Annotated in this window: 53 protein-coding genes and 6 pseudogenes (1 of these 59 running past the window's edge); 25 read left to right on the forward strand and 34 right to left on the reverse strand. The window is 69.2% G+C overall.

The genetic code is table 11. The features are described 5' to 3' along the window. From ABZ098_RS39205 to ABZ098_RS39215, 3 genes are all read left to right on the forward strand, one after another. A partial coding sequence (locus tag ABZ098_RS39205) for an aldehyde dehydrogenase family protein (protein WP_356598777.1) occupies window positions 1–651 on the forward strand: 651 nt, incomplete at its 5' end. Window positions 652–805: 154 nt separating this feature from the next. Next, on the forward strand, window positions 806–1,156 hold the full coding sequence (locus tag ABZ098_RS39210) for a cupin domain-containing protein (protein WP_356598779.1): 351 nt from the start codon (window positions 806–808) through the stop codon (window positions 1,154–1,156). Between the two features lie 545 nt (window positions 1,157–1,701). Then, complete coding sequence (locus ABZ098_RS39215; RefSeq protein ID WP_356598781.1) at window positions 1,702–2,436, forward strand: SDR family NAD(P)-dependent oxidoreductase; 735 nt, start codon at window positions 1,702–1,704, stop codon at window positions 2,434–2,436. Window positions 2,437–2,542: 106 nt separating this feature from the next. Here ABZ098_RS39215 and ABZ098_RS39220 read toward each other — a convergent pair whose 3' ends face one another. Together ABZ098_RS39220 and ABZ098_RS39225 are read right to left on the reverse strand one after the other, a co-directional pair. Then, window positions 2,543–2,920, reverse strand: coding sequence for a toxin Doc (locus ABZ098_RS39220; RefSeq protein ID WP_356598783.1), 378 nt, complete (start codon window positions 2,918–2,920; stop codon window positions 2,543–2,545). Further along, window positions 2,920–3,159, reverse strand: a complete 240-nt coding sequence (locus ABZ098_RS39225; RefSeq protein ID WP_356598785.1) for a hypothetical protein — start codon at window positions 3,157–3,159, stop codon at window positions 2,920–2,922. Before ABZ098_RS39225 ends, ABZ098_RS39220 begins: the two co-directional genes overlap by 1 nt. A 430-nt stretch (window positions 3,160–3,589) precedes the next feature. Here ABZ098_RS39225 and ABZ098_RS39230 point away from each other — a divergent pair, with 430 nt between their 5' ends. Continuing rightward, window positions 3,590–3,868 carry a GlsB/YeaQ/YmgE family stress response membrane protein gene (locus ABZ098_RS39230; protein WP_356598787.1) on the forward strand — a complete coding sequence of 93 codons (279 nt, stop codon included), beginning with the start codon at window positions 3,590–3,592 and terminating at the stop codon, window positions 3,866–3,868. A 606-nt stretch (window positions 3,869–4,474) separates the two neighbouring features. Here the strand turns inward: ABZ098_RS39230 and ABZ098_RS39235 are convergent. Further along, a pseudogene (locus ABZ098_RS39235) lies at window positions 4,475–4,573 on the reverse strand (IS30 family transposase); the annotation flags it as partial. 548 nt (window positions 4,574–5,121) lie between these two features. Here ABZ098_RS39235 and ABZ098_RS39240 point away from each other — a divergent pair. Next, entirely contained in the window at window positions 5,122–5,568 is a 447-nt protein-coding gene (locus tag ABZ098_RS39240) for a hypothetical protein (protein ID WP_356598789.1), read from the forward strand. A gap of 74 nt (window positions 5,569–5,642) precedes the next feature. On the opposite strand, the gene ABZ098_RS39245 is transcribed toward ABZ098_RS39240, so the two are convergent. Further along, on the reverse strand, window positions 5,643–6,620 hold the full coding sequence (locus ABZ098_RS39245; RefSeq protein WP_356598791.1) for a hypothetical protein: 978 nt from the start codon (window positions 6,618–6,620) through the stop codon (window positions 5,643–5,645). Window positions 6,621–6,800: 180 nt separating this feature from the next. Here ABZ098_RS39245 and ABZ098_RS39250 point away from each other — a divergent pair, with 180 nt between their 5' ends. Next, on the forward strand, window positions 6,801–7,415 hold the full coding sequence (locus tag ABZ098_RS39250) for a DUF4352 domain-containing protein (protein ID WP_356598793.1): 615 nt from the start codon (window positions 6,801–6,803) through the stop codon (window positions 7,413–7,415). 274 nt (window positions 7,416–7,689) lie between these two features. Here ABZ098_RS39250 and ABZ098_RS39255 read toward each other — a convergent pair whose 3' ends face one another. From ABZ098_RS39255 to ABZ098_RS39280, 6 genes and pseudogenes are all read right to left on the reverse strand, one after another. Then, a complete protein-coding gene (locus ABZ098_RS39255) occupies window positions 7,690–8,133 on the reverse strand; it encodes a nuclear transport factor 2 family protein (protein WP_356598795.1) in 444 nt (147 codons plus the stop codon). Between the two features lie 865 nt (window positions 8,134–8,998). Further along, complete coding sequence (locus ABZ098_RS39260; RefSeq protein ID WP_356598797.1) at window positions 8,999–9,391, reverse strand: hypothetical protein; 393 nt, start codon at window positions 9,389–9,391, stop codon at window positions 8,999–9,001. A 378-nt stretch (window positions 9,392–9,769) separates the two neighbouring features. Next, the gene (locus ABZ098_RS39265) at window positions 9,770–10,135 is read right to left on the reverse strand and encodes a transposase (RefSeq protein WP_356599001.1); all 366 of its coding nucleotides are present in this window, start codon (window positions 10,133–10,135) and stop codon (window positions 9,770–9,772) included. Then, window positions 10,132–10,485: a hypothetical protein gene (locus tag ABZ098_RS39270; protein WP_356599015.1), complete on the reverse strand. Its 354-nt coding sequence runs from the start codon at window positions 10,483–10,485 to the stop codon at window positions 10,132–10,134. The genes ABZ098_RS39265 and ABZ098_RS39270 overlap by 4 nt, the downstream gene beginning before the upstream one ends. A 67-nt stretch (window positions 10,486–10,552) precedes the next feature. Then, a pseudogene (locus ABZ098_RS39275) lies at window positions 10,553–10,834 on the reverse strand (helix-turn-helix domain-containing protein); the annotation flags it as partial. A gap of 347 nt (window positions 10,835–11,181) precedes the next feature. Continuing rightward, window positions 11,182–12,018, reverse strand: a complete 837-nt coding sequence (locus ABZ098_RS39280) for an NAD(P)H-binding protein (protein WP_356598799.1) — start codon at window positions 12,016–12,018, stop codon at window positions 11,182–11,184. Between the two features lie 82 nt (window positions 12,019–12,100). Here ABZ098_RS39280 and ABZ098_RS39285 point away from each other — a divergent pair, with 82 nt between their 5' ends. Further along, window positions 12,101–13,039, forward strand: coding sequence for an AraC family transcriptional regulator (locus ABZ098_RS39285; RefSeq protein WP_356598801.1), 939 nt, complete (start codon window positions 12,101–12,103; stop codon window positions 13,037–13,039). A gap of 61 nt (window positions 13,040–13,100) precedes the next feature. Here ABZ098_RS39285 and ABZ098_RS39290 read toward each other — a convergent pair. From ABZ098_RS39290 to ABZ098_RS39310, 5 genes and pseudogenes are all read right to left on the reverse strand, one after another. Further along, window positions 13,101–13,685 (reverse strand): annotated as a pseudogene (locus ABZ098_RS39290) (DinB family protein). A gap of 310 nt (window positions 13,686–13,995) precedes the next feature. Next, entirely contained in the window at window positions 13,996–15,165 is a 1,170-nt protein-coding gene (locus tag ABZ098_RS39295) for a trypsin-like serine protease (protein ID WP_356598803.1), read from the reverse strand. 425 nt (window positions 15,166–15,590) lie between these two features. Further along, on the reverse strand, window positions 15,591–17,459 hold the full coding sequence (locus ABZ098_RS39300) for a trypsin-like serine protease (RefSeq protein ID WP_356598805.1): 1,869 nt from the start codon (window positions 17,457–17,459) through the stop codon (window positions 15,591–15,593). A 200-nt stretch (window positions 17,460–17,659) separates the two neighbouring features. Continuing rightward, on the reverse strand, window positions 17,660–19,207 hold the full coding sequence (locus ABZ098_RS39305; protein WP_356598807.1) for an FG-GAP-like repeat-containing protein: 1,548 nt from the start codon (window positions 19,205–19,207) through the stop codon (window positions 17,660–17,662). A gap of 83 nt (window positions 19,208–19,290) precedes the next feature. Next, window positions 19,291–19,818 (reverse strand): hypothetical protein, encoded by a 528-nt coding sequence (locus ABZ098_RS39310; RefSeq protein WP_356598809.1) that lies wholly within the window; start codon window positions 19,816–19,818, stop codon window positions 19,291–19,293. A 553-nt stretch (window positions 19,819–20,371) separates the two neighbouring features. Between ABZ098_RS39310 and ABZ098_RS39315 the strand changes: the two genes are divergently transcribed. The 6 genes and pseudogenes from ABZ098_RS39315 (at window position 20,372) to ABZ098_RS39340 (ending at window position 28,595) form a co-directional block, all read left to right on the forward strand. Continuing rightward, window positions 20,372–23,746: an ALF repeat-containing protein gene (locus ABZ098_RS39315; protein WP_356598811.1), complete on the forward strand. Its 3,375-nt coding sequence runs from the start codon at window positions 20,372–20,374 to the stop codon at window positions 23,744–23,746. A 217-nt stretch (window positions 23,747–23,963) separates the two neighbouring features. Further along, complete coding sequence (locus ABZ098_RS39320) at window positions 23,964–25,832, forward strand: DNA/RNA non-specific endonuclease (protein WP_356598813.1); 1,869 nt, start codon at window positions 23,964–23,966, stop codon at window positions 25,830–25,832. A 31-nt stretch (window positions 25,833–25,863) separates the two neighbouring features. Continuing rightward, window positions 25,864–26,910, forward strand: a complete 1,047-nt coding sequence (locus ABZ098_RS39325) for a hypothetical protein (RefSeq protein WP_356598815.1) — start codon at window positions 25,864–25,866, stop codon at window positions 26,908–26,910. A gap of 171 nt (window positions 26,911–27,081) precedes the next feature. Continuing rightward, a pseudogene (locus ABZ098_RS39330) lies at window positions 27,082–27,452 on the forward strand (transposase); the annotation flags it as partial. After that, entirely contained in the window at window positions 27,449–27,979 is a 531-nt protein-coding gene (locus tag ABZ098_RS39335) for an SMI1/KNR4 family protein (protein ID WP_356598817.1), read from the forward strand. The pseudogene ABZ098_RS39330 and the gene ABZ098_RS39335, both read left to right, overlap by 4 nt. Window positions 27,980–28,103: 124 nt before the next feature. Continuing rightward, window positions 28,104–28,595, forward strand: coding sequence for a hemerythrin domain-containing protein (locus ABZ098_RS39340; RefSeq protein ID WP_356598819.1), 492 nt, complete (start codon window positions 28,104–28,106; stop codon window positions 28,593–28,595). Between the two features lie 340 nt (window positions 28,596–28,935). Here the strand turns inward: ABZ098_RS39340 and ABZ098_RS39345 are convergent, their stop codons facing one another. From ABZ098_RS39345 to ABZ098_RS39360, 4 genes are all read right to left on the reverse strand, one after another. After that, window positions 28,936–29,106, reverse strand: a complete 171-nt coding sequence (locus tag ABZ098_RS39345) for a DUF5670 family protein (RefSeq protein WP_030933194.1) — start codon at window positions 29,104–29,106, stop codon at window positions 28,936–28,938. Between the two features lie 130 nt (window positions 29,107–29,236). Then, window positions 29,237–29,467, reverse strand: a complete 231-nt coding sequence (locus ABZ098_RS39350; protein WP_356599003.1) for an aldo/keto reductase — start codon at window positions 29,465–29,467, stop codon at window positions 29,237–29,239. A 154-nt stretch (window positions 29,468–29,621) separates the two neighbouring features. After that, on the reverse strand, window positions 29,622–31,058 hold the full coding sequence (locus tag ABZ098_RS39355) for a polysaccharide deacetylase family protein (RefSeq protein WP_356598822.1): 1,437 nt from the start codon (window positions 31,056–31,058) through the stop codon (window positions 29,622–29,624). 98 nt (window positions 31,059–31,156) lie between these two features. Continuing rightward, window positions 31,157–35,272 (reverse strand): hypothetical protein, encoded by a 4,116-nt coding sequence (locus ABZ098_RS39360; RefSeq protein WP_356598824.1) that lies wholly within the window; start codon window positions 35,270–35,272, stop codon window positions 31,157–31,159. 954 nt (window positions 35,273–36,226) lie between these two features. Between ABZ098_RS39360 and ABZ098_RS39365 the strand changes: the two genes are divergently transcribed. The 3 genes from ABZ098_RS39365 to ABZ098_RS39375 all read left to right on the forward strand — a co-directional run bounded on the left by ABZ098_RS39365 (window position 36,227) and on the right by ABZ098_RS39375 (window position 38,571). Then, window positions 36,227–36,658, forward strand: coding sequence for an ATP-binding protein (locus tag ABZ098_RS39365; protein WP_356598826.1), 432 nt, complete (start codon window positions 36,227–36,229; stop codon window positions 36,656–36,658). Between the two features lie 40 nt (window positions 36,659–36,698). Beyond that, window positions 36,699–37,097, forward strand: coding sequence for a hypothetical protein (locus ABZ098_RS39370; RefSeq protein WP_356598828.1), 399 nt, complete (start codon window positions 36,699–36,701; stop codon window positions 37,095–37,097). A gap of 280 nt (window positions 37,098–37,377) precedes the next feature. Further along, window positions 37,378–38,571, forward strand: a complete 1,194-nt coding sequence (locus ABZ098_RS39375; protein ID WP_356598830.1) for a spore photoproduct lyase family protein — start codon at window positions 37,378–37,380, stop codon at window positions 38,569–38,571. Window positions 38,572–38,662: 91 nt separating this feature from the next. On the opposite strand, the gene ABZ098_RS39380 is transcribed toward ABZ098_RS39375, so the two are convergent. Then, a complete protein-coding gene (locus ABZ098_RS39380; RefSeq protein ID WP_356598832.1) occupies window positions 38,663–38,938 on the reverse strand; it encodes a hypothetical protein in 276 nt (91 codons plus the stop codon). 284 nt (window positions 38,939–39,222) lie between these two features. On the opposite strand from ABZ098_RS39380, the gene ABZ098_RS39385 reads away from it, so the two are divergent. Beyond that, on the forward strand, window positions 39,223–39,864 hold the full coding sequence (locus ABZ098_RS39385; RefSeq protein WP_356598834.1) for a permease prefix domain 1-containing protein: 642 nt from the start codon (window positions 39,223–39,225) through the stop codon (window positions 39,862–39,864). A gap of 469 nt (window positions 39,865–40,333) precedes the next feature. Here the strand turns inward: ABZ098_RS39385 and ABZ098_RS39390 are convergent, their stop codons facing one another. Continuing rightward, complete coding sequence (locus ABZ098_RS39390; RefSeq protein WP_356598836.1) at window positions 40,334–40,666, reverse strand: PadR family transcriptional regulator; 333 nt, start codon at window positions 40,664–40,666, stop codon at window positions 40,334–40,336. A 96-nt stretch (window positions 40,667–40,762) separates the two neighbouring features. Between ABZ098_RS39390 and ABZ098_RS39395 the strand changes: the two genes are divergently transcribed. Both ABZ098_RS39395 and ABZ098_RS39400 read left to right on the forward strand, forming a co-directional pair. After that, complete coding sequence (locus tag ABZ098_RS39395) at window positions 40,763–41,047, forward strand: hypothetical protein (protein ID WP_356598838.1); 285 nt, start codon at window positions 40,763–40,765, stop codon at window positions 41,045–41,047. A 161-nt stretch (window positions 41,048–41,208) separates the two neighbouring features. Further along, complete coding sequence (locus ABZ098_RS39400; RefSeq protein ID WP_356598840.1) at window positions 41,209–41,631, forward strand: hypothetical protein; 423 nt, start codon at window positions 41,209–41,211, stop codon at window positions 41,629–41,631. Window positions 41,632–41,795: 164 nt separating this feature from the next. On the opposite strand, the gene ABZ098_RS39405 is transcribed toward ABZ098_RS39400, so the two are convergent. The 8 genes and pseudogenes from ABZ098_RS39405 to ABZ098_RS39440 form a co-directional block, all read right to left on the reverse strand. After that, window positions 41,796–42,401 carry a hypothetical protein gene (locus ABZ098_RS39405; RefSeq protein WP_356598842.1) on the reverse strand — a complete coding sequence of 202 codons (606 nt, stop codon included), beginning with the start codon at window positions 42,399–42,401 and terminating at the stop codon, window positions 41,796–41,798. 230 nt (window positions 42,402–42,631) lie between these two features. Then, window positions 42,632–42,955 carry a helix-turn-helix transcriptional regulator gene (locus ABZ098_RS39410; RefSeq protein WP_356598844.1) on the reverse strand — a complete coding sequence of 108 codons (324 nt, stop codon included), beginning with the start codon at window positions 42,953–42,955 and terminating at the stop codon, window positions 42,632–42,634. Between the two features lie 212 nt (window positions 42,956–43,167). Next, on the reverse strand, window positions 43,168–43,581 hold the full coding sequence (locus tag ABZ098_RS39415) for a VOC family protein (protein WP_356598846.1): 414 nt from the start codon (window positions 43,579–43,581) through the stop codon (window positions 43,168–43,170). Continuing rightward, the gene (locus ABZ098_RS39420; protein ID WP_356598848.1) at window positions 43,578–44,162 is read right to left on the reverse strand and encodes a dihydrofolate reductase family protein; all 585 of its coding nucleotides are present in this window, start codon (window positions 44,160–44,162) and stop codon (window positions 43,578–43,580) included. Before ABZ098_RS39420 ends, ABZ098_RS39415 begins: the two co-directional genes overlap by 4 nt. A 310-nt stretch (window positions 44,163–44,472) precedes the next feature. After that, on the reverse strand, window positions 44,473–45,750 hold the full coding sequence (locus tag ABZ098_RS39425; protein WP_356598850.1) for an MFS transporter: 1,278 nt from the start codon (window positions 45,748–45,750) through the stop codon (window positions 44,473–44,475). A 184-nt stretch (window positions 45,751–45,934) separates the two neighbouring features. Then, window positions 45,935–47,131, reverse strand: coding sequence for an FAD-dependent oxidoreductase (locus ABZ098_RS39430; protein ID WP_356598852.1), 1,197 nt, complete (start codon window positions 47,129–47,131; stop codon window positions 45,935–45,937). A 114-nt stretch (window positions 47,132–47,245) separates the two neighbouring features. Further along, the gene (gene sigJ / locus ABZ098_RS39435) at window positions 47,246–48,193 is read right to left on the reverse strand and encodes an RNA polymerase sigma factor SigJ (protein ID WP_356598854.1); all 948 of its coding nucleotides are present in this window, start codon (window positions 48,191–48,193) and stop codon (window positions 47,246–47,248) included. A gap of 95 nt (window positions 48,194–48,288) precedes the next feature. Further along, window positions 48,289–48,558: pseudogene (locus tag ABZ098_RS39440) on the reverse strand (DUF664 domain-containing protein); the annotation flags it as partial. Window positions 48,559–48,737: 179 nt separating this feature from the next. On the opposite strand from ABZ098_RS39440, the gene ABZ098_RS39445 reads away from it, so the two are divergent. Genes ABZ098_RS39445 through ABZ098_RS39455 form a run of 3 tightly spaced genes read left to right on the forward strand, consistent with a single transcriptional unit; the run spans window position 48,738 to window position 50,016 of the window. Beyond that, entirely contained in the window at window positions 48,738–49,205 is a 468-nt protein-coding gene (locus tag ABZ098_RS39445; protein ID WP_356598856.1) for an SRPBCC domain-containing protein, read from the forward strand. Continuing rightward, complete coding sequence (locus ABZ098_RS39450) at window positions 49,202–49,558, forward strand: metalloregulator ArsR/SmtB family transcription factor (RefSeq protein ID WP_356598858.1); 357 nt, start codon at window positions 49,202–49,204, stop codon at window positions 49,556–49,558. Before ABZ098_RS39445 ends, ABZ098_RS39450 begins: the two co-directional genes overlap by 4 nt. Before the next feature lie 14 nt (window positions 49,559–49,572). Beyond that, entirely contained in the window at window positions 49,573–50,016 is a 444-nt protein-coding gene (locus ABZ098_RS39455; protein ID WP_356598860.1) for an SRPBCC domain-containing protein, read from the forward strand. 195 nt (window positions 50,017–50,211) lie between these two features. On the opposite strand, the gene ABZ098_RS39460 is transcribed toward ABZ098_RS39455, so the two are convergent. After that, entirely contained in the window at window positions 50,212–50,736 is a 525-nt protein-coding gene (locus tag ABZ098_RS39460) for an ATP-binding protein (RefSeq protein ID WP_356598862.1), read from the reverse strand. A gap of 392 nt (window positions 50,737–51,128) precedes the next feature. Here ABZ098_RS39460 and ABZ098_RS39465 point away from each other — a divergent pair, with 392 nt between their 5' ends. Beyond that, entirely contained in the window at window positions 51,129–51,506 is a 378-nt protein-coding gene (locus ABZ098_RS39465; RefSeq protein WP_356598864.1) for an ANTAR domain-containing protein, read from the forward strand. A 757-nt stretch (window positions 51,507–52,263) separates the two neighbouring features. On the opposite strand, the gene ABZ098_RS39470 is transcribed toward ABZ098_RS39465, so the two are convergent. After that, window positions 52,264–53,172 carry a LysR family transcriptional regulator gene (locus ABZ098_RS39470; protein WP_356598866.1) on the reverse strand — a complete coding sequence of 303 codons (909 nt, stop codon included), beginning with the start codon at window positions 53,170–53,172 and terminating at the stop codon, window positions 52,264–52,266. Window positions 53,173–53,244: 72 nt separating this feature from the next. Here ABZ098_RS39470 and ABZ098_RS39475 point away from each other — a divergent pair, with 72 nt between their 5' ends. Both ABZ098_RS39475 and ABZ098_RS39480 read left to right on the forward strand, forming a co-directional pair. Continuing rightward, complete coding sequence (locus tag ABZ098_RS39475) at window positions 53,245–53,634, forward strand: RidA family protein (RefSeq protein WP_356598868.1); 390 nt, start codon at window positions 53,245–53,247, stop codon at window positions 53,632–53,634. A 34-nt stretch (window positions 53,635–53,668) separates the two neighbouring features. Beyond that, window positions 53,669–54,550 (forward strand): IS5 family transposase, encoded by an 882-nt coding sequence (locus tag ABZ098_RS39480; RefSeq protein WP_356598870.1) that lies wholly within the window; start codon window positions 53,669–53,671, stop codon window positions 54,548–54,550. A 72-nt stretch (window positions 54,551–54,622) separates the two neighbouring features. Here ABZ098_RS39480 and ABZ098_RS39485 read toward each other — a convergent pair. From ABZ098_RS39485 to kdpB, 3 genes and pseudogenes are all read right to left on the reverse strand, one after another. Beyond that, window positions 54,623–54,847: pseudogene (locus tag ABZ098_RS39485) on the reverse strand (response regulator); the annotation flags it as partial. A gap of 111 nt (window positions 54,848–54,958) precedes the next feature. Next, window positions 54,959–55,627 carry a potassium-transporting ATPase subunit C gene (locus tag ABZ098_RS39490; protein WP_356598872.1) on the reverse strand — a complete coding sequence of 223 codons (669 nt, stop codon included), beginning with the start codon at window positions 55,625–55,627 and terminating at the stop codon, window positions 54,959–54,961. Between the two features lie 24 nt (window positions 55,628–55,651). Continuing rightward, window positions 55,652–56,153: the final stretch of a potassium-transporting ATPase subunit KdpB gene (kdpB, locus tag ABZ098_RS39495; RefSeq protein ID WP_356598874.1), read on the reverse strand. Its footprint extends 1,625 nt past the window's final position; only the last 502 of its 2,127 coding nucleotides appear in the window; its start codon lies off the right edge, out of view; it ends in the stop codon at window positions 55,652–55,654.

The raw sequence follows: 56,153 nt of genomic DNA on the forward strand, positions 1-56,153 counted from the left end.
GCCGACCTCGACGTGGCCGTCGAAGGCACCATGGTCGCCAAGATGCGCAACATGGGCGAGTCCTGCTGCGCCGCCAACCGCATCTACGTCCACACCTCCGTGGCCGACGAGTTCGCCCAGCGCCTCACCGCCCGCATGGCCGCCCTCACGGTCGGCGACGGCACCCGACCGGGCACCGACGTCGGCCCCCTCATCGACCTGGCCGGCCGCAGCAAGGCCCACGACCTGGTGCGCGACGCCGTCAAACGCGGCGCCACCGTCCTGACCGGCGGCGAACTGCCCGACGGGCCCGGCTGCTTCTACCCGCCCACCCTCCTCACCCACATCGCCCCCGACTCCGCGATCACCGACACCGAGATCTTCGGCCCCGTCGCCGCGATCCGCACCTTCGACAACGAGGACGAGGCCATCACCGCCGCCAACGACACCGAATTCGGCCTGGCCGCCTACCTGTTCACCCAGAACCTGGACCGCGCCCTGCGTGTCGCCGAGCGCCTGGAAAGCGGCATGATCGGCCTCAACACCGGACTCGTCTCCAACCCCGCCGCCCCCTTCGGCGGCGTCAAGCAGTCCGGCCTGGGCCGCGAAGGCGGCCGCGTCGGCATCGACGAATTCCTCGAGTACAAGTACATCGCCGTCCCTGTGGCATAACGCGTGCCGATCACGGCCCCGAGACCCACGCCCGCCGAGATCAAGGTTGCACCTCCGCACGATTCAGGTCACGCGTATCGCCCTGCAAATCGGCAAAGACGGAACAGGATGATGCGCCGCTTTACAGAAATCTACAAAGACAAGGAATCCATTGATGCCGACCTTCGTCCATGTTCCCGCCGCCAAGATCACCGGAGATCTTGAGCCGATCGGCCAGCGCCCTGGTGCGGACTCCGGCGACCCGCAGCTTGGTCGTCTCCGCTTCGACACCGACGAGACGGTCCGGGCAGGTGTCTGGGAGTCCCAGCCCGGCGGATGGCCCGTTGAGGAGCGTGAGGACACCGAGACCTGCTACATCCTGAGCGGTCGCGCGATCATCACCGACGCCGTCACAGGCGAGTCCTTCGAGATCTCCGCCGGCGACGTCATCGTCCAGCCCAAGGGATGGTCCGGCCGCTGGGACGTCAAGGAGACGATCCGCAAGGTGTACAGCATCGGCATGTGACAGCCCCCAGATCTCGCTCAGCCGCTCTCGCTCAACCGATACCGACCGGCGGGTGCAGATATACGCCTTGTGTACTCCCGGGTCGGCACCCGGAATGACGCTCTGGTCGGCGCGGTGGCGGAGGACGGGCGCTGCCGCGACGGCGGTGACGTCCGGGACGGCTTGCGAAAGTCGACTCAACGCCACCAGGACTGGCGGTGCAGCGCCGGTGCTCCGGCCCGGGACGACGCCCTGAACCGCGCCGACCACCGACGCCTGTCGAGGAACCGGTGACGGGGGGGGAGCCGTACGGTCACGGCTACCGAACAGGGACCGCCGAGGTGGTGGCGTTGCCCCGGGCGAGCATCCGACGCTCGTGGGTGTCGTAGTGACGGCCGCTGAGGGGAGGGGGAAGCGGACGCACCTGCGAGCAAAGGACCCAACCTTTGCTGACCGAAACCGGCGGAGACATCGACCTCCCCACCTCGGCACAGACCGCCGCCACGTCCGCGAGGCCGCAGCCGACCGCCCCCGCCCACCCGATGTCCCGACCCGACGAGGCCCGTATGAGACTTCAGAACGTCAACGCCGTGATCACCGGAGCGACGAGCGGGATCGGTCAGGCAGTCGCCTCCCGTTTCCGCCGCGAGGGCGCCAACCTCCTGCTCACCGGACGGCGACTCCATCTGCCCGACAAGGATCCCGAGGACGTCTACCTCCCCGGAGATCTCAACGACGAGACCTTCGTCTCCGAGCTCGCCGCCCGCGCGGCGGACCACCTGGGAGAGGTCGAAGTCGTTGTCCTTTGCCACGGACACCAGGCATCCAGCCCCCTGCAGGACACCAGCTACGACGACGCACGCGACGTTCTGCACAGCAATCTGCTGAGCGCGTTCCTGGTCATGAAGCACCTGATGCCGCTGGCAGCGGCTTCGGGCACGTCGATGGTGTGCGTCAGCTCGCGCCTCGCCATGGTCGGCATGCCGAACCAGACCCTGTACTCCGCCGCCAAGGGCGGCCTCATCGCGCTGGCGCGCGGCGCCGCCATCGAATGGGCGCCCCATGACATCCGCGTCAATGTGGTGGCGCCCGGGCTGACCGCGACGCCGGTCATCGAGGCTTCGTTCCAGCGACGTCCCGATCCCGCCGCCTACCGCCGCACCCGCGAGGACTCCATTCCGATCGGCCGGCTCGCCACACCCGAGGAGATCGCCGACGCGGTCCTCTTCCTCGCCGGCCCGGAGTCGTCGTACATCACCGGCGCAGTCCTTCCGGTGGACGGCGGCTACACGGCTTTCTGAGCCCGACTCGGGTTGCCCGAGGCCACCTTGTCGGTCTCGCCGGTTCCTCACGGGCAGGGCGAGTTGCCCAGGCTTCCTCCCGGTCACGCAGGCGGCAGTCGCCCGTTCAGATCCTCCAGGAGCGGATCCGGTCGGCGGCCTCGGGGACCCGCAGGCGCGTGTCCCGGATCTTCTGGACGAGGTCCGACAGGGCGCCGTAGGGCGGGTCGATCCCCTCGCCGGACTGGTCCATGTACTGGGCCGCGACGAACGCGGCGAACAGGCTGTTGCGGAACGGCAGCGGCTCCAGACGCACGATGGTGTGCATGAGCGCGGCCGCGCGCCAGGCCGCGTCCGGGTCGGCTGCCTGCAGGGTGGGCAGTTTGGTCTTGTGCCGGGCTACGGCGGCGACGAGGGCGGAGTAGTCCTCGACGGACATGTCCTCGGAGCCGAGGGCGGCCTCCTGGACGTCCAGGAGCCAGGAGACGTCGACGTGCAGGTGCATCAGGCGGCGGCAGTCCCGCCCTGACGTTCGGCTGGGGGGACCTCGTCGGGGAAGGCGTCGTCGAACTCGTCGCGCAGCCGGTCGGCCCAGGCGCTCGCGCCCGTGATGAACTGCTTGCGCTGCATCTCGCGGACGCCGAGGTCGTGCAGGTACTGCTTGAGGCTCTTGCCCTCGGCGGCCGCGGCCGCGCGGACGCCTTCGAGTTCTTCCTCGGTGAACGGCACGTTCAGAGATGGCATACACCGGATGGTACCTAGTAGGTACCGGGCGTGGGAACCGTCAGCAGTACCGCTGGATGGGCCGTGTCCGTCCGGCGTGACACGACGCAGGAACCCTGGAGGCGCAGCACCTCGGATGCGCACAGGAAGGTAGTCCTTCACCGGTCGCCCGCGCCCCACCCACAGGGCTGCCGCGCGCCCCGCGGGGGCCTCCTCCCGGCCCACCGGCGACCTGATCACCAGCGTGCACGGACTCATCGTTCCAGACACCCCGAACCTCAACCCCATCAGCTTGATCCGAGTACACATGGGCACTCTTGCTTCACCTCGCCCGGCAACGCCAGGGCGCGTGACGGCCCGGCCGCTGGACGCCCTGCGTCTTTATTCCAGGTTTATCTTTCCCGTTCGGGCGCATTCGGGTGAGGAAGGTTTTTCTGAACGAGGAGGAGACGTGGGCATCATCGCCTGGATTCTGATCGGCCTGCTGGCCGGCGCCATCGCCAAGCTTCTGCTGCCCGGCAAGGACCCGGGCGGCATCATCATCACCATGCTGATCGGCATCGTCGGCGGTCTTCTCGGAGGCTGGCTCGGCAAGGTGATCTTCGGTGTCGACTCGATCGACGGTTTCTTCGACCTGTCGACCTGGATAGCCGCCATCGTCGGCTCTCTCATCCTGCTCGCGCTGTACCGACTGGTCACCGGCAACCGGCGGACCCACCGCCACGCCTGACGTGTCGACCTCGGCCGACCTCGCCGTTAAACGCCAGGTCGGCTGAGGCGAGCACCCCGTGGGACGCGGCCGAACACCGTGCACCACGGGTTGCGGTCCCCCAGATGCGGGCCGCGGACATCGCGTCCGCGGCCCGCATCTGTTGTGACCACTCCCTGTGCACTCTCTCGAAGCCCCCGCACCACCCCGCAGTTCGACGACGACTCCCGCAGCGTCGGGCGGTGCCGCGCGGCCCCGGGGCTCGATGCGCCCCAGCGAGGCGTCCAAGGACGTGTTCCGCAGTTGCGGATGATGTTGGTCGAGGCCCGTGTCACATGTACCCCTCCCCGAGCACACCCGTGAAGCACGGTGTAATTCTGGCTTCCCTCGTTGCCCCTTGAGCCTGCCGAGGCTGACGTACCTCCCTTCGTGGAACATTCGCCGGCACTCGCTTCCCTACCTTCACCGGCGCGTCGGTCAGCCGCACCCGCAGGTCCGGGCCGTTGCTGGTGTCGACGTGCTCCAGCCGGGCGACATAGCCAGGTCAGTGAGCGGGCGAGGGGCGGGGCAGGTCGGAAGGCGTGCACCAGGGCGTCACGGCCGTCCGGCCGGTGCACAGCTCAGCTTGACGTGGCGGGTGGTGCGGTCGGCAGGTGTGCCGATGGTCGGGCAACGCCCCTTCCCGACGATGAGGTCGCCTTCCCCATGTCCGGCGACCTGGCGGTCAGTCGCCTTCGCCGGAAGCCGACTGATCAGGGTGCTCGGGTCATTGAAGCGCATGGCAGGTTCATCGGCGCGGCGATGACGGCGCCGGGCACAGCGGCCGGTGCGCAGCACGCCGTGCTGGCGTTCCAGGCCGGCCCGCCTCGGTGCGACAGGTAGGCGGTCTCGTGGGCCAGGGGGCGAGCCCGCTCGCCCGGGAAGGCATCGTGCAGCCCCCGGCTGGTCTGCTCCGGAGCCCAGCGTCGGTCCAGGTCCTGCTGGATGAGCTGCTTGAGACCCAGGTCGCGCCGGATCTGCCATTTGTCACCCAGGCCACCATGCGGGCGCCAAGGGACGAGGTCACAGCCAGTCCGGTATCACGGCTCCTCCCGGACACATGGCGCCGGGCTGGTCGTGGAAATGGACGCAGTACCGCCCAAGCATGTGCCAAGACGGCGCGTGCTACCGAGAGTTGGGCTGTTCCTCGTTCTTGCGTGACAAGGCGAGAGCGTTCGGCTCGCGCCGGAGTTAGCCTGACGGCGCCTGCTCGTTCAGCCTGCCGAGGAGAGTAAGTGCCCAGTCTGATCAACTCGGTTGATGTGCGTCCACGTGTGTTCTACCGGACCATCCAGGTCGGCCCCATCTTCTTCGAAGAAGCACCGGCGGAAGACGAGATTGTCCGGATTCCTGGAGACGGCTGGAGCCTCACGTCCAGCGACAACGACTTCTACCCATTGGTGCGTTTGGAAGTCTGGGACGGACCCGCGCCTGAGCCGGCAGGTCCCTGGGATTACGTCCGAGTCTTCCGTGCCCCACTGGGAGAGCACCTGTACGTCGTCGACTTGGGCGGTGTCGACTATGGCGAGATCGCGCTCCGGCCGGGGCGTTATCAGTTGCGGTTGCTCTGTGGGGGCCGCGATCACGTGGAGGCCACTGTCGCACTCGATCCCTTCCCACCGGAGGAGCCTCACGAGGACCCCCTCGAGGTGTGGGTCGCTCAGATGTGGCCTGACGACTGATACCCGCGTGCAGTTGGAAAGGGCTCACCAGCAGCTTCTCTGTCACAGAAACGAAGAGCGGGGGCGCCGAGCTCTCAACGTTCCGGCTGCGGCGGTGAGGAGGGCAGCGAAGAGTGCGACGAGCGCACCGGGTTCCCCTCGGGACCGTCGGTGAGCCATGAACCGTCGCCCAGGGGCACCAGTTCGTACGGGTTGGTCACCTCGACAGCGATCTCGCCGCTGACCGTGCCTGTGCGCACGTCGAGCAGGTAGTAGCGAAACCACTCCTCCTCGTCCTGGCCCTCACCGCCGAGTGTGACCACGGCGAGGTCGGGGGTCAGGTAGCCGCCGCTCCACTCCACGAAGGTCTCCTCCGGGTCGAACCCGAAGGCCTCGACGGGCAGAGCGAAGAGCACGTCCCCGCTGGGGTGGCGGTGGAAGGCGACGTCCGCCTGCCCGTGGTCGACGGTCATGAACTGCTGCCCGTCCGGCGCCAAATCGATCAGGCAGCGATCCCACCACGGGTACTTCACGAACTCCACCTCGCCGTCGGCCCCGGCCGCACCCCTGAGGATGACGGAGCCGTCCTGGCCCTCACCGATGTCGAGGTAGATGCTGCCGTCCTCAGGGTGCACGTGATGGCCGGCGCCGTGCCCGACGGTCTCCACCTCCCGGCGTGCGAGGACCGCCCCGCTGAAGGCGTCGTGCACGACCCACTGGTCTGCGCTCCCGCGGCCCGCCATCGCGTCCGGCCGGTAGACCCACACGGTCCGGCCGTCCAAGGACAGCGCACAGCCGGGCCGGTGGCCATGGCTCTGCTCCGAGTGCGGCTCGAAGTCCGATGTCCACAGCAGGTCTCCGCTGCGTGTGAGGCACACGACGCCGTTCAACGTCGTATACACGACTCGCTCCAGATCGGACGAGACCGCCGACTCCACGACCGTGTCGCCGGGCCGCGGCTGGAACACCGCGACGGGCTCCAGCGCCCCGAGAGCACCGGATTCCAGCGCATAGGCATGGATCCACCCGTCGCGATGACGTGTGATCACCTTCGGAGCACGTACAGGAGTCATCCGCCGAGGCTAGCGCCCAGCTCGCGCTCACCGACAGCCAGGATCGGTGAGCGCGAGACCTCGAGGCGACGACCTCCGACGGCAGCGGCCAACGGCCCTCTCATCAGCCGCCGTCGGCAATGCCCTACGCTTGCTGCTCCGTGTGGCCAGGGGAGCCACCGAATCATGGGGGGATGCGCCATGCGCGCCTACGTACGCCGTGCCTGTGCGCCGGCAGTTCTGATATCCGCCGTGCTTCTGGCGGGGTGTACCGCGGGGGGATCTGACGACAAAGCCACCCCGAAGGCGTCCGCTTCAACGGGGCCGGCAGTTGAGGAGCAGCCATCAGCGACGGCGTCCTCATCCGCGGTCCCGGTCCTGAAGGTGGGTCAGTCGGGCACCTGGGCGTACGGCGAGACGGACGATCTGGGCGAGAACTTCAAGGTGACGACGCACATGAGGACCACGGTCGTCAGTGCGGAGTACGTGACGCCGGCCGAGGTCGACACGGGAAACCAGCCGGAGAACGGGCAGTTCGTCAAGCTGACGCTCACGCTGAAGAACGTCGGCGACGCTCCCGCGGAGATCATGACGTACGGCGTCATGGAGTGGGAAGACGACAAAACAGCCGCTCAGGACGCCTCAACTCTGGAGGGCGTCGGCGACGGGCGGAGTCTCGACACCTCGTACAAGCCGGGCCAGTCCGTCACGGGATATCTCATCCTCGACGTCGGCCGACGTGGCGGAGTCGTGAGTTACGCCGGTACGGAGGACCCCGACGCCGACGCTGCCTTCAAGGTGGAGCTTCCCGCCTGAACGCCATCAGCCCTGCTCGCGGGGACTTTCTGCGTCGCGGCGGGGCCGTACCTGTGGAGACGACAGGAGCCGACCGCGCGATAGGAGTCACCAGGCGACACCCGGCACGCCCAGAGTTGTGCGTATTCCAGCAGAAGTGCGAGGGGATCAGCCGCACTCCGCGTCCGCCGAGATGCCGGTCGCGGTCCTCCGGCTGGCGCACGTGCGTACCGTCCTCATCACAGCGATCAACGGGTGGCTGTGACCAGCACCTTCGCGATCGGCCTGTGGCCCTTCACTGATCCTCCGCCTCGAACGCCTGGGCGACGGCGAGGCTGTCCTCGTAGACATGGTGCCGGGTGACAAGGCCGTCTTCGACGGTGAGGTGCAGAGCGAACCGCGCGCGATACGCACGTCCGGTGGGCCGGGCGGTCTGGCGGATCTCGCCGAGCACGACCGCGTCGTTACCGTCGATGAGGATGCGCTCGACCTCGGTCGCCGCATGCTCCGGCATGTGGTGCTCGGCAAGCTCGCGATAGTGAGCGACCGCGTCCGCCCGGGTGAAGCGGTGACGGATCCACGGCGTGGCGGCACGACCATGCTCGGCCTCCGGCCAGTCCAGCTTCCAATCGCCCTGCTCGGCATACAGCTCGGCAATGCGCTCGGGGTCGCCCTCACCGATCCTGCGCAGCAGCTCTTCAACCACGGTGCGCGTGTTCGCAGGTGCGGCTATGGACATGGCTGACCCTTCCGTCCTGGCCCGCGTCCCGTCGACGCGGAGAGATCGCCAATCTTGCCGACGCAGGGAGGCTGAAACCATTACCTGTGAAGTAAGACAGGTACATCACCAAGATCCACTTTCGATACAGGCCCTAGGTGCACGAGTGCCAAGTCCGCTGCCGTGAAATGAACGCGCAGCGGTGCTTCTCCCCCGGTCGCGTTGCCACCGTCGACCGTGCCGGTGGTCGTTCCGGACGGCGCAGCGGTGCTCCAGGGTGGCATCAACAAGATCCGCCCAACTGGGCGCAGGCGATGAGAGTATGAGCTTGATCGTGCGGAGGCCGGCAGGGCCGCCGCGCGGTTGCACATGGCCCAGCCCCACATCGAGCACCGCGACCACCCGGCCGTGCGGGCCGTACGCGAGGCCGCGACCGCCGCGATGTCGATGGCCCGCTGAGAGCCCCGGTCCCAGGCACACACAGGCGGTTCACGATCGCGCCGACCAGAACGTGAGCGTCGATGAAGCCCGCGCAACAGAGTGCCCGCCCGGGCTGTTCATCACGGCGCGCGGCCTGGCGGGACGTCGAACCCCGCCGACCGACCCCGACAATCCGTCCCCCCCTCCACAGAGGAGACACCCGTCCCCCGCACAACGCCGGAGCCGTCACATACGTGTCCACCGCGAAGAGCCGGCAGCGGTGATCCTCCCTCGCTCTCCGCCGTCCATCAACACACGACACTGCGAGGGCACTTCAGCCGCACGGCCGGTGTCCTCCGGACACCTACCGCCGTACCTGCCAGCGCAGCCCCGCGCCGCTCCCATCGGACAGGAGAGAAACAGCGCTCCGGCCATCGCGCCGTCGCAGCCAGGCCCCGCCTGCCGGTCAGGCCACGCGCGCTCGCTGGGGCACGCTGCGTACCGGACGTACGGGAGGTACGCGAGCGGCCGGCGTACGGACGGGGCGTACGCGGTAGGTCGTCCTGGCCGGATCGACCACGGGTTCGCCGAGGCTGATCCTCGCCGCAAAGTGCAGCGCGTCGCAGTCGGCGGTGGGCAGGGCCACGTAGCAGCTCCCCCTACCGGTGGCCGGGTCGAACGGCTGCCAGTAGCTGTACCTGCGGCGGCCGTCGGCGTGCACCGTCAGGAAGACGGGGGTGCGGGGGTCGGACATGATGCGCAGCACGTCGACGGCCGTGGCACCGACCGGTGTGGAGGATCGGCTGCGATAAGGCAGGAGCGTCGTCAGACCTACCTGGGTGCCGGACGTGGACTGCATCAACGGTGGCCTTTCTGCCGCGGGGACGCAAGATCGCCTACCCGGTGCGGGCGATCTTGATCTCGCTTTCTGCGCATTGTTCAGTACGGCACTGACATCGACCTCGTGAGGCAGGTGTTGCGGGGTTCGGAGAACCGGCTCGGGCAGCAGAGCTGAGTACGGACGGTGCCGTTGAGACCCATGCCGTACGGGAGAAGAGCGGCCTGGCGCCCACGGGGACGCGGTAACACCTGTCCCCCGCAACCTGTACCGGTCGGGGGCGCGACACCCCTGTGACGTCGTGTCTTGATGGCCAGTCGCCCGACCAGGAGCAGTCGCTGACCCGTTCGGAACGCGCGGAACCTAAGTGGTCTGCGGCGGAAGTCCTTCGGGGGTTGATCAGGCTGCCAGGTCGAGCCGGGCCAGTAGATCGTCCAGGTCGGAGGTGGTAAACCTCCACTGGAACGGCTGTGCCGTGGCGTTGTAGCGGTCTTCGAATGCTCGGAGCCGGTCCCGGACCTGAGCGAGGTCTGTGAAGTCGTTCGGTCGGACGACCTTGCGCTGGACGATGGAGAAGAAGATTTCTATCCGGTTCGTCCAGGAGGCGTGGACTGGGGTGTGGACCATGACGGCGTTCGAAAACCTGCCGTTCAGGCGGTCGATTGCCCGCCGGCCGCGATGGGAGGAGCCGTTGTCGACGACCCAGAAGACGCGTTTCGCGCTGGCGTAGGGCTCCGTGGTCATGACCTGCTCGACCAGATTCATGAAGGGAACGATGCCGGTCTTGGGTTCGCACCGGCCGAAGACCTTCGCGCGGTGGACGTCGTAGCGGCGAGGTAGGCCAGTGCGCCGCCGCGGTCGTACTCGTGGTTGACGCGCATCGCCCGGGCCTTGCCCGGGTCCAGGGTCGGATGGCAACGGCAGCGGGCTTGGACGGAGGTCTTCTCGTCGCTGGAGAGCACGTATTCGTCCTCGCCCAGCGGTGTGCCCTCGAACGTCCGGTCGTAGAGGTCCAGAACACGCTGGGCCTTCGTGCGGAAGCCGGGGTCGCGGATGAAGATCCATGACCGGTATTGCCAAGGCTTGAGCGCGTCCTCGTGCAGCCAGCGGCGCACCGTTGAGGCGGGGACGCTGTCGGTGATCCCGCGTGCGCTCAGCTCGGCGGCCAGGCTCTGGGCAGGACCAGCGTGCCAGCGGCACGCTGGTCTCGGCGGGCAACTGGCAGGCCAGCGCCTTGGCCTCGGTGACCTGCACGGGTGTGAAGCGGGCGGGACGTCCGGAGCGCGTGCGGTCGGCCAGGACCGGCGGACCGCCGTCGACGAACCGGCCACGCCAGGCGCGAACTGTGTCCAGGTGCAGGCCCGTCTCGTGTGCGATCCGCGTGTTGGAGTGCCCCCGCGTCGCGTGCAGGACGACCTGCGCGCGTACCCGCAGCCTGTGCTCGGTCTTGTGGCCGTAGGCCATCTTCTTCAACCGCTCACGCCCGGAGGCAGTGAGGAAGATCGGGCGTGCGGAAGCGAGAGGCAACGCGGGAGAACCGTTCACGAGAAGCGGACCGTCCTCCCCCGACCGGCAGAAGGCACCGCGCCGTGGACGCACCGGAAGTGCATTTCGGCGTCGCCGTTCTCGGAGGCGGGCCCGGTGCTACGCCGCCCGCACCGCCGGCCGGGCGGCGGGCAGCCGTCGTCCAGGAGGACTTCTGGTGCGGCACCTGCCCGGCCATGGGCGGCATCCTGCAAGGCGCTGCTGCTGGGCCGTCCCGAGCACGCGCATCTGCTCACCGGGAAGGTGAGACCTGTGGGCAGAACACGTCAGATGTCCCAGACTCCTGCTTCAGCGGCGGTACGGGCGTAGTCGGCGAAGGCCCGGGGCCGGCGGCCGAGCACCTTCTCCACGTCATCGGTGACCGAGGCCAGAGCGCCGACGTGGATCTGGGCATACAGGTCCACGGTCAGCTGCACCCATTCTTCGGGCACACCGTGCGCACGCTGCTCGGCGGCGTACTCCTCGGGCGACAGCGGGGTGTAGCGGATGTCGCGGCCGGTTGCGTCGGCGATCTGCGCAACGGCGTCGGCGAACGACATCGCCTGCGGGCCGCTCAGCTCGTACGTCGCTCCGGCGTGCCCGGTCTCGGTCAAGGCGGCGACCGCGACGGCGGCGATGTCCTCGGCATCGACGAACGCCTCCGTGCCGTCTCCGGCCGGCAGCCGCACGTCACCGGACAGAACGGCGCCGTGCAGGAAGTCCTCGCTGAAGTTCTGGAAGAACCACCGCAGCCGGAGCACCGTGGCCTCCAGACCCGCCTGGCCCAGCGACTGCTCGGCCGTCACCGCGTGCTCCAGGCCCGGGGCGCCGGTGTCGGGAAAGGAGACCAGCACCGCCCGACGCACCCCGGCCTCGAAAGCCTGGCGGGCGAAGGCGGCGATGTCGTCGGCAGCCTGCGCGCTCCCGAGATCAGGAGCGACCAGATACACCCCGCCCACCCCGCTCAGTGCCGGCTCCCAGGTGGTGCGATCGCTCCAGTCGAAGCGCACCTCCGCGGAGCGGGAGGCGGCCCGCGCCGGAACTCCACGGTCCTTCAGTTGCCGCAGCACGCGGCGGCCGGTCTTGCCGGTGGCGCCGGTCACCAGAATCGTCTCGTTGCTCATGCCCTCCAGCGAACCAGCCGCCACCGGCGGCGGACATGGCGAGCGCGCTCGCGTCCATACGCATTCGTCTACGCTGACCTGCATGGATCCCCAGACTCCGACCGGCGCGGACCCGCTGACCGAGCTGCTGAACGGCGTACGCACCGTCGGGGCGGTCTTCAACCGGTCGACGCTCTGCGGCACCTGGGCAGTGCGCTTCGAGGATGGCTCGCCGCTCGCCCTGGCCGTGTCGCTGCAAGGCCCCGTCTGGGTGCTTCCCCAGGAGGGTGAGCCGGTGCTTCTAGGCCCTGGGGACGTGGCGGTACTCAGCGGCGGCACTCCGTACGTGATCGCGGACGATCCGGCCACCGAGCCGGGCGTGATGATCGGTCCCGGTGGCCGCTGCACGACCGTGGACGGACAGGACACACGCACCACCCAGGGCGGCGGCACGGTACTGCTGAACGGCCTGTACACGGTGGACCGAGGTGTGCCCGGACAGCTGCTGGCCGCCTTGCCCGCACTCGCCGTCGTCCGGGCGGGGCAGGGGCCCTGCCCGGTCAGCGCGGCAGCGTTCGAGGACGTCACCCGCCCCGAGCCGGGCAGACAGGCCATGCTCGACCGGATGTTGGACCTGATGCTCATCACCGCCCTGCGCTCCTGGTTCACCCGCCCCGGCGCCCAGATCCCCGCCTGGTACCGCGCACATGGCGACCCTGTCGTCGGACCGGCGCTACGGCTGCTGACTGCCGACCCCGCCCACCCCTGGACCGTCGAGACCCTGGCGGCGAAAACAGGCGTCTCACGCGCGGCGCTGGCCCGGCGCTTCACCACCCTGGTCGGCCAGCCGCCGATGACCTATCTGCGCGAGCACCGGCTCGCCCTCGCCGCCGACCTGCTGCGCGAGCCCGGCGCGACAGTCGGCGCCGTGGCCGGCAAGGTCGGCTTCTCTAGCGCCTTCGCCCTCAGCACCACATTCAAAAGGGTGCGCGGCATCAGCCCGAGCGAACACCGAACCAGCGAGACACGAGCCAAGGACTGACAGCGGGCACGCCGACGCCCGGCCTCAAGGTCAACCCCCGAAGGACTTACGGCGCCAACCACTAAGCCTGGATCGGTGCGGCCGCCCTGGCGGCCTGCTCGACCTTCGCGCAGTAGGCTGCACGGGCTGCCTCGTCGATCTGCTGCTCGTTTTCGGCACGTACCCCGGTCCGGCCGTCGAGGCTCTCGCGCAGGATGTCTGCGTGCCCGGCATGCCGGATGGTCTCGCCGAGAACATGGACCATGACGGCGAACAGGTTCGTGTTGGGATACGGCTCCGGCCACCACGGCACACGGCCGGGGGCGTCGAGGGGAAGCTCGCTTATCGTCGCGTCCGAGTGTTCCCACGTGCGCCGGTAGAACCCGATGATCTGATCGCGGGTCTCGTCCTCGGTCGCCCACAGATCGCTGCCGTTGTAGTCCTGCCACCGGGGCAGCGGTTCCGGAGAAGGGCGGTCGAAGACCTCGCCGAAGTACCTGGCCTCGACCGTGGCCACGTGTTTGACCAGGCCCAGGAGGTTGGTCCCGGACGCTGTCAAAGGTCGGCGGGCGTCGTATTAGGACAAGCCGTCTAGTTTCCAGAGCAGCGCGTCGCGGTCCCGCCGCAATCTCCCGTGCAGGTTGTCTTTCGCGAACTCATCGATCATGCGGCGTGAGCCTGCCATGGGCTGCCCGCTGTCTCAAGATCTCGTAGGTGGTCCGCAACGACATGCCAGGCCGGACCGCCTCCACCGGCTGCTGAACCGGATCGAGTGAGATGCCTCGCCGAGGTCTGGCACGCGGAGGACCGGCTCGACGACGCCGAGGCGGTCGGCACGAATGTCAAGCAGTTACGGGGGCCCGTGAACCGCAGACTTCCGCAGCGCGGGCCGGCTCGGTTCAGCTCACGCCCTCCGCCGAAGTCGAGTCAGCCCACCGCGTGCCAGCCCTCGGCCCTTCGGGGCGATCTGCCCCGGTTCAGGCGTTCGATGACAGGCCGAGATAGGCGCCGTTGAGCGATCCGAACGAATTCACCTGGCTGCTCTCCGCGAGGGTTGTTCCGAAGCAGACCGACCAGGAGTTCGCCCCGACCCCCGAGGACGGGCACTTCCAATCGCCCAAGTGCGTGCCCGAGGCGGTATACAGATCCATACGCGCTTGCGCACCATAAAGGCTGGATTGGTTGTTGCGCACGATCACCGCTGCCTGGACCCCGCTTCCGTTGGCCGACCTGATCGCACAGGCCTGCGCGATCACGCCGGTGGCGATCGTCTTACTGCCGGCGCAACGCCATGTGCTGGAGCTGGAAGTGATCGGGTTCGTGTTGCCGTAAGCACGCCAGGTACCGGCCGCAGCCGCAGCGGGAACGGCGACAGTGGAGCCGACCCAGGAGCGCAGGTCGTCCACACGGGTGCTGACCGCGCCGGTCCGGGTCACGGCCGGATCGGTGCCGAAGCAGCCTCCCTGCCAGGATCTGCTGCTGACCGCGACCAGCTCGGCCTTGCCGTCGGCCAGGCGCACGGCCGGGCCGCCGGTGTCGCCCATGCAGACGCTCGCGCCGTTCTCGCCGGTGGTGGCGACCGTCTCCGCGGCGACCGATTCGACGGCGAAGGTGCCGCTGTGCAGGCGCAGCGGGGCCCATTCGGTGGCGGTGCGGCCGTAGCCGGCCACCGTCAGCTTTTCGCCGGGCGTGGCCGCGGCGGCGGCCAAACTCACGGGCGTGATGGTGGTGACGGGGCGGCTGAGCCGCGCCAGGACGGCGTCCCGTGACGGGTGTGCGACGAGTTCCACGACGGTGCGGGTCTCGCCGCCGGAGGTCGCGAGGTCGGTGCGGCCGATGGTCGCGGTGGTCTTGAGCTTGGGCGCGCCGGTGGGTATGGCGAGGCTCGCGTCCGGGTTGTCGGCGAAACAGCTGGTGGCGGTGAGCAGCCAGTACGGGTCTACCAGCGCGGCGGAGCAGGCCTTCTGGCCGTCGCCGATCTCAAGGCGGGTGGTGAACGCGAGCGCGCCGTCGACCGCGGCGGGGCCGATGACGGCGTTCGCGGGGGTGGCGCTCAGCGCCAGCAGCGCGGCGCCGAGTGCTGCGGCGAGGCGCGTGGTGAATGCTCTGGTGAAGGGGGCGAGGCGACGGTCTCTGAGGTGTGGCATGACCTTGGTTCCTTGGTGGGAGACGTGTGGCTCACGCGTTCGACGAGCCCCCGCAGGGAGGGAGCAGAGGCGCCGGTGAGGTTGCTGCTTGGCGGAACTGAGCTCGGCGAGCCTGTGCTCGCGTCGCTCCGGGTCCCGCGCTCACGCCCACCGCTGTCCACTCCAACACGTGGTGGTCATGAGATGCCCTCTGTGTGTCCGGCGGGGGTTCGGTGTCGTACCGCGAAACCTGGCAGCCTGACGTACGGCGTACGGCCGCGAGGAGCGGCCGCACACCCGGCGGCGCTGGCTTCCAGGTCTCCGGTGTCTTCGGTGGTGATGAGTTCAGTGGACGTGTGGTCCTGGGCACCCGGTGTGGCGTCCCGTGAGGACTCGCAGTCCGCGCGGGACCACCTCTTCACGATGCCGGTGCGACATACGCGTGGTCAGGCGACCTTGGTCCGGTCCCAGGTCCAGGATCCCGTGCCGGAGTCCCAGGCCTTGACGGGTGCGTTGATGCCGGTACCGGTGGAGGTGAAGGTCCACAAGGCCGAGTGACCGCGTCCGTCGGAGGTGTTGGCGTACTTGTAGAGGGCGCCAACGTCGGACTTCCCGTCACCATTGAAGTCACCCGCCACCAGCGCGGAATTGTCCCACGTCCACGAACCCTCGCCGGAATCCCACTTCCTCACCGGTGCGTTCATACCGGCACCGGTCGAGGTGAAGGTCCACAGCGCCGTGTGACCACGCCCGTCCGAGGTGTTCGCGTACTTGTAGAGGACGCCAACGTCAGCAAGACCGTCACCGTTGAAGTCCCCTGCCACCGGGGCGGAATTGTCCCACGTCCACGAACCCTCGCCGGAATCCCACTTCCTCACCGGTGCGCTGATACCGGCACCCGTCGAGGTGAAGGTCCACAGCGCCGTGTGACCACGCCCATCCGAGGTGTTCGCGTACTTGTAGAGGACGCCAACGTCAGCAAGACCGTCACCGTTGAAGTCCCCTGCCACCGGGGCGGAATTGTCCCACGTCCACGAACCCTCGCCGGAATCCCACTTCCTCACCGGTGCGCTCATGCCGGCACCCGTCGAGGTGAAGGTCCACAGCGCCGTGTGACCACGCCCATCCGAGGTGTTCGCGTACTTGTAGAGGACGCCAACGTCAGCAAGACCGTCACCGTTGAAGTCCCCTGCCACCGGGGCGGAATTGTCCCACGTCCACGAACCCTCGCCGGAGTCCCACACTTTGACCGGCGCTTTGAATCCGCTACCGGTCGAGGTGAAGGTCCACAGCGCGGTGTGACCGCGTCCGTCGGAGGTGTTGGCGTACTTGTAGAGGACTCCTACGTCAGCAAGGCCGTCACCGTTGAAGTCGCCGGACACCGTCTTGCTGCGGTTCCAGTCCCAGGAGTCAGTGCCGGAGTCCCACGACTTCGCCGGCCCGTTGAAGCCGGTGCCGGTGGAGGTCTGCAGCCACAGGGCCGTGTGGTTGGTGCCGTCGGCGTTGGTCCCGTAGTTGTACAGGTACGCGACGTCGGACTTGCCGTCCCCGGTGTGGTCGGTGACGCGGGGGACGGCGACGGTGGAGGCCACCCAGTTGCTCAGGTCGTCGACGCGGGTGTCGACGGCGCCGGTACGGGTTTCGGCGGGGTCGATGCCGAGGCATCCGCCCTGCCAGGAGCGGGAGTTGACGGCGACGAGTTCGGTCGTACCGTCGACGGTGCGCAGCGCGGGGCCGCCGGCGTCACCCTTGCACACGGTCGCACCGTCGGAGCCCTCCAGGTCCACACTCGTGCTCGTGGTGGAGGCGACGGTGAACGTACCGGCGTGCAGCTTGTCGGGCACCCACTCGGTCTTGGTGCGACCGAATCCCGCCTTCGTCAGCTTCTCCCCCGCCACGGCGGGCGTCGTCGCCAACCGCACAGGCTTGACGGCGGGATCGGTGATCCGGGCGGCGAGCCTGACCAGGACCAGGTCCCGGTCGGCGTGCGGAACGAGCCACAGAGCCTGCTGGACACTCCCGCCGGCCTGGGTCAGGTCGGTGCGGCCGACCGTGACGGTGGTGGTCACGGCAGGCTTCCCGGCGGAGAGCTTGCCGTCCGCGGCGAAACAGGTGGCCGCGGTCAGGACCCACTGAGGATCCACGAGCGTGCCGGTGCAGGCAGACTGTTCACCGACGTTGACCTTCGCGACAGAGTTCAGCTGCGCCGGGGCATCGACTCCGCCCAACGCGGAAGCCGTGGTGGTGGTCGCCAAGGTGGCGAGGACGACTGCCGTGCTGGTCGCCCACATCAATCGGGAACGTCTTACGGTCATGGGAGTCCCTGGGGTTGGAGTGTCGTTTGCCAGCGGCCGGTCGCCACCGTGATGAGCGAGACCGCCCGCCGAACCGGAACGCCGATGTGGGGCAGACCGGCGTCGAGGCTCGGTTCCGGTGCGGAGGGCGGTGGGGCGGAGCAGTGTCAGCTGTGGCCGTGGCCGGTTTCTCCAGCGTGGCGCCAGAGGGATCGCTCTCGTCAGAGGGTGAGCATCACGGTGCCGCCGTCGAAGTAGGTGCCCATGTTCTTGCGAACGGCGACTTTGCCGTCCGCGATCGTGTGGACGAACAAGTCGGCCTTGCCGTCACCGGTGGCATCGCCGAAGCGGAGGCGGCCCATGTCGGTACCGGTGACGAAACGGCCCCAACCAGCGCTCCAGTGAGTCCCGCCGTCGAAATAGGTGCCCATGTTCTTACGAACAGCGACATTGCCGTCCGTACCGTGAACGATGAGATCGGCCTTGCCGTCACCCGTGATGTCAGCAAAGTACAGACGACCCATGTCAGTGCCGGTGACGAAACGGCCCCAACCAGCACTCCAGTGAGTCCCGCCGTCAAAATAGGTGCCCATGTTCTTACGAACAGCGACATTGCCGTCCGTGCCGTGAACGATGAGATCGGCCTTGCCGTCACCCGTGATGTCAGCGAAGTACAGACGACCCATGTCGGTACCGGTGACGAAACGGCCCCAACCAGCACTCCAGTGAGTCCCGCCGTCAAAATAGGTGCCCATGTTCTTACGAACAGCGACATTGCCGTCCGTGCCGTGAACGATGAGATCGCCCTTGCCGTCACCCGTGATGTCAGCGAAGTACAGACGACCCATGTCAGTGCCGGTGAGGAAACGGCTCCATCCGGCGGACATGACGGTGCCGGCACCGAAGCTGTTTCCGAGGTTGCGATGGACGACGACGGAACCGTCGATGCGCTGCAGGACCAGGTCGTCCTTGCCGTCACCGTCGATGTCCGCCGGGGTGATCTTCTCCCGGCTGAAGACTTCCTTGACCCAGCTGCTCAGGTCGTCGACGCGGGTGTCGACGGCGCCGGTACGGGTCTCGGTGGGGTCGATGCCGAGGCATCCGCCCTGCCAGGAGCGGGAGTTGACGGCGACGAGTTCGGTCGTGCCGTCGACGGTGCGCAGCGCGGGACCGCCCGCGTCCCCCTTGCACACGGTCGCACCGTCGGAGCCGTCCAGGTCCACACTCGTGCTCGTGGTGGAGGCGACGGTGAACGTACCGGCGTGCAGCTTGTCGGGCACCCATTCGGTCTTGGTACGTCCGAACCCGGCCTTCGTCAGCTTCTCCCCCGCCACCGCGGGCGTCGTCGCCAACCGCACCGGCTTGACGGCGGGATCGGTGACCCGCGCGGCGAGCCTGACCAGGACCAGGTCCCGGTCGGCGTGCGGAACGAGCCAGAGAGCCTGCTGAACACTCCCGCCGGACTGGGTCAGGTCGGTACGGCCGACCGTGACAGTGGTGGTCACGGCAGGCTTCCCGGCGGAGACCTTGCCGTCCGCGGCGAAACAAGTGGCCGCGGTCAGTACCCACTGCGGGTCCACGAGGGTGCCGGTGCAGGCAGCCTGCTCACCGACATTGACCTTCGCGACGAAGTTCAGCTGCGCCGGGGCGTCGACTCCGCTCAACGCGGCAGCCGTGGTGGTCGCGGCCGGAACGGCACCCAGTACGACGGGACCTGCGAGCAGGGCAGCGGCCAGCGCGGCGAGACGATGACGTCTGGAGAGGTGCATGAGTGTGGATTCCTAGACACGAGGGCTGCGAGTCCGGTGGGCATCGGACCGTGCTGCGGTGGGCATGACAATGTTGACTGCGGTTACTTGGAGGACCTGATCTCGACGAGCATGTGATCGCGGCCCTCGGTGTCCGCGGCCTCACCCACCGGCGTCCAGGAGTTCTTGAGGATGTCGAACGACTTCTCCTCGCTACCCACGGTCATGTCGACCGCGGTCGTGTAGTCGTTGCCCTTGATCGCGTAGACCGCGGGGATCTCCAGGGTCAGCCAGCCGGAGCTGCCCACCACCTTGAAGCAGATCTTGTCCGCCTTGTCGCGGGCCATGATCTCCAGGAGACCGGTCCCGCTCGCACAGTCGGCCAGGGTGATGTGCCCGTCGCCGCGCTTGAGGAGGATCTTCTTCTCGGCCAGGATCTTGTCCGCCAGCGGGTAGTCGAAGTTCTCCACCGCGAAACCGGGGGATTCCCCCGCGACCAGGGCGGTGGGGTTCGCCTCCTGCGAGGCCCCGCCGGGGATGCCCGTGGTCGCCGTGATCCAGGCCAGAGCGCCGACCGTCGCCGCGCCCAGTGCGCGCAGCGCAATCCGCTTGCGCTGCGGCTTAACGGACATTCTGCTGTATTGCTTCATTGCATCCCCAAGTTCGTCGCTGCAGGCCGGATATCCGTCACCGGTCTCGCTTTTCGGGTGCACAGGAACGCCTTATCGGCATCGCTTCGCCAAGTGCGTTCCAACTCCCCCGGGAGGAGGCTCCCTTACGCCCCAAAGCGAGAAGCCCTCGCCCCGGCGATCACCATCCTCTTCATCATGCAAACACGAAGCCACCCCGAGGTCGAGCGCTTAAAACCACGCATACCGTGGCATTCACCACGCTCCACTCATGACCTCCGTCACACTTCATAAAGGTTGCACCAAGACTTGTGAAGCTCCTGTAAAGAAGCTTCTGATGATCCATCAGGGCACGTGCTGGGAACGCGGGTTAAAGAACAGGACTACTTAATTGACCCGCTCTGCAAAGACAGTTGATATGGTCCCGAGCTACAAGTACTCCCGACCGCACGCCACTTCGCGTCCGTCGGCATTCCATCTTTTGGGGGCACCGGGAACCGCCCTGCCGGTGCGGTCCTGCATGTCCTGTCACCAGCTCACAGGAGGACACTCTCCGATGCAGACAATCTTCTGGAGCCGTCGCCGCGTGCTCGGCGCGCTCGCCGCCTCCGCCGCCGTGGCGTCAACGCCCTTGACGCTCCTCCCCACGGCCGCCGCCGCTGCGGACGGCGCGGCACCCGAACCCGTGCCGCTGCCGGACACCGAACGCGCCAAGGTCGTCAGGGCGTGGCTGACCGGTGGCAAGGGCGTCAAGGCAGCCGCCGCCGAGGCCCTTTACGGGTCGGACGCCGACATCCAGACCTTCCTCGCCGAGACGCTGCCGAAGCAGACCGTGGAGGACAACCGCGTCGCGATCGTCCGCAGCCTGGACCGTGCGGGCAAGGGCCTGCGAAGAGAGGCCGTCGCCGCTCTCGAGGGCGGCGACGCCGCGATAGCCGCGTTCCTGAAGGACGGCTTCAAGCCGGCCATCCTCGAAGACCTCCGGGTCGCCACCACCACCGTCTCGACCACCGGCGACAAGGCGGTGGTGCGCAGCGCCAACACCGCTCTCGACGCCAGCACCGCACCGGCTCTCACCGCCTTCCTCACCGACAAGCAGTACGACGCGCGTCTGGAGGACACCCGGGTCCAGGCCAGCGCCATGCTGCTGAACGGTGGTCCGGAAGTACAGAAGTACGCGAGCCGTGCGCTCGAGGGGACCGCGGCCGACGTGGAGTGGTTCATGGAGACCGGGCAGCACATCGCGCGCGCCCGTGACCAGGAGTCGGCGACCATCGAGGAGCTGGTCGCCCTCGTCGAGCGCGAGGGCAAGCGCGCTCAGAAGGAGACCAACCTGGCCGTGGAGGCCTCGGCACGCGCCGAGACCGCCGCCGGGAAGGCCAAGGAGGCCGCCCAGAAGGCCGCCGCCGAGGCGTCCGCGGCCCAGAACGACGTGCAGAAGTCGGCGGCGGCGGCCCGGAAGGCTGCGAACGCGGCGAAGGGCGCGGCGGACGCCGCACGCAACGCCATCAACGCGTCCAACGCAGCGGTGAACGCATCCCGCCGCGCATCCTGGGCGGCCACCGGTGCCGCTCAGGCCGCCTCGAACGCGGGCAGCGCCGCGTCCCGTGCCTACAGGGCTGCGATAGCCGCCTCCAAGGACGCGAGCAAGACGCAGGAGGCCAAGAACGCCGCGGTCGCCGCCAAGAACGCCGCGGCCAAGGCCCGTAGCGCCGCCGCGGCTGCCGACAAGGCCGCCGTCGCCGGCGACGCGGCCGCGTCCGCCGGCACGGCCGCCGCCTCCGCCGCACGCAATTCGGCCGCCGCCGCCACGGCCGCCGCCCAGGCCGCCGCCTCCGCGGGTGTCGCCCAGGCGGAGGCCGCCGAGGCCAAGCGCCAGGCCGCCATCGCCACCAGTGCGGCCAACCGGGCCACCAACGCCGCCTCCGCCGCCCAGGCGCTGGCCAGCGCCGCCGCCACCGCGGCCCGCACCGCCCGCGACGCCGCCAACTCCGCCGCCGCCCACGCCGACAAGGCGGCAGCCGCCGCCGAGGAGGCCGTGAAGTACGCGGGCCAGGCCATTGACTACGCCAACAAGTCGACCGCGCACGCCGACGAGGCCGTGAAGGCCGCCAACGTCGCCACCAAGGCCGTCGCCGACGCCATCGAGGTGGAGAAGAACGCCCGCGCCGCCGAGGCCCAGACGCTGGAGCAGGACAAGCAGAAGGCGATCGAGGAGGCGCGGCTGCTCGCCTCCGCCGAGGCGACCGATCTGTCCGACGTCCGCGACAAGCGCCTGCTCGCGGAGCGCACCGCCCAGGAGATCAAGGACCTCACCAGCAGAGCTGAACAGGCTCTGTACTCCGGCGACATGGCACTCGCCGCGACCCTGGGGCGCAAGGCCGCGATCGGCCTGATCGAGTCCCGGGGCGCCTGGACCCGGCAGGCCGCCCAGCACGCCCTGGCGGGCTCCGACGACGACGTCTTCGCCTGGATCGACCTCGATCGGGCCCTCGCCCAGGCCCAGGACGACCGCGAGACCACCCTCCATGTGGCGACGATCGCCGCGCCGAAGATCGCCGAGGCCGCCCAGCTCGCCCTGGAGAGTTCCAGCTCCAAGGCCATCGGTGACTTCCTCACCATCGGCATGAAGAAGGCCTCCGACGAGGAGCTGCGCGTCGCGATCGGCAGGATCCTCAAGGACGGCGCGGGCAGGGCCGTCACCAACGCCGCCAACAAGGCGCTCGACGAGAACACCACCGAATCCCTCAACTACTTCTTCGACCACGCCTACCCGCTGGCGCAGCAGGAGGACGACAAGGTCCTCGCCAGTGAGCTCATCGCCACCGGCGGCGCCTTCACCAAGGCCTACGCCGAGGTCGCCCTCGAGGGCCCGGCGTGGATGCTCCGCAACTTCATCCTCGTGGTCCAGTTCCGGACGGCCCAGCTCGACCACGACACCGCCACCCATGTCGCCGCGATCCGCGGTGCGATCGCCGCCGCCGCGAAGATCGCCCAGAACGCGCAGGAGAACGCCGCGCGGGCGACCCAGGCCGCCTATCTGGCGCGTAACAACGCCGCCAAGGCTCAGGAGTGGGCGGACAAGGCGATCGCCTCCTCCAAGGCGGCCGACAACTACGCGGCCGAGGCGCGCCGGAACGCGGACGCCGCCGACAAGTCGGCCGCTGACGCCCAGGCTTCCGCCAACACGGCGAAGGCGGCCGCCGCGACCGCCCGCGGCGCGGCCCGCTCGGCCAACTACTCGGCCAACAAGGCGATCGACTCGGCGCGTGCCGCCCTCAAGTCCTCCGCCGCCGCACAGAGTTCGGCCAACGCCGCCCGTGCCTCCATGCTCGAGGCGCAGGCGGACGCGAAGCAGGCCGCCGCCGCGTACTCCGCGGCCAAGCGGATCGCGGCCGAGAAGCACCGGGCCGAAGTGGCCGCCAAGGCCAAGGAAGCCGCGGAGAAGGCCAAGGCGGACCGCGAGGCCCAGCGTGATCCCGCCGCCAACGACCGGAACAACCAGGTCAACCCCAACGGCACCCAGGACCCCGCCGACTCCGACGAGTGGTGGAACGACGCCCAGTTCTACGCGGACGCCGCCAACGTGGTCAGCGTCGGCGCCGGCCTCCTGGCCGCCGGCTGCACCCTCGCGGGGTTCGTCTTCCCGCCGGCCTTCGCCGCAGCCGGCTTCTTCGCAGGTGTCTCGGCAGGCGCGAGCGCCATCAGCACTGTCTTCACCGGCATCGAGCACGGCTTCACGAGCAGCGATTTCTGGTGGTCCGCCGCAGGCACCGGCCTGAGCCTGGTCACCTACGGCCAAACCAAGTGGCTGGGTGCCGCGCTGAAGCCCGCCAGCAGCGTCGTGAAGCCCGTCGTGGGCAAGATCGCGGACGTTGTCGAGGACGGGGTCTCGTCCATCACCAAGGATCTCTTCGACTTGGTCGCCTGACGAGTGAGTCCCTCTCGTACGGCTCGGACTCGTACGGCTCCGACGCGGTAGAGCGCAGGCCGCCCACCGCTGCCCCGGGGGGCACCTCATGTCCGGTGCCCCCCCCTTCCCCCTGCACCGAACAAGGAAGAGAGACCTCACGAACATGCACGAGAGACGCCCTCGATGCGCATCCCGAATACGGGCGCGGTCGACCGTACTTGCCGTCCTTGCCGCGGTGACGCTGGGACTCACCACGGCGGGTACGGCCACGGCACAGCAGACCGCGGACGAGAAGCCGCGGCACACGGTGCGGGTGGACCGGACGAACCAGACCGACACTCCGGCCCCCACGACCGCCACCAGCGCCTTCCCCAAGCAGTCAGGGGAACACTGTGAGGCCACGAAGACAGGGACGAAGGAGCGCCGGGCGGGCGCCGTCGAGGCGTGTGTGAGCACCAGTCCCGCCCCGGCCGCGCGAACCAAGGCACAGCCGCGGAGCCTCGCCGCCACTTCGGCCAACGTCGGCAGCTGCTCCCTCACCAGCCCCGGCAACTACTCCTACGAGCGCTTCAGTTACTGCGTGACCGGAGTGAACGTCCTCTACATCCTGCGCGACAGCAAGGGCGCGGAGCTCGGGCGCGGCACCCTGGAGATCTCCACCAGTGCGTCACTGCCGTCGGCGGGTACGACGTGGAGCGAGCACGTCACCGTGACGATGACCTCTGCGAGCGGCGAAGTCACCGCCCTCGACGCCAAGTTCCGCGCCTCCTGCGGAACCGGCTGCAGGGCGACGACGACCGCGCCCTGGTACGAGAGCGGTGTGGTCCTGGGCAAGACCCTTTCCGGCGACGTCAAGTACTCCTCGGCCCCCGCCACGGGTTCCGTCGCGGAGTTCCTCACCTCGTACAAGCTGTACGTGACCTCCCCGGGCGCCACGCCCGTCGACCCGAGCGCCTCCTGGGACAACCCGCGCAAGATCCGCTGCGACAACGCGGTCGGGGGCACCTCGTCGGCCGGGTGTGTCATCCCTTCGATCATGCCCGTCGTGCCGATGAGCGCGACGGCCTCCGATGCCGGCGGCGCCGTGGCCGCCTACGCTTGGGCGCAGAAGAAGCTCAACGGCGCCTGGGGGAAGAAGGGCAGCCCCCTGACCCGGTCGACGAGCGGTGTGGCCAACCGCACCGCCAGCACGTGCAGCGGCTTCACGCCTGAGCCGGAGCTCGTCGACAACGACTCCTGCGGTGACTTCCCCTTCGGCGAGGCGAAGGAAGGCGGCGCCGCCGGCGCTGAGTGCGTCAAGGTGGTCCCCAACCTCGGCAGCGGCGAATGGGGTACCTATGTCCTGAACGACGCCCGCGCCGTGGACCCCGCCTCACCCTGCGTCCAGGCCCATGTCACACCCGCCGAGAAGCAGTTCGCCGCCGCGCAGCTCGCCGACGGATTCAGGAACCAACGGGTCATCGACGCCGACCAGTTCGAGCTGACCTTCTCGTTGCCGGACACCGGCCCGCACGCCCGCTGCCTGGACAGCAAGCCCGCCCCAGCACTCACCAGCGGCGCCGGGTGGATCCTGAACACCACCGAACCGGTCCCCCACGTCAACAAGACGACCGACCCGCTGGGCCGGGCCGGAGACAGGCCGACTCGAGCACAGGCATGCCTGGACCGAACAGCCCCCGAGGGCACCCCCGCGCAGGGCGACATACCCGGCTGGCAGGATGCGGAGATCTTCAGGAACGCGAACTCGCTCACCAACGGGCTGGCCCGGTGTCACCTGATTCCGAACATCACCGGCGGCAGGGGTATCCAGGTCAATCTCGTCCCGTGCTGGCAGTCGGGGATGAACACGGGCACGCCCAGCATGCGAACCTACGAAGCCATGGCGCAGAAGGTCATCCAGAGCGACGTGTCCGCCTTCGGACCGGACGACGCGGTCTTCTACCAGGTGACTCCCGTCTACAAGGACGCCACCAGCACGATCCCGGTGGGAGTCACGATGAGCGCTAACATCGAACGGGCGGACGGGACGATCGAGCAGTTGTTTTCCAACGTCTATGTCACCAACACCCTGAAGAACACCGGGTTGTACAACCTCGGCAACTGATCACAGTCAGTTCGCGCCATCGGGAGCCAGCATGAGTTTCACCACCCCGCCGCGGCCGCTCGACGTGACCGCGCTCTTCCCTCAACTGGCTCCGCTGGCCCGCACGGCGACCCGGCTGCACCCCCGCCCCGGGTCGCCCACGCCGTACGAAAGCTCCGTCGGCGGGCCGCTCCTGTGGCCCGCCGACGAGCCGTGGCCCCACTGCGAAGAGCCACACGACAGCGACGCGACAGACGAGATGCACTCTCCGGACGAGATCCGGCTTCTGCGTCGCATCCGTACGGCAGCGGCCGAGCGCCGACTCCGCGACCCCCAGGCCCCCGCGCTCACGCCCGAGGAGCAGGAGATCGAACAGCGGCTCAGCACGGGCCACCCGTGGTTCGACGGTCCGATTCCCATGATCCCCGTTGCCCAGCTCTACGCCCGTGACGTCCCCCTTCCGGGCAGCCCTCCCGGAGCCGATCTGCTCCAGGTCCTGTGGTGCCCCTGCGACCACGCGGAGTTCGCACACCCCCGAACGGCCCTCCGCTGGCGTTCGTCCGCCTCCGTCACCGACGTCCTCGACGCCCCGCCCGAGCCGCCCGTAATCCAGTTCGACTGGTATCTCCCGAGTCCGTGCCTGCTGACACCCGAGCAGGTCACCGAATACCCCAGCCCCATGGAGCTGAGCAAGGAACTCCAGCACCAGGTGGACGACGTGAGTCGGTGGGAGGCCGCCGGATACGCGTGGGACAGCACCGGCGCGGAAACCCCGCACGAGTTCTACTTCCGCAACCTGTGCCACGCCCCCGGGTGGAAGACCGGCGGCTGGACCCGCTGGGGCTTCACCGACCCCATGCCCCGCCCCTGCCCCGAATGCGGCACCGAGACGATCCCGCTCCTCACCGTCGCGAGCAGGGAATGGGACCCCGGCAGCCAGAGCTGGATGCCCGAGGAGGAACGGACGAACCCGACCCCGCTCCCCATCGGCACCCGGCCCGCGAACGTCACCCTGCTCAACATCGCCGACGCCTACGACCTGCAACTCCACGTCTGCCCGGTGTCCCCCGACCATCCGCACATCGAACTTGTCCAGTGAGCAGGCTGCCGCCCCGGCACCGGGGCGGCAGCCTCACACCCCCCGGGCTTCGAGCTCGGCGACTTCGCCCTCGGTGTGTGGTGGGAGTACCTCCCGGAGGAGGCCGGCGTCTGGCAGGTCCCGTTGTGTGGTCGGCCCCTCCCCCGTCAGACCATAGAAGGGGGGAGCCACACGGGCCCCTCGCCGGTCGACCGGGGCCGCTCCGGCTCGAAACTCACGTCATCACCGACGGACACGGCACCCCACTTGCCGTCCAGCTGACTGACGGCAACCGCAACGACGTCACACAACTCCTGCCCCTGCTCGACGCGATCCCGCCGGTCGGCGGCCTCGTCGGACCACCGCGGCGCAAACCCGACTCGCTCGCCGACCTCGGCTACGGCACGACATCTGCCGCGACCAGGTCCGCGCCCGCGGCATCGTGCCAGCCAATCGCCCCGCCGCGGCTCCCTGCACGGCACCGGACTGGGCACCTACCGGCATGCAAGGCCGCTGGTCACCTGATGGGGAACTGGGACCCATGCCATGATCCGACCTCATGAGCGACCGTTCGCTTTCCCCCGACTGGCTGGTCTCGTGGACAGACAGAGTCTCCGGCGCTCTCGCGGCAATGACCGGTGAGTTCGAGCGACGGCAGGGCTTTCCCCCTGGCACCAACGAGGTCCGGCCGGCCAGCAGTGACGATCAGGGCGCTGTTCGCGCTCTTGCCCAAGCGAGCCTCATGCCGGCCGACCTGGTCACCTTCTACGGCAGCATCGGCGGGGTCACCTGGGCGGACGTCGGCAACGGCTACTTCCTCGACCCGGCAAGTGACGTCCTTCTGCGACTCCAGGAGGCCGGCGCTGTCGACCTCGGTGTCGAACACAGGCTCCAGGGACTGGTCATCGGCTCGAACGGCGGCGGCCTGACCTACGTGGCAGCCCCTGATGGGTCGGTTCGTCGAACGCGGACGGCGTCGCTGGACGAACCGAAGCTCGACAAGGTGGCCGATGACCTGCGGCAGTTCCTGGAACTGCTGGAGCGATGCTTGACGCGGTTCGTCGCCGACGGCGAGCCGGGGTCTCTGTAGGTCAGCCCGTAGGGCCCATTCCGTCAGCCTTGTGAGTCGTTCGCTCTGGCCATCCTGCTGAAAACGGCAGGACGGGGTAGCTGGACTCCTGCAAGGTCCCCGCACGAAAGTGATGCCTACCCCCATGGCGCAGACACGAGACGTAGTCGAACTCATTCTCCAGGACCACCGGAAGATGGAGGATCTCTTTCACCAGATGCGCAGCGTCGAAGCCGACCGGGCTGCCGCCCTTCGGGAATTCTCCGATCTGCTGATCGCGCACGCTCTGGCGGAAGAGGCGAAGGTCTATCCCGCCCTGAAGCGCTACAAGAAGATCGACGACGATGAGGTGGAACACGGCGAGGAGGAGCACGAAGAGGGCAACAAGGCGCTCCTGGAACTCCTGGAAGTCGACGAGGTCGGCTCACAGGAGTGGGACGAAAAGCTGGAAGAACTCGTGCAGGCCGTCACGCACCACGCCGATGAGGAGGAGCGCACCATCCTCAACGGAGCCCGCGAGAATGTGGCCATGGAACGCCGCGAGGAACTGGGCCAGGCGTTCATGGAAGAGCGCGAGCGCCAGCTCAAGGCAGGCTGCGGTGCTGTCGACAACGTGCGCGACATCGTGCGCTCCTGACCGCGGCCCTTCGCAACGCCCTCGGATGGTCGGCGTCTGGACGAACCCGACCCTGACCCTCGGCTTCCCGCGCAGGTTCTTTCTCAGTACAGGGCGGCGGTCGTAGGCAGTTCTGGAATTCGGCGGCGTCGGCCCGCGGATGTGCTGTTGTCCGGTGAGCGCGCATTGCAGGATGTCGCGGTTGCCGGGGCCCGGTGGGTTGGAATGCGGATTCCACTACTTCGCCGGGCCCTTCGCACTTACAGCGCTTGCCGCTTGCCCCGGCCATATGCCCGGATCCGGACATGCTTGTGGGCCCCGGAAGTATCCGGGGCCCACAAGCATTCTGTTGCTCAGTTGGTTACCAACGATACCAGCGCCCCTTGCGGCCACCTGTGTCCGCGGAACGCATGACAAAGCCGAGCAGCCAGACGACCAGCACGATGACGGCAATCCACCACAGTGCCTTCAGCGCGAAACCGGCGCCGAACAGGATCAGAGCCAGCAGAAGAACAAGAAGCAGGGGAACCATAGTTATCAACCTCCGTCGCTTCTCGTGCCCGGCGAATGCCAGAACACACAGTCGAAGGACCAGGTTTCTCCACTGCCCTAGCGATAGGGGCCACGCTTGGACTCTCCCGTGGCACTGGGCCGGTAGCGGATCACCGCAATAGCGGTGGGTCCCGATCGAGCCGAAGGCCACCCAGCGACTGCTCGACCAGGGCGGCGGAGAACATCCGCGCGGACGCCCTCAGGCGGCCCGCCCTCATCGGTACACGGCGCGTGCCGGGAATCGGGGCGATCCGCGGGTGCCGTGCGAGAAGCCAGGCCAGGGCGACGTGCCCGGGGGTCGCGCTGTTGGCCCGGGCCAGGGTGGCGACGTGATCGACCAGTGCCTGGTTGGCGGCCCGGCTCTCTCACGTCCCAGGCGTGTCCCATGCCAGTTCGATCATCGAGGGATGCCGACGACCTCACGGTGCTCCCTCACCAGCACCCCTTCCTCAACAGGGAGGCTTCGCCGTTCCGCCCCCGAGCCATCTCGGAACGTCACATGGTGGCCCGCAGGTGGCTCACGGTCACGAAGTGGTAGCCCTTGGCGGTGAGAGCGCGCAGGATCTCGGGGACGGCGGCGACCGACGTGGGGTGGATGTCGTGCATGAGGACGACGTCGTTGCGCTTCACCTTGGAGACGACGAACTGGGCGACCTTCGTGGCGTCGGGGTACTTCCAGTCCTCGGTGTCCAGGGTCCACAGCACCGGGGAGAGGTGGGTGGCCCGGCGGACGGTGCTGTTGATGGCGCCGTAGGGCGGGCGGTAGAGGGCGGGGGCCGTGCCGGTGGCGGCCTTGATCGCGGCGCTGGTGCGGTTGAGCTGGTAGGCGACCTGCTCGGAGCTGAGCTTGGTGAGGTCGGGGTGGCTGTAGGAATGGTTGCCCACCTCGTTGCCCGCGCGGACTTCGGCACGCACCAGGGCGGGGTGGGCGACGACGTTCTGGCCGACCGTGAAGAAGGTGGCCCGGGCGTGGTTCTGCGCGAGATACCTCAGCAGGTTCGCGGTGTAGGTGGCGGACGGGCCGTCGTCGAAGGTCAGGGCCACACACTTGACCTTCTTGCAGTCGGTGTCGTCGTCCCCGGAGGCGGTGTGTGTGGGCACCGCGGGCGTGGGCGTGGCGGTCGCCCCGAGATCGAGTGACCCGGCCGGGCTGACGCTCTGCCGCTGGGCGCGCCTGCCGAAGGCGGACAGCCAGGGCGTGACCGTCTCCTTGGGCAAGGTGACGACGTAGGAGCCGGCGGGGACGGCGCCGACCGCGCCCGGGTCGAAGGTCACCCGCAGGCCGCCGTCCGCCGTGAAGGCCATGTCGTCGAGCTCGCCGGCGAGGACCGACCGGTCGGCGAACGCCTGCTCCAGCGTCTGCTCGTCCGTGCCGTCCCGCCCCTTGAGCCGGGTCCTCAGGGCTGCGAGGAAGGCATCCCGTGATCCGGTGTCGATGAGGTCCAGCGCGGTGCGGTACGCGCCCGCCCCGCCGTCGTACCAGTAGGTGCGCCGGGCCAGTCCGCTGCCCGCCCCGCCGCCGCCCAGGGTGGTCAGCCGGACGCCGAGGACGTCCCCGGAGGCGACCAGGAACTCGTGGCTGATGTTGAGCTCGGCGCCGCCGACGTCCCCATCGGCGCAGAGTTCGCGAAAGGCGGCCAGCCGCGTCTCCACGTCCTTCTTCATCGCGTCCGCCGCCGCCGTCGCTCCGGGCACGTCCGGATAGCTGGTCGCCCACGCGCATGAGGCGTTCTCGCTGTTGTCACTGACGATCTCGAGCCCTTTGATCTTCGAGGGGTCGACGGGCCGCACGGGGGATGCCGTGGCCGACGATCCGGGCCGCGCCGCAGCGGTCTCGTCGCCCGCGGTCCCGGAGGATCCGGACGAGCAGGCCGTCGCCATCGAGAGCGAGCCGAGCAGCAGAAGGGAGGGGATGAGGCGGTGCGTGCGCATGAGATCAAAACCTGGGGTCGAGGGGCGTGAACAACCCCGAGCCTCCAGGTCAGAGGGGTTTTTAAGCTCCCCTCGGAGTCACCCTGAACAAAAAATCCTCAGCCTGACCCCGGGCATACCCGCTGGTACGGCGCGTCGGGCACATAAGTCCGCCACCGCGCCCTGGTGAGCCCGCCGCCGAACCGGGCGCACAGCACCCGGACCACGTCGTCCGGAGCGACCGTGTGGCGCTGGAGCGACACGTCCGGGCCGCCGGCGTACAAGGCGGCGCCGGCGCGGCCGAAGGCCAGAGTGCCGATCTCGTCCCTGTTGGGCAGGTCGGTGCCGAGCTGCTGCTGCCCGGCGGTGTCCCACAGGCGCAGGGTGCCGTACTGGCCGCCCACGGCAAGGGTGGTGCCATCCGGGGAGAAGGCGAGCGCGCGCACGGCCTCGGCGTCGCCCCGGGCGGCGGTGGTGTCGGAGGTGCCGGTCAGGATGCCCAGGCGGGTACGCAGGTCGCCGTCCCACAAGGTCACGTGCCCGCTCATGTCGCCGACGGCCAGCCGGGAGCCGTCGGGGCTGAAGGCCAGGGCTGTGACCTGGCGGCCGTCGGCCAGGGCACGCCCGGTCAACCGGCCGGACGGCAGCGTGGCGTACTGGTCGGCGAAGTCGACGAGCAGTCGGCCGTCGGGCCGCAGGGCGAGGCTGCCCGGGGAGATGTTCTTCAGGGTGGCCGTGCGGTGACGGGTGCCGGTGTTCCAGAGTTCGGCCGTGCCGACGCCGTCCCCGTCCCGCCCGGCCACCAGCGTCCGGCCGCCCGGTCCGAGGGCGAGCGCGAAGACGGTGCGGTCCGCCGCGCCGGAGGTCTCGAACGACGTACGCAATCGATGGGCGCGGGTGTCCCAGACGCTGAAGCGCTGCCGCAGGGAGCCGCGCGCGGACACGGTGTCGGCGACGGCGAGAGACCCGCCATCCGGGCTGAAGGCCAGCCGCGGGACCTCGTCGGCGGCGTCGCCCGGCAGCGGACCGAGCGTGGTGTGGGCGAGGACCGCCCCGCCACGGGTGGCACGCAGGTCGAGTCGGTAATCCTTGCCGGAGGGGGTGGCGGTGACGGTGGCCAGGACCGTGCCGTCCGGGCTGAGCACCGTCGCGTCCGCCGGAGTGCTCCGCCAGGGCAGGTTGAGGCGGTCGCTCAGATCGTCCGTGTGGACGGTGGCGCCGTCGAGGTAGCGCAGGGTCCTGCCGGCGCGGTCCGGGTCCCAGGACAGCTCCCGTACCTCGGCACCGGCCGTCGGTGTATGGAAGACCAGCCCGCCGCCCCCCGCCATCTGCCATACGGCGACCTCCTGGCCGTCGGCCGTGGCCAGGAACTCCCCGTCCGGGGCGAGGACGGCGTCGCTGAAGCCGGTCTCCTCGCCGCTGGTGAAGTCGGCGACGGTCCGCCGGCCGGCGATGTCCCAGACCGTGGCCGTGGCCCCGTGTACCGCGGCCAGGCGTCGGCCGTCCGCGCTGAAGCGCAGCAGCCGGGAGCCGTCGTCGGCTCCCGATCCGGTCCCGCACACGGTGCCGTCAGCCTTCTCCCAGTCGCCCGGCAGCTTCCTGGCGTGCACGGTGTCCCACACCTGCGGTGCGCCCGTTGCCGGGCACAGGGCGAGGAGACGGCCGCCCGGGCCGAGCGCGGCAGTGGTCACAGCGTGTGTCTCCTGCCGGGCGAACAGCACCGTGCCGTCGCCGGTCCGGCGCACCCTTACGCGGCCCGGCTGGCCCGACGGGCCGGTCACGTAGGCGCTCCCGTCGGCCGCCGCCGTCCAGTACGCCGTGTCGCCCGACGCCGTGTCGCCAAGGTCGGCGGCAGCCTTTCCGGCGGTCAGGTTCCACAGGGCGTAGGCGTCCTGGTCGAGTAGGACCAGGAAGCGGGCGTCGGGGCCAGGTGCGGAGGCTTCCGCGCCGCTGGGTAGACGGTAGGTGGCGGTGACATGGTGGTCGACCACGTTCCGCACGGTGACCTTGCCGCCCGTGACGGTGACGAGCCTGCGGCCCTGGTCGGCGAGAAAGCGGCGGGTGTTGTCCCCGGTCAACGGGTCGGTGTAGGCGTCCCGCTCCGGCCGGGCCAGCGACTTGAGGAGGGCCGAGCGGGACTCGGTGAGCGGGGCCAGCCGCCAGGCCGCGACGGAGAGCAGGGCGGCTGTGCGCGGGTCCGTGGCGCGCAGGCTGTCGGACACCGTGGCGAGACGACGGGCGGCCGCCTTGGCCGCCTCCTCCTTGCTGATCTGGTCGCGCTGCCAGGCCAGCAGACCGGCGGCCAACGCGAGAACGAGAAACGCGGCGAGCCCCGCAGTGAGCCGGCGCGTACGACGAACGGTCCGCGCCTCGGCGTCCCGCTCGCTGTCCCGGGCGGCCCGGGAGGCGACGAGGAAGGTCCGCTCCAGGGGCGTGAGGTCGTCCTGGAAGTGGGACGGGGACTGGGCGCGGGACTGGAGCTGGGCGCGAGGCCTGGGTTTGGACGACGGGCCCTGGGAGTGCGGCTTGAACCACGACCAAGGCCGAGACCGTGTCCGGGACTGGTGTTGTGCAGAGGGTTGGGACACCGCGCGAGGCGCAGACGCTGCCGCTGCCGCTGCCGGAGATGGCGCCTCTGGCGAGAACTGAGTCTCCGCCTGGAACTGGGGTCCCGCCGAGGACCGGGACGCCGCCGGGGACGGGGGCTCCGCCAGGGACCGGTTCCCCGCCCAGGACCGGAGCCGTCGCCAGGAGGGGGACGCGGACGGGAACGGGAAAGAGGTAGGGGACGGAGGAGGAGCGGGGGACGCCGGGCAGGACTTGGGTTCCTCTGCGAACAGTTCCTCCGCGTGGGCCAGTCGTGTCCCCCGGTACAGCGCGCCGGCGTCCCGGTCCAGCTCCTCCCACGCCCGGGCCGACTCGCCGAGGTGCCGCTGTGCGCGCAACCGGTCCCGGCCCTCCTCGATCCAGCCGGCCAACCGGGGCCAGCCGGTGATCAGCACTTCGTGGGCAAGCTCGATGGCGTCACCGTCCAGAGTGACCAGGCGGGCGGCGGCGAGGCGTTCCAGGACCTCCCCCGCGCCGGGCTCCAGCTCCGCCCGGGGCGCGGGCCGGCGGGTGTCGGCGGCGCCGTCGCCGGGGGCGATCAGCCGCAGCAGGATGCGGCGGGCGGTGCGGGCCTGCTCCGGCGCGAGACCGCCGTAGACCTGCTCGGCGCTCGCGGCGATCGCCCCGCGCACGCCGCCGGTCTCCTGGTATCCGGCAAGGGTGAGAGTACGGCCGCGACGCCGCCGCCAGGTTTCGAGGAGGGCGTGCGAGAGCATGGGCAGGGCGCCGGGCTGATCGGCGACCTCGTCGATGACCTGTGTGGTCAGCACCCGCTCGACGTTCAGGCCCGCGGCGGTCGCGGGGCCGGTGATCGCCTCCCGCAGCTCGTCCCGGCTCATCGGCCCGACCAGCAGGTTGGCGCGGCTGACCGCCTCGGCCAGGTGCGGATGGGTGCCGCAGTGGCCGTAGAAGTCGCCGCGTACGGCGATGGCCACCCGCAGCCGGCTCGACGGGTCGCGGGCGCGCAGAAGCAGTTCGAGGAAGCGGTCGCGTTCCTCACGGTCGTGGCAGAGGGTGAACAGCTCCTCGAACTGGTCGACCAGTACCCAGGTGTCCAGGTCGCCGTCCAGCGGGGTGAGCACGCTCTCGTGCGTGTGCGCGGGCCGTTCACCCGGCGTGAGAACCCGCACCACCGCCGGGCGGTCGGGACCCCGCTCCTGCCGCAGCGCGGGGATCAGCCCCGCCCGCAGCAGGGAGGACTTGCCACTGCCGGAGGCACCGAACACGGCCGCGAACCGGCACACGCGTACCAGCTCCAGCAGCTCGCCGACCTGCTTGTCCCGGCCGAAGAACAGATCGCTGTCCCCTGGTTCGAAGCGCGCCAGGCCCCGGTACGGCGCGCGCTCCTCGGCGGACGGCGCCCGGACCTCCGCGTCCACCTCACGCCAGCGCCGCTCCCACTCCTCCGGGTCGGCCCCGAGCACCTGTGTGTACGCCCGTACCAAGGCCAGCGAGGGCATCTGGTCACCGGCCGCCGCCTGGGACAGCGCGGTCGTCGAGTAGCCCGCCCGCTCGGCCATGTCCCGGTACGGCGGCTTACCCGCCTTCTCGCGCAGCAGCCGCAGGTCGTACGCCAACCGCTGCACCGGCCCGGCCTCGGGGTCCACCGGCTTCTCACGTCGTCCCACCGGGCATACCTCTCGACCCACACCGTCATTGACCAGGCGCCCAACGTACGTTTCTCCTCCGATGCGGGGCAATTCCTGCCCGTTTGCCGGACACGGCGCTGACACGGACGTGCCCTCGGCCGCCGCGGACGACCGACTCGAGGCACATCACTGGGGCTCACCACGATGGGTAGGGGTGAAGACCGCGACGGCCTGCCTCGATGGGTATGTCTCGGGGGTAGGGGGCCAGGCACCGCTTTCGGTGGGCCCCACATACGCGGCCGTCGTCTGCCAGGTGCCGCCGCCGTCGTACGGCACGCGTAGGGTCAGCGACTTCCGGTGCGCCTTGGCCGCGGCCGGGCCCCGCAGGGACAGCGCAGCGCGGCGGGCTGATTCCGGGAAGTGATACGCGCACGGGCCGGGCAACGCACCGGTGCGGCCGGACCCTGAGCACCCGGAGTGCACCAGTGCTGTACGCAGCGAGCCGGTGCCCGCCGCGCCTTTACCGGGTGGCCAGGCGCCGGAGGACTGCCGAGAGACCGAGCCCGACAGGGCGCTCAGAGTTCGGAGTGGGGACCTCCCCCCAGCGGATCCGCCATCGCCGCAGCGGCCGGCGCTTCGCCGGTGGTGGCGGGCTACCTGCGAACACCCGTGCTGTCGGACGATGGCTGGCCGGGCCCGGCTACGGCGCCTGCGGCCTGCGCCACGGAGCTCGACGCCAGCGTCATCGTGCCCGTGCTCACCGGCGGAGCCCTCAGCCACGACACCGACGTCACGGCGTCACTCCGGAACCCATGAAGGCCGCGGCAGCTTGCACGAGTTGGCCGACGCATGTGCGCGTGCCGAAGGACTTGTTCGAGGCGATCCCGGCGCTGCACTTCTCCTCGGTGAGGCGTCGTCATGCCTGTCGAGTCGGGGGCCGGGTACCCGGTGCAGGACACGACGTTTGGTGGGCCAACGAGAGGATGTCGGACAGTGGCGGTGAAGGCGATGGGGTGGGCGCACTCGTTCCCCGTGTCCGAAGGGGTGCGCGTCGGCCGGGAGTGGACACGCAAGCGTCTTGAGTCCCTGCCTTGGACCGCTGCCGAACCCGACACGGTGGACGCCATCGTGTTGGCGGTGTCCGAGCTGATCACCAATGCGCACATCCACGCGCACAGCGATGCACACCTGGTCCTCACCTGGGACGGTGACTGTCTCCAGGTGAGCGTCCACGACGAGGACCCGTCTCTGCCGCGGCAGCGCGAACCCGAGCAGGGCGCGGTCTCCGGCCGCGGGGTGTCCATCGTGCGCAAACTCGCCGATGAGTGGGGCACCAGGTGCCAACGGCACGGCAAGACGGTGACGGCATGCTTCCGCCCCGCCGACCCTGCTGCCACCAACAGCCCTGAGGACAGCCGCAGTTGACTTCTGCCCATCGGTGAAGCCCACTGTGGAGGGCAGCGTCATGAATCTGGCACGAGGATCGAGTGACGACCCGTACGCCTGGCTCTGGACCCTTGGCGCTCTCGCGCTGTACGCACTGATCAGCTACGGGCTGAGATACCGGGCCCGTGCCCGGCGCGGTTCCGTTCATCCGGCTCGTGACGCCGTGCACGACCTCAAGGACCGGGAGGACCCGCAATCGCCCAAGCAGCGTTTCGTCAGTCGCGTGCTCATGCTGTGCGGCGCCGCGCTAACCGGTCTGGCCGCCGCCCTGACCAGCGGGGCCGTACGCATCGTGACCGTCGGACTCACGGCCGGCGTGTCGGTGGTGGCGTGGGCGTACTACGACTATCGAACGACAAGGCGCGCTCCGAGCAGCGCTGAGACGGCGCCAGGAGGCAGTCGTACGGGCAGGACCTGACGCGCGAGGCGTGCGCAGACATCCTGACGGCAATGGGACTGTGCCGGCCCCGACGAAGCTCCAAGAAGCGGAGACCGGAGCTACCTGAGTTGCCGGCCACAAATGGACGAGGACGCCTTGGGACAGGGGGCCCGACGTAGGTACTCGACGTTCGCCCGCCTGGTGCACGTACAGTTGAACGTCCCGATTCGTACCTGCTCGGCCGGGCCACACCAGCCAGGAAACGACGACGGCCGCACATCCCTCCACCCTCTCCTCCCCAGGTCGGAGCAGCGCAGCCATGCCCCACCCCTCCGCCGCACCGGGCGACGACCCGGACGTCCTGTTCGATCTCGACGCCCTGAGCACCGGCGACTCCGCCGCGTCACCGTCGGGTCGGGCCGAGCCGGGCCCGCGCTTCCGGGACTCCCCCGCCGCCCGCCGCCTGCTGCCCGTACGGGAGATCCACGCGGAGCCCGCGGCGGCCGCTTCCCCCCGCGGCCGCCAGATCATCGCCCGCTTCCCGGCCGCCGGCGTCGTGGAGGTGGACTCGCACTGGCGCATCCCCGGGCTGCACGGCAACGAGGGCAACGTCGACCGATGGGTACGCGTCAAGGGCGAGACGCTCGTGCTGGGCGAGAAGAAGACCCTGACCACGCGCCCCAACGGTCGCTCGGCCGACTGGATCGCGCCGGGTCCCTCCAACGGCTGCGCGATGGCCTGCGCCTACTGCTACGTACCGCGCCGCAAGGGGTACGCCAACCCGATCACCGTCTTCACCAACATCGACCGCATCATCGCCCACCTCGGCCGACACATCAGGAAGCTGGGCCCCAAGACCGAGCCGAACCAGTGCGACCCCGACGCGTGGGTGTACGACATCGGCGAGAACGGCGACTGCTCGGTGGACGCCCTGATCTGCGACAACACCGCGGATCTCGTGCACGCCTTCGGGCAGTGGCCCACCGCCAAGGCCTCCTTCGCCACCAAGTTCGTCAACCCCGACCTGCTCACCCTCGACCCCCGGGGCCGGACCCGCATCCGTTTCTCCCTCATGCCCGCGGACGACTCCCGGCTGCTGGACGTCCGCACCTCCCACGTGGCCGACCGCATCGCAGCGGCGGCCGACTTCCTCGACGCCGGCTACGAGGTGCACTTCAACCTCTCCCCCGTGGTGGTGCGCCCGGGCTGGGAGGCCGACTGGGCCGAGCTGCTGCGACACCTGGACGACGTCCTGCCCGAGCGCGTCAAACGGCAGGCGGCCTGCGAGGTCATCATGCTCACCCATAACCGGGAGCTGCACGAGGTCAACCTGGGCTGGCACCCCCGCGCCGAGGAGGTGCTGTGGCGGCCCGATCTCCAGCAGGCGAAGCGCTCCCAGAACGGTGCCCTCAACGTCCGCTACCGCAACCAGGTCAAGGCCGACGCGGTCGCGACCCTGCGCGCGGTGATCACCTCCCACGCTCCCTGGCTGCGGGTGCGGTACGCATTCTGATCGTTTGCGGGCGGCCGGTGCGCGGGGGTTTCGGCGTACTGCGGTGTCGGCACGCGGAGCCGGCGGCGCATCCGTGTGACCTTGGACGGGATCAGGGGCTGTCGCCCGACCACTCGAAGCGATCCGGATCGTCGGGACTCGGGTCGTACAGTGCGCGGCCGCCGGCGCCGAACTGCCCGAGCTCGGTGGGCAGGGCGGCGCCGGCTGCCGTCTGGTCCGGCGTCCAGCCGGTGACGTCCAGGAGCAGCCCGTCCAAGGGCCCGCCGACGAGCCGCACGTAGGAGCGGCGAGGGCGGGGGCCCGGGTCGGGGTCGTCGTGGTCGTGGCCGTAGACACGCCCACGCAGCAGTTGTTCGTCGCCGTTCATGACTTCAGCTTTCCAGGCACCACTGACAACGCGGGGTCTGTCGGGGGCGAACCTGGGAGCGGGCACCACCTGCGCCCAGGCGGCGCTGCCTCGGCTGGGATCCGGACGGCTCGCACAGCCCGAACTCGGCGATCCAGCATCGTTCGCGCAGACCGGCTTCGCGATGCGACCGGACCGACCCGTCTCTACGTGTCGTCGCAGAGATCACCCCTGAACCGCCGCCACCCTCAACTGCCTATACTCGGCAAGGAGCGTACGCGGCGGAGGACTCCAGGGAGACCCGGGTGATTGACCGATACGTCGCCGAGCTGGACAAGGCACTGCGCGGTCCGCGGACGGTCAAGGCGGACATGCTCGCGGAGGCGCGTGACGGTCTCGTCGACGCGGCCGAGGCGTACGAGCAGTGCGGCCTGGACCGCGCGAGCGCCGAGCAGCGCGCCGTGGCCGACTTCGGTCCCGTCGATGTCGTCGCCCCCGACTACCAGACCGAGCTCGCCCTGACCGAGGGACGGCGTACGGCGCTGCTGATCTGCGTTGTCCTGACCCTCCAGCCGGTGGCCTGGTGGCTGCTGATGTCATTCGCCGGACACGGCGCGGACGCCCGCGCCGACACCGATTACGCTCGGATCGACGATGTGGTGCGCTGGACCGGCGCCGGGACCATCGGCATGGCGCTCGCGGTGGCGATCGCCACCGGCCCCGGGGTGCGCTATCTGGGCGCGCGCCGCCGTCTGGCCCGGGCGGCCGGTTTCTTCGCGTTCCTGGTCTGCGCGGTCTTCGCCGTCCTGGGTGTGCTGTTGACGCTCCACAGTCCGGCGACGGGCTCACTGGTGGGGGTCACGGGCCTGCCGATGACTGCCCTGCTGCTCGGCGTCCCGTTGATCGGAGTCGCCGTCGCCGGCCGCCGCTGCCTGGCCGCGTCCTGACCGACCTCGCCCGCGCGCGGACGGCCGGTGCGGCCGAACTTGCGTGCTTTCGCCCGCGGCATCGCAAGGGTGTGATCGCCGTTGCCGTGACCAGGCACGCGAGTCTCGTCTACGTCCAGAACGGCATCGCAGCGACGTCCCGTTCCGCCAGGCACGCGAGACCGGCTCCATGAACGCTGCGCCCGGGAGCGGCTGCCCCGCCCAACATGGGCGAGTCGGCTCCGCTCTTGCCCCGTGTCACGGGAGGGCGCTTCGAGTCCCCACCTGAGTCGGGGCCCTCTTGCCCGGCGCACAGGGTTCCGGTCCTGCGCCGGGCGACCGCCTCGGTCCGCAACTGCCAAGCGCCACCTGAGGTTCACCCCGCGTCCGCACGGGCCGCCGAACGCGCTTCGACCTCCGTCGGCCCCACCGCACGCCTGAGCGCCGGTACGGCTCGTCCGCCCTACCGGTCGTCGTACCCGCGTGGCTCTCAGGCCGATGAGGGCCCCGGGCGCAGGACGCCCTCGACCATGCTGGAGAAGTCCCGCCACTTCACCCGCTCGCTGGCCAGCGTCCGACGGCCTGCCGAGGTGAGCTGATAGGTACGGCGGCGACGGCCGCCCACCGTGCTCCACTCACTCTCCACGAGCCCCGCCCGGTCGAGGCGCCGCAGCGCGGGATACAGCGACCCGGTGGGCAGGTCCAGCGCCCCACCACTGCTGACCTGGAGAGCCTCCATGACCGCATATCCGTGCAGGGGCTCCTTTTCGAGCACCGCGAGGATCAGCGCGTCCAGATGGCCCCGTAGCGCTTCAGACATCATGTAGGCAATCTACATTACGTGCTAGCGTCGGCCATCTACATGTAGACGTTCTATCCATCGCGCACCAGGCGCCACCGGATCAGGAGGTCGGACACGGTGGCCACGCCCAATCGGAGCCTTCCCGAGGCAGGCGGCTCGTCGGGAACGGCGAGGCCGAACCTGTTCGAAGGTCTCGCCCAGGTCTCCCACCACCGGCGCCGGTGGGGCGGGTTGTCGTCCCTCTCCGGCATGCACGAGGAGTGGGAAGGTGACCAAGACGCCACCCCGCTTGCGATCCGTCAGGAACGCGGCACCAGCGGCCAGGTCGTCACGGCCACGGGCCCGATCAAGATCGTGGCCGTCGGTGCCTTCATGTTCAGCGGTGACCGGATGCTCATCTGACCTCCACACCCGCGTAGGGGCCGGCCTCTTGCCGTCGCTGCGCGAACCCGAATACGTTGGCTGCCTACATGTAGACTGTCTATAGCCTGGTTCAAGGTGACCGGCCTCACCGGACGCCGGACTCCGCGCCTCGACCGGCCGCCAGAAAGGGGAACGCACACGTGGTGATCAAGGAGACGACCCGAAGTGACCTGCGTGAACTGCCCTGGGTGACGATCACCGCGCTGGGCGCCTTCTCGCTCCTGCGCCCCATCCTGAGCATCGTCGGGGCCTATGACGACGGACCGCTGAAGAAACCGGTGGGGCCGTTGATCCTCACCGCGCTGATCATCGTCGTGTGGATCGGTGCCGCCGTGCTGCGCCGCTTCCCCCGGCCCGTCGAGACACTGGCGTTCGTCGGCGTGGCCTACGGCGTCCTGGCACTCCTGCTGAACATCTCACTCCAGCCCTTCCTGGACAGCGCGGAACTGCCCCCGGTGCCCGGCATGATCGCCATCATCGTCTTCAACGCCGCGCAGGGCGCGGTGTGCGGCCTGATCGCGTTGGCCCTGCTACGTCGGCGCTCGCGCTCCGGCGGTGCGTGACCCCGGGGAGGTAGGTGAAGTCGCCTTGCAAGGATTCCGCGACTCTTGGCGCCGTCCCGGGCTCCCTGGAAGGTCCTCAGCAGGGCTGATACCCGCTACCGCCGGGGTGGATCCGTCAGGCCGAGCAGGACGTACCGCGGCCGGGTGAGCCGCAGGCTTTCGCGTCAGCGTTGGTAGAGCTGCCACATGGCGAGTTCGTCGTCGTGCGCCTGTAGGCGTTCGACGGCCTCCGCGGGGGTGCGCTGTTCGGTGAGCTCGTAGAAGAAGAACAACGGGGCGAACACGCTGGCATAGCCGAACGGGGCGCCCCGAGGGGCGATGTAGACGCCGGCGCCTGCGTCGAGGAAGGCGTCGGCGAGCTCCGGATCCCCCGTGTCGCATCCGGTGACGAGGGTGACGCTGCCTGGCAGCCGGAAGTGTTCGCGTACTCGGTCCGGCCCGAGGGCCCCGTTGAACGGCTGGAATTGGGCCAGCTCCTCGGCGACGTCTTCCATCAGGATGCGCCCCTCGTCGCCGTGACAGGACAAGATCACATAGGGCGCGATCGGCCTGGTGCCGTCCAGTGCGGCCAGCAGGTGACGCGGCTGACCGACCCTCAGGTAGTTCACTCGGACACCGAAGACCTCCAGCCCGTCACGCAACGCACGCGCGGACCCGCTCTCGATGTCGATCAGGTCCACCTCGGTCCAGGCCAGACGACCGGCCTGGACTTCGCGTATGCGCGACGGACGTTGAGACGCCAGCCACTCCTCTTCGTCTCCATGCATCATTCGGCCCACGATGCCACGGACAACCCGGCCCGAAGGCCGATCCAGGTGTCGTCCAGAGGGTTGACGCGCTCGGCCTCAACTTGGTGGGTGGCACGCAACTGCCAGTTCGGGAGGGGGTTGTTCGGGCTTGTCCGCCTCCACCCCGTGTTCGAAGTGAGTGATCCAGACCGCTCGTGCCGGATCGAAGGGCGAGAGGTGAGGCACCTCGAACCGCTCACGACCTCAACCACTCAGCGAGTGTGCTGGTCTGCGGTGACGACCGCCTCGATCAGGCCGGGGAATCGACGGTCCAGGTCCTTCTTGCGGAGGCGCATATAGAGCCTGTTACCGGCGTCACGCTGATGGACCAGGCCGGCCTCACGGAGCACCCGCCAGTGATGGGTGCGGCTCGACTTGCTGACCGGCAGGTCGAAGGAAGCACAGAGGCGCTCCTCATCCGGCCGTGCCGCCAGTTCGGCGATGACCCGACGACGGTTGTCGTCAGCGAGCGCCAACAGGATCGGCCCGACCTGGAGATCGTCCACATCAGGGTGCAGCAACTCGGTCGAAGCCATCACTCCACCTCTCGACAAGGTACGGCCACTGACGTACCTTCCCTAAAGGTACGTCGCTAGGCGTACCTTACCTCTGGAGGGGTCATGTCCACACCTGTGCCACCCCGGCGCCAAGTCCTGCCTCGTCTGCGCTGGTTGCTGCGAAGGTTCCTGCTTGCCGAGCACTCGCCCTTCATCACTCTCTGAGCATCGTTTCGCAGAGCGGGGCCGCTTCAGGCGAAGTCGGCTGCGGTGATGCCGTCGGGATGTCCGGACGGCCACTCCACCAACTCGATCCGGTAACCGTCCGGGTCCGTGAGCCAGGACGTCTTCGGGCCGTGAGGACCGCCCGGGTACTGGAGGGGCCCGGGCTCCAGGCCGGCTTCGGTCAGCGTCTCCCGAGTGTCGGCCAGGGTCTCGACCTGGATCGCGAGGTGGTCGAAGCCGCTGCCCACGTCGACCGGTCCGTCGCCGGGGCGGTGGACCAGTTCGAGTGAGGCCGCCGGTTCGTCGGGGAACTTGAGGATCACGAGGTGAGCCCCGTCGCCGGTCTCGACTCTGCCCAGTTCGGCGTAGCCCAAGGCGATGTAGAAACCGAGCGAGCGGTCCAGGTCGGTGACGCGGTAGGAGACGAAGAGCGTCTTCACGCGGCCCCCTCGGGTCGGCAAACCCGGTAGCGCAGATGCGTCACGTCTCGGTCCTCGAGTCGTCGCACGAGGTCGAGTTCGATGTGATCGCTCCCCAGGTGGTCGAAGAGCCGCCGACCGGCCCCGAGGAGGACCGGGACCAGGTGGATCTCCATCTCGTCCAACTGCCCGGCGCGCAGAAGTGCTTGGGCTGCCTGCGCCCCATGGACCATGACCGCCCGGTCCCCCGCTGCCGCGCGAGCCTGACGGGCGCAGTCCTCGACGTCCGTGACGAAACGCGCGTGACCGGGGGGCACGTCCCCATCATCCACCTGGTGGGTAAGGACGAAGATCGGCACGCCGTCGTGGTGATCGCCCTGCCAGCGCCCGGCGAGTTCAAAGGTCCGGAGTCCGGAGATCAAGGCGCCGGTCGCCAGTGCTTCGCGGTAGACCTGGCCGCTCGGACCGTCGGACTCCCGGTCGTCGAGCCAGTTGAAGAGCCGTCCGCCGTCGCGTCCGAGCTCCTGCCCCGGCCGGTCGTCCGGGCCGGCGATATAGCCGTCGAGCGACATCGACATGTACAGCCGAATCGGATTGCTCATCCCGGTCTCCTTCTCGTCACCGTGACCACGGGATCCGGTTTTTCCGCATCCGCCGACGGTGCGGGCTCGTCACAAGGAAGACTTCAGGTGAGCGGCGAACTCATCGGGCTGACGCGCCGGTCTGCCACTGGGCTGAGGGAACGGAAGTCATTCCCCGGGCGTCCCATGCGGGCGTTCGGGACGCGTGGCTCTCCCAGCGTTCGACCGAGGTCGCCGCGTCCGAAACGGGCTGCGGCACGGACCAGGTCGACGAGCTGGGGCGGGGTCGGTGGTTCTGCGGCAGGCCTGCCCATCAGGTCCTCACAGGTCCTCACAGGTCCTTCTCTCCGCTTCCTCCACGTGGCTGGGATACGGCCACGGCTGCGGGGTCGCTCGTGGGCGTGCGCGGCGTCCATCGGCTCAGGCCCCCAGCGACGGCGGTGATGGCGGCGCAGGCGTACCCCACAGCGAGGAAGCCGTGCGCTGTGAACAAGGGAGCCAGGGCGGCGGCACCCACGGCCACGGCGAGATTGGTCGCGAGGCTGTAGAACGCCAGGACGGTACCCCGGTGGTGCTGTGAGCTCTCGCTGAGCAGCGTGCTGAGCAAGGTGACGACCAGGCTCTGGAGAATGCCCCAGCCGAAGAGGCACACGGCGAGCGGTGCCGTCCAGTGGATGAGCAGCGGCACGCCCACGAGCGCGGGCACGAGAGCGACCAGTGAGGCGGTCAGCACGCGCTCCTTGCCCAGCCGGTCCGCCAACCTGCCCGTGACAGAACTCGAGGCGAAACCGAGGCCGTACAGCAGGATCATCACGCCGGTCAGGGAGCTGGCGGAGCCGTAACGGTTCTCCAGCGCGGTTCCGAGGAACGTGTACATCCCGTACCAGCCCAGCATCACCAGGAAGGTCGTCACCACGTACGCCGGGACTCGCGGGGTCAGGAAGGCCCGGGCCGCCGACCGTGTCCATCCCGCCGACCGCCCGGCAGGTTCGTACGACTCGGTGCGACTCTCATGACTTGGCCGCCGCTCGCCGCCGGCCCGGAGCAACGCCGCCAGGACGAGACCGCCGATCAACGACAGCAGGCCGAAGGTCCACCGCCAGCCCGCCCACTGCCCGATGAAGGATCCCATCGGCACGCCCAGCACCAGGGAGAGCGACCAGCTCGACACGAGGATCCCCATGGCCTTGGCACGGTGCTCGTAGGGGATCTGGTCTCCGACGAAGGCGTAGGCGGTGGGTACGAACGCGCCCGCCGCCAGGCCCGCCAGTGCCCGGCCGGTGAACAGCAGACCTGTTCCCGGGGCGCACGCGCAGAGCACGGTGCCCAGGATGAACACCGCCATCCCGACCGACAGGCTGAGCTTGCGTGACACCCGGTCGCCCAAGGGTGCGAAGACCAGCGCGCCGAGGGCGGTCGTGGCGCCGTAGACGCTGACCGAGAGCGCCATGACGCCGACCGTCGTGTCGAACGAGGTGGCCATGCGCACCAACAGCGGTGAGACGACCAGTTCTTCCGAGCCGACGGCGAAGATTCCCGCCATCAGGCCGAGAACCGCCAGCAGGGGGAAGCCGGCCGGGTTCCCGTCCTCGTCCTGTGGGTGCGACACTCCGGCAGATCCCTTCCCTCGCCTGCATGCGCTCCGTCAGTGGATCGTGTCCGCCTGCGCCGGCTGCCGCGCCGTCGGAACCGTCTTGCCACTGCGACAGGGCGTCAGCGATGCGGGCCCGCGCGGCACGGAAGACCCGGGAGCAGTCCGGGTCTTCCGTGCCGCGTGCAGGGCACCGCGCGCATCACACCGCCACCCGTGCCGCCCCTTCCGACGCCGGCTGGCTCGCCACCACCCGCCGGCGTCGCACCGGCATGCCCAGCGTCGGGTTGGCGAGGCTCCATGCCGCTCCCCGGCAGACCAATTCCTTGTAGCGAGCCGCGAAGCGGCCGGTCAGGGCCCGGTCCACGGCACGGTCGTCGGCCGTGACGAACTGGATCAGACCGTCCTTGCGACCGAGGGAGATGCACTGGTTGAAGTAGCGCAGCGGCACGTTCGGCAGCTTGCCGTCGGTCAGGCGGGCCGCGATGGAGTCGGCGGCCTGCCAGGCCATGGGGGTGCCCGAGGCGCAGGACATGCGCAGCGGCTTGTCGGCGACACCCAGGGCGTGGCCGGCGTCGCCGACCGCGTAGACGTCCGGGTGCGAGACGGACCGCATTGTCGCGTCGACCACGATGCGGCCGTCGTCGGCGAGTTCGAGGCTGGTGGACGCCGCCAGCGGGTGTGCCGCGAAGCCTGTCGTCCACACGGTGACGGCGGCGCCGAAAGTCCGGCCGTCCGCGGTCGTGACCCCATCCGCCTCGACCGCGGTCACCGCGGCGTTCTCGTGCACCGTGATGCCGAGCCTGTCGACGACCTTGCGCAGATGCGCACGGCCCTTCGGGGAAAGCCAGTCGCCCAGTTCGGCGCGCGTGGCAAGGGCGATGTCGAGGTCCGGGCGGGCCTCGGCCACCTCCGTCGCGAACTCCAGGCCGGTCAGTCCGCCACCCACGACCAGGACCGTCTCGCCCTCGGCCAACCCGGCCAGCCGCTCGCGCAGCCGGAGCGCACCGGGGCGGCTCGCGATCTGATGGGCGTGCTCGATGACACCCGGGACACCGTGGTCGTTCCCGGCGCTGCCGAGGGCGTAGACGAGGGTGTCGTACGGCAGTTCCGCCACGCCCTGCGCGCTGTCCACCGTGACAGACTTGCCGTCCACGTCGATCGAGGTGACCTTGGCGAGCTTCACCTCGACGCCGGTGCCGGCGAACACTTCGTCCAGCGGGCGAGGCTTGAGGTCCTGGCCCACGGCCAGTTGGTGCATCCGGACCCGCTCGACGAAGTCGGGCTCGGCGTTGACGAGGGTGATGGTGACGTCCTCACGGCGCAGCCGCTTGGCGAGGCGGCCTGCCGCGATCGCTCCGGAATAGCCGGCGCCGAGGACGATGATCCGGTGCTGCATTCGCTTACTCCTGTCCGCACGGGTCCGGTGCCTTCTGGCCCGGTCACGCCCCTTGAACCGGGCAGCCCGCGGATCCCTGACACCAACGGAGAGTGACCTGCATCACATGCTGGATCAGAGAGCTCCGATCACGACCGGAGAACCGAAATCGCCCGCGGCCCACCGCTCTGTCGCGCGCTCCAGCTTGTCCGGGTTGACCTGGCTGCGCACCGCGGCGACGCCTTCCGGAGTCCGCTCCAGGCACATGACGCCGAAGACGCGCCCGTCGACCACCGCCACGACCGCGGGGCCGCCGTTGGCCGTGGTGGCGTAGAGATCGGGCGAACCGCCGACCAGATCCCGCTTGGACGGCGCCGGCTTGAACAGCCCGCGGAGGAACTTGGCCGCCGCGTGCGCGCCCGCGACGGCACTGGCCCGGGCCGGCACCTTCCCGCCGCCGTCGCCGACCACGACGGCGTCCGAGGTGAGCAGCTTGATCAGCGGTTGGGTCTCACCGCTGGTCGCCGCGGCGAGGAACTCCTCGACGATCCGGCGCGCGGCCGCCTCGTCGATCTCGACCCGCACCCTGCCCTGCGCCACATGCTTCTTCGCGCGATGGAAGATCTGCTGACTGGCCGCCTCGGTGAGCTCCAGGATCTCGGCGATCTCCCGGTGGGAGTACGCGAACGCCTCGCGCAGCACGTACACCGCGCGCTCGTTCGGCGAGAGGCGCTCCAGAAGGACCATCACGGCATAGGACACCGACTCGCGCTGCTCGGCCGTCTCCGCCGGGCCCAGCATCGGGTCCCCTTCGAGCAGCGGTTCGGGCAGCCACTGCCCGACGTAGGTCTCCCGGCGCGCACGGGCCGACGTGAGCTGGTTGAGGCAGAGGTTGGTGAGCACCTTGGTCAGCCAGGCCTCCGGCACCTCGATGCGTGCGACATCGGCGCCCTGCCAGCGCAGATACGTTTCCTGTACGACGTCTTGCGCCTCACTCGCCGAACCGAGCATGCGGTAGGCGATGGCCTCGAGACGCGGTCTGGCCGCCTCGAACCGGTCTACTTCACTGAGAGTCAGGGCCATGCCACGATCTTATAGAGGGGGCCTGCGGTTTCACGGCCCTACGGGGCCTTGCGCAGGCGGCTCGGCAGGAGAGGGGCGGAGCCGGGTCGGCCCGTTCAGGTCAGCACCAGCCAGCAGCGGCCGTCGATCAGCTCTCGGGCCGTGTCGAGGTGGTCGGTGTGGCACGCGGACTCGGTGATGACATGCGGCAGGACGTCGCGCAGGGTGTGCAGGTTCGGGTCACGGAACAGATCATGGGGCCACCAGGCCAAGGTGGCGTCGGCGGCAGTGGCGGGAATGACGGCATCGACGGGTTCCGCCTCCTGGCGGTACAGGTCGAGCACTCGACGGCGGGCATCTCCGGGGCCACCTTCCACGCCTCGTCGCCGCTCGTCAGACCGCGCATGACCTCCTCGTCGCCGGCTGCCGCTGTCCGTCCAGGACCCGAAGAAGCGCCGGTGACACGCAGCCGATCAATCTGACCCCTCACGCAACTAAAGGTTGCACATTCGGCGTACGGTCGACTAGATTGACGTGCAACCAAACGTTGCAGAAGGTGGGCGACATGGAGTACGGAACGATCGAGCGGGAGATCCACATCGATGCCTCACCAGAGGTCGTCTTCGACGTGGTGAGCAGTCCCGAGCACCTGCGCGAGTGGTGGCCGGACGAGGCGGAGTTCCCGGTCGTGCCGGGGGGATCGGGACGGATCGGCTTCGGCGACTGCTCTCAGGGCGGCACCTGGGTGCAGTTCACGGTCGTCGACGCCGTGCCACCACGGCTCTTCTCCTTCCGGTGGACCCATGAGGAAGGGGAATCAGCCGGCCCGGACAACTCGAACCTGGTCGTCTTCGAGCTCGAGCCCACCGGGACAGGGACGCTCCTGCGGATGACCGAGAGCGGCTTCCGCGAGCGCGGCTGGGACGAGGCGAAGGCTGCCGCCAAGTACGCCGAGCACGTCACCGGCTGGGACTTCTACCTGCCGCGGCTGCCTGCGTACGCCGCGAAGGTCGAAGCCGGTGGACAAGCGTGACAGTGGACGACGACCTCTGGTCGGCGGTGGGCGACCCGACCCGGCGCCGGATGCTCGACCTGCTCCTCAGTGAGGGCAGCGGGACGGCGACGAGCCTGAGCGAGCAACTGCCGGTGACCCGTCAGGCGGTGGCGAAACACCTCGCCGTCCTCGACCGGGTCGGACTGGTGCACGCCACCACCGCCGGCCGCGAGAGACAGTTCCGCGTCGATCAGGCCCAGCTCGCCCGCGCCGTCGCCCAACTCGCCGACGTCGGCGCCGCCTGGGACTCCCGTCTCCAGCGCATCAGGCGCATCGCCGAGACCATCCAGCGCGACAAGGACACGGCCAACGAGACCGACAAGAAGCAGTAGAGAGGAACACGGAGATGGCAGACATCCTTCACCGCATCGGCATCGAGCACTCCTCGCCCCAGCAGGTGTACGAGGCGCTGACCACCCTGGACGGCCTGTCCGGCTGGTGGACCGAGAAGACGTCCGGGAAGACCGACCTCGGTGGCGTGATCGGGTTCCGGTTCGGACCGGGAGGGTTCGACATGAAGGTCGCCGAGCTCGATCCGGGCCGGCTCGTGCGCTGGGACGTCGTGGACGGACCGCAGGAATGGATCGGCACCAGCGTGCGGTGGGACCTCCGTCAGGACGGCGACTACACGATCGTGCTGTTCAAGCACGAGGGCTGGCGTGAGCCGGTCGAGTTCATGCACCACTGCAGCACCAAGTGGGCCACCTTCCTGCTGAGCCTCAAGCAGCTCCTGGAGACCGGGGAAGGTGCCCCCGATCCGCGCGACGTGAAGATCAGCGACTGGCACTGACCCAGGCCGGAACTGACCCGGACCCGGACCCAGACCCGGACCCGGACCCAGACCCGGACCCGGACCCGGACCCGGACCCGGACCCGCGAGGAGGATCGCGAAGACGTCGATCAGCACGCAGGTCGGGCGGTGGTCGCCCAGCGGCCCGCGCCCTCTCCGATGAGCTCCTCGTGGTGCCGAGGCCGTGACCGCACGTCAGACGAACGAGGGCCACCGGTCGGCGGCCCACTCGGGCCAACCCGGCCAACCGACAGGCGGACTGTCCATCTCGTACCCATCCAGTTCCGCAGCGTCCGGCTCCTCGAACAGCGCCCTCCAGCGCACGAGGTCCGCGTCGCTCATCGGGAAGGTCTGATCCGGAGTGACCGACTGGCGGTGGGCGATCCTGGCTCGCTGTGTCTCGGGATCCACCGGCACGTACACGATGCGGCAGGACGCCCCCACGGACTCCGCCAGCCAGCGGATCGCCGACCTCTCGTCACGAGACCAGCAGCCGAAGTCCAGGATCACGTTGGTCCCGAGCCTCAGCGCCTCCAGGGCCAGTGAGAGGAACCGTCCTTCCAGGACGGCTCGCTTCCCGCCCGCCTCCGGCTCATCGAACAGCGGGATCATCCACTCGTCAGGTGTCAGCCGGATCGCGTTGTGCTCCTTCGCCAACTGCCGTGCCCTTGTGGTCTTCCCGGCCCCCGGCAGGCCGACTGTCAGAAACAACGTGGTCACACCCGGATCGTTCAGGGAATCCGCCTGGCGGACAACTGCTTTCTTGCCGAGACGGCCGGGAGCGCAGCCGAGGCTGCGCGGGCCACAGGGACCACAGGGACCGCATCGTTTCGTGTGCCGGGCGGGCGGGGAAGGAGCAGGGCCGCCACGGTGGCCTGGACGGTGACTGCGCCTGCCTGGAGTCACTTAACAGGGGAGTGAGGGGGGCGGTGCCGACCGGGTGCCGGGGCACACAGACTCAGTCGGCGTGCCGGTGGCGAGGTCGCCCTCGCGGAGAGCGAGCGGGTGAGAGATCACCGACCGCTCCCCCGCGCACGCGGTGATCGTCGCTACCACAGGGCCTGTTCCGGGAACGCGCGTGTGCCGGTGCGCGTGAAGGGCAGGCGACGGCAATGCGACCTTCCCCACGACAGAACCCCTCGCTGACCGACTCCGCACAGGCTGCCGACGGAAACGAGCAGTACCAGCAGCTCGATACCGCCGCTGAACTGGAGCAAGAACGTGAGCAACTCAAGCGGGCCATGGAAAGCCGCCCGGTGATCGACATGGCCCGCGGCGTGCTGGCGGCCGGTTACGGCTGCCCGCCACAAGAGGCGTGGGAGATCCTGGTGACCGTCTCCCGGCAGACCGACACCCAACTCCGCACGGTCGCCGAAGCCGTCACCCAGGCAGCCACCGGCACGTCCATGCCCGAGCACCTCCAGGAACACCTGGCAGCGGCCCTCAGCGCATGGCAGGCCAGACACGAACAGGGATCAGCGGATAGGTAGCGTCCGGGAAGGTCGATACGTTCAGCCGCCTGCTTCTGCAGTTCGTCACGGAAGGCGAACGGAAACCGCACGCCACGGAGTGCGCTCGTCGTCTGTTGAGTACGAGACCAGGCCATTTCGTGTTCGCACAGTCCGCTGCGCGGCCGACAGCGGACTTGGACGCCATGTCGGGTGAGACCGGTGACAAGCCGATGGGGTCCGTGCGGCACGACACGGGGCTCATGGACATGGGCTCCGTGCGCGCGCCTCCCATGGGGACGGGTCATTCGGTCGACTCGGGATCCGGCGCTCCGCCCGTCTTGGAGCAGTGGCTGAGCTGCACGTCGATGTTCTGCATGTACGCGGCCCACCTGGTGGCGGCCCTGCTGTGCGGGCTGTGGCTGGGTTACGGCGAGCGTGGCGCACTCCGGCTGCTGCGGACCGTGGCGGAATGCCGCCCGCACCCCTGCGGGTCCCCCCTGCCCGCGTTGCCACGGCGTCCGCGTCCACGCCGGGGACATAGTCACCGGCGAGGGTGTGTCCGCAGGGATCGACATGGCCTCCCACCTGGTGGAGCTGTACGGCAGCGCGGCAGCCTGTGCGCGGCGAGCATGCCGTACGACGACGGACCCCGCCCACAAAATCCCCCCGGCGGCGCCCCCGTCCGACGGCACCTGTCACGGTCCGAGCGGCACCCAGCCCCCACGAGGAGGCATAGGAGCCGACTGGGCATCCGAGGAGCGAAGGACGCGTTGTCCCGAGTCCCGTCACGCAGGGCCTAGGGCCTGTCCGGCGGATCTTGATTGAGAGCTGCCAATAGGCGTAGGACCAGGGGGTTTGCATCGTTCTTGCGCCACGCGACGGCGACTCGTGTGCGCGCGGTGCCGGGCTCGATCCCGCGGAAGGCGACGCCCTTGAGGCGGATGCGGCGGATGCTCTCCGGGGCCAGTGATACGCCCAGGCCGGTTTCCACCAGGGCGCAGACGGTCTGCCATTCCGCGGCGTGCTGGGTCACTTGGGGGGTGAAGCCCGCAGCGGTGCACAGGCTGGTGATCTGGTCGTACAGCGGCGGGCCGACGGCGCGGGGCAGGAGCACGAAGGGGCATTCTGCCAACTGCTCGACGCTGACGGTCCGTTGTGCCGTGAGTGGGTGTGAGGAGGGCAGGACGGCCACGAACGGTTCGGTCAACACGGTCTTGAATCCGAGGTCCGCGTCATGGGCGGGCGGTTCGCGCAACAGGCCGATGTCGATCGTCCTTTCGCGCAGAGCGGCCAGTTGCGGTGTGGTGGTCATCTCCTGGATGTCCAGGTCCACGGCGGGAAACCGTTCCCGGAAAGTGCGCAGCAGGCCGGGGAGGACAGTGAGGGCGAGGGAGGCGGCGAAGCCGATCCGCAGGCGGCCAGCTCTGCCGCTGCCGACTTCTCTGGCTGCGGTCAGGCCCTCTGCCAGGTCGGTGAGGGCATGGCGGGCGGCGGGCAGGAGTTCCCGGCCCGCCGGGGTGAGGCCGATATTCCCGGGTTCGCGGCTGAAGAGCGCGTACCCGACCTTGTCTTCCAGGCGGCGGATCTGCTGGCTCAGCGGCGGCTGGGCGATGCCCAACCGGGTGGCGGCGCGGCCGAAGTGGAGTTCCTCGGCGAGCACGACGAAGGCGTGCAGCTGCGGGAGGGGAAGTTCAGGGCGCTCCATACGCATAGAGATATCACTCCATGCTCGAAAGCGTATTAGACGTATCAGTGCTGGTCACTTAGCGTTCGGCGCATGACAGAGCGACGTTCCATCCTCAGCGGCTCGACGTTCGAAGAGCAGATCGGCTACGCCCGCGCCGTGGTCGACGGTGACTGGATTCATGTGTCCGGGACGACCGGGTTCGACTACACCACCATGACGATCTCGGACAACGTGGTGGAGCAGGCGGAGCAGTGCCTGCGCAACATCGAGGCCGCCTTGACCGAAGCGGAGTGCACCTTCGCTGACGTGGTGCGGGTGCGCTATCTGCTGCCCGACCGGGCCGACTTTGAGCCCTGCTGGCCGGTGCTGCGTCGCGCCTTCGGAAAGGTCCGGCCGGCCGCCACCATGCTCATGTGCGGCCTCGCCGATCCCCGCATGAAGATCGAGATCGAGGTGTACGCCCGGCGGATCACCGCGTAACCGCGTTGTCCGGTCTGGGTGAACGGGGGGCACCGTGCCCGAGGTCGCGCGGGGCGATCTGACACATGCCGAGTGGGCAGAGCTCCAACCACTGCTGCCCGGCGGCGGATTGCCGGGCGGACGGTGGAGTGACCATCGCACGGTGATCAACGGAATCCTCTTCCGCCTACGAACGGGCACGCCCTGGCGTGACGTGCCTGCGCAGTACGGGCCGTGGAAGACCGTCTACGAGCGTCACCGACGCTGGTCGGCTGACGGCACTTGGGACAAGATCCTTCGCTCGCTCCTGGCGCACGCCGACGCTGAAGACCGGATCGACTGGAGCATGGTCGGTATCGATTCCACCTTCTGCCGGGCCCATCAGCACGCGGCCGGCGCGCGCACGACACCCCCGCGTATCCCGGGACGCCGGGCTCTGCCCTCTCAGCATCGGCCAGATGAAGGGATGGGACGTTCGAGGGGCGGTCTGACGAGCAAGATTCATCTGGTCGGCGAGGGCGGCCGCCGGCCTTTGGCGTTCCTGATCACCCCGGGCCAGTGGGGCGATGCCCCGCAGCTGATCCCGGTGCTGGAACGTCTGAACGTCCCCCGGCTCACTACCGGCCGCCCTCGTACCCGCCCCGACCATCTCAGCGGAGACAAGGCGTACAGCTCCCGCCGCAACCGCCGCTACCTTCGCAGACGCCACACCATTGCCGAACCGCGAAGCCAACGGGCCAACCGGCAGCGACGCGGACGCCGGGGCGGCCGACCCGTTGGCTTCGACAGGGCGATCTACAGACGCCGCAACGAGGTTGAACGCACCATCAACGCGCTCAAGAACTTCCGGGCCGTGGCCACGCGCTATGACAAGCACGCCTACGTTTTCCACGGCACCGTCACCCTCGCCACGATCCGCTTATGGCTCCGACCATGATCCGCCGGACAGGCCCTAGGCAGCCCTCCGGCGAGCAGTTCGTCCATGCTGAGCGGCTCGTGACGTAGTCGTCGGCACCCGCGTCCAGCCCCGCAGGCCCTTGATGACCTCCCCGCCGTCCATGGCGGGCAGACCCAGGTCGAGCATCACGACATCGGGTTGCCGGGCGGCCGCGAGTCGCAGCGCGCGGAGGCGCCGTCGGGGGGCCGCGTCGACCCCGTAGCGGCGTGCCTGGAGGTTGAGGCCGAGGGCCTTGACGGACTGCGGGTCGTCCTCCACCACCGACACCCGTGTCATCGGCGTGCGCCTTCCTGTCGTACGTCGTGGGACGTGCCCGCGGTGTGACTGCGGGAGTCGGCGCAGCCGACCGTCCGGCCCGCCGACTTCCCTCTCGGTCGTGCGACGCCGTCAGTCCTTGTCCACGAGTGCCTTGAGCGCGATGTTGAGTTCCAGGACGTTCACCCGGGGTTCCCCCATGAAGCCGAGGGTGCGGCCCGTGGTGTGCTCGTCGACCAACTTCTGCACCTGGGCGACGGTCAGACCGTTCTTCTCAGCGACCCGGTGGACCTGGAGGTCCGCGTAGGCCGGGGAGATGTCCGGGTCCAGGCCGGAGCCGGAGGAGGTGACCGCGTCGGCGGGTACTTGCGCGGGCTCGACCGTGTAGCCGGCGACCGAGTTGTCCTTGACGACGGCGGCCTTGGCGGCGGTCACCCAGTCGATCAGGTCCTGGTTGTCGGCAGACCGGTTGGTCGCACCGGACAGGATCAGCTTGTACTGGGTGTTGACGCTGTTGGAGCCGAGGCCGTTCTGCGGGCGACCCTGGAACCACTTCAGGTCGGGCTCCGGGGTCTCCTGGCCCTTCTTCAACGGCAGGTCGTACGCCTGACCGATGAGCGACGACCCGACGACCTTGCCGTCCGCCTCGACCTGCGAGCCGTTCGCCTTGTCGTTGAAGAGGACCTGGGCGAAACCGGTGACGGCCAGCGGGTAGATGACGCCGGTCACCAGGGTCAGCATCAGCAGGGCACGCAGTGCCGCCCACAGCAACCGGCCTGTGTTCGATACGGAGTTGTTCATGGCGGTCAGCACGCTTTCAAGAAGTTACAGCCCGGGGATGAGGGAGATGAGCAGGTCGATCAGCTTGATGCCGACGAAGGGGGCGATCAGGCCGCCGAGGCCGTAGAGGGTGAGGTTCCTGCGCAGCATCTTGTCTGCGCTGACCGGCCGGTACCGCACGCCCCGCAGCGAGAGCGGCACCAGCGCGATGATGATCAGCGCGTTGAAGATCACCGCGGACAGGATCGCGGAGTCCGGCGAGGACAGGCCCATGATGTTGAGCTTGTCCAGGCCCGGGTAGACGGCCGCGAACAGCGCCGGGATGATCGCGAAGTACTTCGCGACGTCGTTGGCGATGGAGAACGTCGTCAACGCGCCCCGGGTGATGAGCAGTTGCTTGCCGATCTCGACGATCTCGATCAGCTTGGTCGGGTTCGAGTCGAGGTCGACCATGTTGCCGGCCTCCTTGGCGGCCGACGTACCGGTGTTCATCGCCACGCCGACATCCGCCTGCGCCAGCGCCGGCGCGTCGTTGGTGCCGTCTCCG

This window comes from Streptomyces sp. NPDC006335, assembly GCF_040612795.1.
Taxonomy (GTDB): domain Bacteria; phylum Actinomycetota; class Actinomycetes; order Streptomycetales; family Streptomycetaceae; genus Streptomyces.

Bases quoted from the DNA above. Each gene is read 5' to 3' on its own strand.
- ABZ098_RS39225 (WP_356598785.1), bottom strand. From the start codon at position 3,159: ATGCCATCTCTGAACGTGCCGTTCACCGAGGAAGAACTCGAAGGCGTC.
- ABZ098_RS39340 (WP_356598819.1), top strand. From the start codon at position 28,104: ATGGCGCAGACACGAGACGTAGTCGAACTCATTCTCCAGGACCACCGG.
- ABZ098_RS39315 (WP_356598811.1), top strand. From the start codon at position 20,372: ATGCAGACAATCTTCTGGAGCCGTCGCCGCGTGCTCGGCGCGCTCGCC.
- ABZ098_RS39285 (WP_356598801.1), top strand. From the start codon at position 12,101: ATGGATCCCCAGACTCCGACCGGCGCGGACCCGCTGACCGAGCTGCTG.
- ABZ098_RS39255 (WP_356598795.1), bottom strand. From the start codon at position 8,133: ATGTCCATAGCCGCACCTGCGAACACGCGCACCGTGGTTGAAGAGCTG.
- ABZ098_RS39390 (WP_356598836.1), bottom strand. From the start codon at position 40,666: ATGATGTCTGAAGCGCTACGGGGCCATCTGGACGCGCTGATCCTCGCG.
- ABZ098_RS39345 (WP_030933194.1), bottom strand. From the start codon at position 29,106: ATGGTTCCCCTGCTTCTTGTTCTTCTGCTGGCTCTGATCCTGTTCGGC.
- ABZ098_RS39475 (WP_356598868.1), top strand. From the start codon at position 53,245: ATGACAGAGCGACGTTCCATCCTCAGCGGCTCGACGTTCGAAGAGCAG.
- ABZ098_RS39325 (WP_356598815.1), top strand. From the start codon at position 25,864: ATGAGTTTCACCACCCCGCCGCGGCCGCTCGACGTGACCGCGCTCTTC.
- ABZ098_RS39215 (WP_356598781.1), top strand. From the start codon at position 1,702: ATGAGACTTCAGAACGTCAACGCCGTGATCACCGGAGCGACGAGCGGG.
- ABZ098_RS39375 (WP_356598830.1), top strand. From the start codon at position 37,378: ATGCCCCACCCCTCCGCCGCACCGGGCGACGACCCGGACGTCCTGTTC.
- ABZ098_RS39445 (WP_356598856.1), top strand. From the start codon at position 48,738: ATGGAGTACGGAACGATCGAGCGGGAGATCCACATCGATGCCTCACCA.
- ABZ098_RS39470 (WP_356598866.1), bottom strand. From the start codon at position 53,172: ATGGAGCGCCCTGAACTTCCCCTCCCGCAGCTGCACGCCTTCGTCGTG.
- ABZ098_RS39355 (WP_356598822.1), bottom strand. From the start codon at position 31,058: ATGCGCACGCACCGCCTCATCCCCTCCCTTCTGCTGCTCGGCTCGCTC.
- ABZ098_RS39430 (WP_356598852.1), bottom strand. From the start codon at position 47,131: ATGCAGCACCGGATCATCGTCCTCGGCGCCGGCTATTCCGGAGCGATC.
- ABZ098_RS39250 (WP_356598793.1), top strand. From the start codon at position 6,801: ATGCGCGCCTACGTACGCCGTGCCTGTGCGCCGGCAGTTCTGATATCC.
- ABZ098_RS39465 (WP_356598864.1), top strand. From the start codon at position 51,129: ATGCGACCTTCCCCACGACAGAACCCCTCGCTGACCGACTCCGCACAG.
- ABZ098_RS39220 (WP_356598783.1), bottom strand. From the start codon at position 2,920: ATGCACCTGCACGTCGACGTCTCCTGGCTCCTGGACGTCCAGGAGGCC.
- ABZ098_RS39300 (WP_356598805.1), bottom strand. From the start codon at position 17,459: ATGACCGTAAGACGTTCCCGATTGATGTGGGCGACCAGCACGGCAGTC.
- ABZ098_RS39305 (WP_356598807.1), bottom strand. From the start codon at position 19,207: ATGCACCTCTCCAGACGTCATCGTCTCGCCGCGCTGGCCGCTGCCCTG.
- ABZ098_RS39335 (WP_356598817.1), top strand. From the start codon at position 27,449: ATGAGCGACCGTTCGCTTTCCCCCGACTGGCTGGTCTCGTGGACAGAC.
- ABZ098_RS39410 (WP_356598844.1), bottom strand. From the start codon at position 42,955: ATGGCTTCGACCGAGTTGCTGCACCCTGATGTGGACGATCTCCAGGTC.
- ABZ098_RS39280 (WP_356598799.1), bottom strand. From the start codon at position 12,018: ATGAGCAACGAGACGATTCTGGTGACCGGCGCCACCGGCAAGACCGGC.
- ABZ098_RS39260 (WP_356598797.1), bottom strand. From the start codon at position 9,391: ATGCAGTCCACGTCCGGCACCCAGGTAGGTCTGACGACGCTCCTGCCT.
- ABZ098_RS39490 (WP_356598872.1), bottom strand. From the start codon at position 55,627: ATGAACAACTCCGTATCGAACACAGGCCGGTTGCTGTGGGCGGCACTG.
- ABZ098_RS39310 (WP_356598809.1), bottom strand. From the start codon at position 19,818: ATGTCCGTTAAGCCGCAGCGCAAGCGGATTGCGCTGCGCGCACTGGGC.
- ABZ098_RS39210 (WP_356598779.1), top strand. From the start codon at position 806: ATGCCGACCTTCGTCCATGTTCCCGCCGCCAAGATCACCGGAGATCTT.
- ABZ098_RS39420 (WP_356598848.1), bottom strand. From the start codon at position 44,162: ATGAGCAATCCGATTCGGCTGTACATGTCGATGTCGCTCGACGGCTAT.
- sigJ (WP_356598854.1), bottom strand. From the start codon at position 48,193: ATGGCCCTGACTCTCAGTGAAGTAGACCGGTTCGAGGCGGCCAGACCG.
- ABZ098_RS39265 (WP_356599001.1), bottom strand. From the start codon at position 10,135: ATGAATCTGGTCGAGCAGGTCATGACCACGGAGCCCTACGCCAGCGCG.
- ABZ098_RS39380 (WP_356598832.1), bottom strand. From the start codon at position 38,938: ATGAACGGCGACGAACAACTGCTGCGTGGGCGTGTCTACGGCCACGAC.
- ABZ098_RS39455 (WP_356598860.1), top strand. From the start codon at position 49,573: ATGGCAGACATCCTTCACCGCATCGGCATCGAGCACTCCTCGCCCCAG.
- ABZ098_RS39245 (WP_356598791.1), bottom strand. From the start codon at position 6,620: ATGACTCCTGTACGTGCTCCGAAGGTGATCACACGTCATCGCGACGGG.
- ABZ098_RS39370 (WP_356598828.1), top strand. From the start codon at position 36,699: ATGAATCTGGCACGAGGATCGAGTGACGACCCGTACGCCTGGCTCTGG.
- ABZ098_RS39295 (WP_356598803.1), bottom strand. From the start codon at position 15,165: ATGCCACACCTCAGAGACCGTCGCCTCGCCCCCTTCACCAGAGCATTC.
- ABZ098_RS39405 (WP_356598842.1), bottom strand. From the start codon at position 42,401: ATGATGCATGGAGACGAAGAGGAGTGGCTGGCGTCTCAACGTCCGTCG.